The organism is Rhizobium leguminosarum, from assembly GCF_019798305.1.
GTDB classification, from domain to species: domain Bacteria; phylum Pseudomonadota; class Alphaproteobacteria; order Rhizobiales; family Rhizobiaceae; genus Rhizobium; species Rhizobium leguminosarum_U.
On the sequence record NZ_JAAXDD010000016.1, the window covers coordinates 112465 to 169301 of the forward strand.

Here is a 56837-nt window from a genome sequence, read left to right on the forward strand (position 1 = left end):
TCGATTCAGGCTATATTCGCCAGGTGGCCGGCCCCGAGGATCGGCGGCAGCGCAAGCTTTATCCGACGAAATCGGGACGAGAGCTGGCGCTTGCCCTTGCTGAGCCGCAATCGCGCCGCATTGAGCGGGCATTCGAAGGGGCTTCTGCGGAGGTGCGGGAGGGCGTAAAAGCTTTCCTCAGCGGAATGCGGGACAGACAGAGGGCGGATTGAATGGCGGTCAAGACAGGTATTTCCGACGATGCGGCGCACTTGCTGGTGGTCGATGACGACTCCCGCATCCGCGCGCTGCTCAATCGTTATCTCGCTGAGAACGGCTTCCGCGTTACCGTCGCCGCCGACGGCGCCGAGGCGCAGCGCAAGCTCACCGGTCTGGATTTCGACCTCATCATCATGGACGTGATGATGCCCGGCGAATCCGGCATCGACGTCACCCGTGGACTTCGCGCCATCAAGAACGTCCCGATCATCATGCTGACGGCGCTGGCAGAATCGGGCAATCGCATCGAAGGCCTCGAGGCCGGCGCTGACGATTATCTCTCCAAGCCCTTCGACCCGCGCGAGCTGGTGCTGCGCATCAACAACATCCTGCGTCGCAATGCGGGCGGCGAGGGACCGAAGATCGAACAAGTGATGTTCGGCCCCTACACCTTCTCGCTGACCCGCAAGGAGCTGAAGAAAGCCAGCGAGGTCATCCGGCTCACCGACCGCGAGCAGGAGATCATGCTGCTCTTTGCGCGGCGCGCCGGCGACACGATCCCCCGCCATGAACTGATCGGCAACGACACCGAAGTCGGCGAGCGGACGATCGACGTGCAGATCAACCGGCTGCGGCGTAAGATCGAGGATGATCCCGCCAATCCGGTCTGGCTGCAGACCGTGCGCGGCATCGGATACAGGCTGAGCATCGACTAACTCAAGGTTCGGGACCGGCGCTGATGGTGACGATCGACAGCTTGCGGCGGGAAGACCGCACTTCTGCGCCGGGCTGGCGCTGGGTCGTCCGCTGGCTGCGCCGCCGGCTGCCGACCGGACTTTACGCGCGCTCGCTGCTGATCATCATCATTCCGATGGTGCTCTTGCAATCCGTCGTCGCCGCCGTCTTCATGGAGCGCCATTGGCAAATGGTGACGGAGCGGCTGTCGCTTGCCGTCACCCGTGACATCGCCGCAATCATCGAGATCATCGAGACCTATCCGCAAAATTCGGATTATAGCGAGATCATCCGTATCGCCCGCGACCAGCTCAGCCTGCAGATCTCGATCGAGCCGGACGGCGACCTACCGCCCCCGCGCGTCAAGCCGTTCTTCTCGATACTCGACGGCATCCTCAGCGACGAGATCACCGACGAGATTCACCGGCCCTTCTGGATCGACACGGTCGGCAACTCGAACCTCGTCGAGATCCGCATCAAACTCGACAACAAGATCCTGCGGGTGCTGACCAAGCGCAGCCAGACCTATGCGTCGAACACCCATATCTTCATCGTCTGGATGGTCGGCACCTCACTGGTGCTGATTGGCATCTCGATCCTCTTCCTGCGCGGGCAGATCCGGCCGATCCTGACCTTGGCGCGAGCGGCTGAAAGTTTCGGCAAGGGGCAGAAGCCTGATAATTTCTATCCGCGCGGTGCCGACGAGGTCAGGCGTGCCGGTCTTGCCTTCATCCTGATGCGCGAGCGAATCGAACGGCAGATCGAGCAGCGCACCGCGATGCTCTCCGGTGTCAGCCATGATCTGCGCACCATCCTCACCCGCTTCAAGCTGCAACTGGCGCTCGCTGGCGACAATCCCGACCTGCATGGCCTCAACGATGACGTCAACGACATGCAGACCATGCTGGAAGCCTATATGGCCTTTGCTCGCGGCGAGGTCGAAGAGGATGTCGGCGAACTCAAACTCAGCGAGATCTTTGCGAAGCTGGAATCCGATTTCGCCCTGCACGGTAAAAAATTCAGCTATTCCATCGAAGGCGATGACGACATATCCGTCCGGCCGAACGCCTTCATGCGTCTCGTCACCAACCTTGCCTCGAACGCGCGTCGTTACGCGGATAGGCTCGACATCGAGGCCAAGCACAATGCCAAATGGCTGACCGTCATCTTCGACGATGACGGGCCCGGCATTCCGGAAAAGAATCGCGAGGACGTGTTCAAGCCATTCTTCCGGCTGGATACGGCGCGCAATCTCGATGCGTCGGGCACCGGCCTCGGCCTTGCGATTGCCCGCGACATCGCCCGCAGCCATGGCGGCAACGTCACGCTCGGCGACAGCCCGCTCGGTGGACTGAGGGCAACGATCCGCATTCCGGCCTAAAGCATGTCGCGCAAAAGTGTGCAGCGGTTTTGCGCTAGCGACGTGCGTAAAAACAAAGACCTAAAGTGCGAGGAGCGAATTTGAAAGATCGCGACGCGCTTTAGGCACGGGCCGCCGTCAGCTTCACGGCTTTGCGTGCATCGAAATCGTCCAGGTGTTCGACGATCCAGCGCCAGAGCGCGGCGACTTGCATGAGAAGGTCGCGTCCGAGCGGCGTCAACTCGTATTCGACGCGCGGCGGCACTTCGGGATAGAGTGTGCGGATGATGAGGCCATCTCTTTCGAGGGTGCGCAGCGTCTGTGTCAGCACTTTCTGGCTGATGCCCTCGACCCTCTCCATAAGGCGCGAGAAGCGCAGGGGTGCGCCGGCAGCGGAGAGCACATGCAGGATGCGCAGCGGCCATTTCGCCGCCGCCCGCTCGATCAGTTCGCGGGCCCGCGCATCCTGTTCGTCCGTCATGCTGCTGCAAAAATCGAACATGTCGCTGCTCACGTCAGTTACCTCAAGGTGTGTATAGATCGTCTGGGTACCTTCTTTCGATCGCATACGGTAGACCATACATGAGCCGGGAACCAAAGAAGGAGGGTTTCCGATGTCCAGGGTCTGGTTGATAACAGGGAGTTCGCGCGGTCTCGGCCGGGCGCTGGCGGAGGCGGTTCTGGCCTCCGGCGACAATCTGGTGGCGACGGCGCGCGATCCCGGCCAGCTTGCCGATCTTTACGAGCAGTATGGCGATCAGGTGCTGACGCTGGCGCTTGACGTGACCGACGAGGCGGCGGCAGCGGCGGGTGTCGAGGCGGGTATGAAGCGGTTCGGGCGCATCGACATGCTTGTCAACAATGCCGGCTACGGCAATGTGGGCTCGATCGAGGATACCAGCCTTGCCGATTTTCGCGCCCAGATCGAGACCAACCTGTTCGGCACGATCATCATGACCAAGGCAGTCATCGCCCTGATGCGCCGGCAGGGAGCGGGGCACATCATCCAGTTCTCATCCGTCGGCGGCCGGATCGGACCTGCCGGGCGCGGCGCCTATTCGGCGGCGAAATTCGGTGTTGAGGGCTTTTCCGAGGTGCTGGCGAAGGAGGTCGCACCATTCGGGATCAAGGTGACGGTGATCGAGCCCGGCGGCTTCAGGACCGATTTCGCCGGCTCCTCGACGGTGCTTGCCGAAGGGCGGCAGGACTATGCGGAGACGGTCGGTGCTACGGCGCGCTTCCAGCGTGCGTACAACGGCCGCCAACCCGGCGATCCCGCCAAAGCGGCTGCGGTCGTCATCCACATTGCCGGTCTCGACGAGCCGCCGTTCCGGCTGCTGCTCGGCAGCGATGCCGTGCGCAATGTCGAGAAAGCGGATGCGGCGCGTCTCGAGGCCGATCGTGAATGGCGCGCCGTCAGCGTCTCGACCGATTTTGATCAGGATGCCGAGGCAGGACCGATGCCTTGGGAAAAGAAGGCCGGTTGACGAGGCAAAAAACAAAAGCGCCGCTGAGAAGCGGCGCTTTGTAGCAGGGATTGTTGTGCAATCAGCCGGCGGTGCAGAAGTGGCTGCGGCCGTCATTGCCGATATAGGTGCCACTGCGCGGATCAAAGGAGCGGTAGCGGTAAGAGCAGTAGCGCTCCCATTGCGGCGACCAGGGTTCTACCACCGTGCGAACCGGCGCATAGTATCGCGGCTGCTCGACATATTGCGGCTGCTCGACATAGACACGACGCGGGGCGCGATAGACCGGAGCGGGCTCGTAGTAATCAGGCTCATAGGCCGGATCGATGTAGCGGCGCTCTTCGTAAGCCGGACCGTTATTGGCATTGGCAATGGCAGAGCCGACGATCAGACCGGTGGCCAGCCCAACGGCGCCGCCGACCCACGCATCGTTGTTGCCGTGATGATTGTCGTGGCGCCAGTGGCGGTCGCGGGCCGACGCTTCGCCGATGGCGGAAAGCGTGAGTGCGGCAGCGGTTGCCGTCAGCAGAAGGGTCTTGGCGAGCCTGTTCATAAGCAAAAATCCTAATCCCGGGAACCGAACGCCGGTCCCTTTCTCGATGGTCACAGTCGTACAGATTTGTAGCTGAACGAAGGCTGAACGACAAAACCCGGCATTGCTGCCGGGCTTCAACTCGAACTCGCCAGCCTTGTTAAGGGTTCAGCCCGCAATCTGCAGATTGACGGCCTTCGGGCCCTTGCCGCGGCGATCCGGCTCCGTGTCGAAGCTTACCTTCTGGTTTTCCGTCAGACCGGCCAGGCCCGAGGCCTGAACGGCAGAAATGTGAACGAAGATATCGGCGCCGCCCCGGTCCGGCTTGATGAAGCCGAAGCCTTTGTCGGTATTGAAGAATTTTACAGTGCCAGTCTCTGCCATGCGTCAGGTCCTTTTCTCTCTGCCCGCCATCCACACGGGCAGCATCATAGCATTGCCCCCCTTGCGGGAGGTGTTGGCAGGCAATTCTTGAAATTTGAGAAAAAGGTCCCCTCTACCTCGGCCTGTTCCAAGCAGGACTTTCGCCCGCCATTTTCGGAACCGGCTGACCGGAATATTAGCGTTCCCGGCGCGCAAATACTTAAGGACTTCCCATGCTCGCAAAATGCCCGAACGCGCTGAGAGTGCTGCGTTTAAAGGATTTTGGCAAGCAAAAGTTTTTTAACGTATCGTTCCGGGCACACCCCTGTCGATCGCCAATTTGCGCAAAAACGCAAAATTTCCTTCGCTGATGGGGAATGATTAACGTTTTGTATCGTCTGCAATATAAGTTCCGGGCAGATTTTCCCAAAAATGCAACGTGAACGCGTCTCCCGCACCGGATAAATTTTTTTCCCGATGCGTGACTCGCCCCTATTTGGACGCGTGTTCACGCGGCTGGCAGGCGCCGCCGGCTGAACCCGGGCACGAGCTCGACTACAAGCATAGCGATAAACATTAGCGCGCAACCTGCATAACCTGTCGCCGGCATCGTTTCGCCGAGCAGCAGGGCTGCAAGTGAGGCACCGAAGAGTGCTTCGGAAGAAAGAAAGATCGCTGCCTGCGAGGGCGTCGTGTAGCGCTGGCCGATCACCTGCAGCACGAAAGCCACGCCGGAGGAGAAGATACCGACATAAAGGATCTCCGGCGCCGCGGCCTGTATCGCCGAAAGGCTGACCGGTTCGACGGCTGCGGCAACGGCCAGCGCACAGGCCGCGGTGACAGCGAATTGCACTGCGGAGAGCGCCAGCGGCCTTCCGGCCTCCGAAACGGTCGTGCCGGCAAGGGTGATCTGGATCGCCCAGAAGACGGCGCAGACGACAGTCAGCAGATCGCCAGGCGCCATCTCCGAGAGATGGCCGCCGGACAGGAGGTAGATGCCGGTGATCGCCATCAGCGCGCCCGGCCAGATGATCCAATGCGGAGCACGGCGCAAGAAGAACACGGCGATCAGCGGCACGAAAACGACGTAGAGGCCGGTGATGAAGCTGGAATTCGTCACCGTCGTCGTCTGCAGTCCGACCTGCTGCGTGGCTGCACCGCCGAAAAGGGCAAGGCCGATCAGGATGTAGAGCTTGGCATGGCGCGCGCTTGTCTTCTCCGTTGCCTTGCGCGCTTCAAAAAGGACAAAAGGCAGCACGGCCAGGGTGGCGACGGCAAAGCGCAGGCCGATGAACCAGAAGGGGCCGATCGCCTTCATCGCCGTCGACTGCGCGACGAAGCCGCCGCCCCAGATGGCGGCTGCAAGCAATAGGAGGAGGTTCGCCTGAACGCGCGTCATGTCGTCCTCAATGGGGAAGGGAGATGTGACCAAGCGGTTAGCAGTTGCGTTTCCTTTCGGCAAGGGTGAAGACTTCGTGTCGGTTGACGGAGATGAATGCATGCGACACCAGGAACAGAAGCAGGTCGGCGGTGCGGCGGCGCCTGGGACGGCAGGCTATTCCGGCACGCCGCTTGTCAGGAAACTCGGCCTTGCACACGGGCAGACCGCCGCTCTTCTCGGCATTCCGGAAACGATCCGTGACATCAATGGCTTCGACGGTTTTGCTTCGGTCGTCCGCGTGCTTCCCGAGACGCCTCAGCGTGCGTTTGACTATGTGCATCTGTTTACGACCGAACGGGCGACGCTGGAGCCTGTTGCGCCTGCGCTTTTCCGTGTCCTGAGGCCGGACGGCATGGTCTGGATATCCTGGCCGAAGAAGAGTTCACGGGTTTCGACTGACATCACGGAGGACGTACTGCGGGAGGTTCTGCTCCCAACCGGTCTGGTCGACGTCAAGGTCTGCGCTGTCGACGAGATCTGGTCCGGGCTGAAGTTCGTCATCCGCAAGGAGCTGCGCGGCGCGTTGTGATCCTCAGCCGTTACGGGCTTGCGCTCTTGAGACCCTGAGCAGCGCGCCGTTATCCTCGTCCGTCACCATCAGCAGCGCACCGTCGGGTGCGACGACGACGTCGCGGATGCGGCCGTATTCGCCCTCGAACAGGCGCTCTTCGGCGACAAAGGCGCCGGTTTCGTCGCGCTGCATGCGCGAGAGCAGTTGGAACTTCAGAGCTGCGACGATGAAATTGCCGTCCCATTCGGGAAACATGGCGCCGCGATAGACGGCGAGCGCGCCGGGTGCGATCGAAGGATCCCAATAATGCAGCGGCTGTTCCAGCCCTTCCTTGGCCGTGCCTTCGCCGATCTCGGCGCCCGAATAATCGCGGCCATAGGTGATGATCGGCCAGCCGTAATTCTTGCCGGCCTCGGGCTGGTTGATCTCGTCGCCGCCGCGCGCGCCGTGCTCGACGGTATAGAGCTTGCCATCCTCGGCGTCGAAGGTGATGCCCTGCGGGTTGCGGTGGCCTTTCGACCAGATTTCCGGCAGCGCCTTGCCGCCGTCTTTGAACGGATTGTCGGCAGGGATGCTACCGTCGGCATTGATGTGGATGATCGAGCCGGCATCGTCCTGCCAGTCTTGCGAGCGGTCGCGGTCGCCACGGTCGCCGACGCTGATGAACAGCGAACCGTCACCTGATATCGCGATGCGCGAGCCGTACTGGATATTGCCTGACGTGAAGCGCCGCATGCTGAAGATAGGCGTCACGGCGTCGAGTGTCTTCTCGTCAGTGGAAAGCGTGGCGCTGAAGGCTTCGGTGCCGGAGCCCTGGCTGTTGGCGATGGCGGCGGTGAAATAGAGTTTGCGAGATGTCGCAAAGTCCGGCGCGAGCGCCACGTCCATCAGGCCACCCTGGCCACGGGCGCTGACCTTGGGCACGCCGCCGATCGGGCCTGAAACCTTGCCGTCGCGGACGATGCGCATGCGGCCAGGCCGCTCGGTGACGAGATAGGCCCCGTCGGGCAAGACCTCGACTGCCCAGGGATGTTCGAGGTCGTCGGCGAGCTTGTTGACCCGCACCGCGAGATCCTGCGTTTTGATGGTGTCGGCTGCATCTGCCGATACGGTGCCGAACAAGACCAGCGCTGTGGTGAAATGGAAGGCGGATATTCTCTTCATCGTGCTTCCCTGTGGCCTCTCCAGGCTGAACGTGGAGCAAGCAGGGGAGGGCTTCAACCCTCATTCGACCTGCAATAACGGCTTTGTGTTTACCGGTTGAACCGATTCCGTCGCCCACGATATTCAGAAGAAGCAGAGCGTCCTTTGTGTGTCCAACAGGACGCACGGCGCTCTACCCGTCGACCAATTCTGCCTCAAGGATGTAGCGCAACGGCCCGCGTTCGGTGGCATTGAAGGGCCAACAGGTGGTCAGCACCAGGTGGCGGCCATCGGAGGAGGGATCGATGCCGTTGGCATCCCACGGGGCGATGCGGCCCTCGCCGGCCTTGAAGGTCAATAGTTTGCCGTCGCGGCGAGTGACCTCGATTGTATCGCCGGGCCTTAGATATTGTAGCCAGCGGAAGTGCGTGTCGCGATGGGCGGCGATGACGGAGGTGCCTTCCTCGCCCGGTTGCGGCGTGTTGGCGAGCCAGGCCGGACCGAAGGCGAGAGCCTCGCCGGAGGCGCCGGAGAGCACGATCGCCTCCTTGCCGAGGCGCGGGGCGCGCACCTTGGCCTCGATGGTAAAATCCGCCCAGGGCCAGGGTTTTGTTTCTTCGCCCCGCAACTCGGCAGCGAAGGCGCGTTTTAGCAGAACCTGGGAAAGCTCTGCCTTCGCCTTCAGCAGGAAGCCGTCGCCGATCAGCGCCAGGCCATAGAGGGCAAGGCCGGCGATGGCAAAGGCAATTGCTTTTTCGATCGAGGAGAGGCGACAGAGGAAGAAGCCCTTCTTCTGGCGCATCTTCGGCCGATCATAGGCCGTGGCGGCGGCCATGGCGAGTTCCAGATAGGTCGGAAGCGGCTCGAAATCGGCCGCTTCCTCGTTCTGGCTTGCGGAGAGCCTAGAGACCATTTCGCTTGACCCCGACCGCAATAATGCCCTTGAGGCGTCGCCGCCACACGGCAAGCCCGCTTGCCGCCGTCAGCGCCACGAGCAGCAGGGTCAGCCCGCGGATGATCTGCTCGTCGGCGCGCGTCGCCGTCTGCGGCAGGTTCACGGTCGTGCTTTTTTGCGCGATCATGGTGGCCGCCTTGGCGGTCGGGGCTGCGACCATCATGTTTGCGATCTCAGGCGACGCGGCGAGCTCCTGTGTTTCGGCCGCAGCCTGCTCCGGTCCGGCGCTTTCCGTCGGCGCAGCCGAGCCATGGCGCTCCGTGCCGCCAAGAGGAGCAGGGTTTTCGCCGAGGACCTTATCAAAGTCCCAACCTTCCGGCAGGTTGAGCGGCAACTTGGTCGAGCCGAGCGGCTGGTCGACCGGACGAGACGGAGTGACGTCGACGGCGACCAGGCTGGTGACGCGGGATACGAGATGGTGGGCGAGCGCCACGGTCTCGATATCCTTGTCGAGCGCGGCCGGATCCTGACGTTCATAGGCGCGCGCCTCGAAATCGTCGATCTTGCGCCGCGCCCAGAGCTTGGAGATGCCGTTGCCGTTGGCGGCGTTGGCGATATCCATCTCGACGCGCCAGGGCTGGTCGCCTGTCTTGCCGATGATCTGCAGCTTGCCGGCGGGCTTATTGTCAGGCAGCTGCGCGGTCAGCACGACGGGCTCGCCGCTGTAGAGGTCCGGCATCGGGTTCGGCGTGATATTCTCGGCTGCGATGCCTTCGAAGGTGGCAGTGATATCGGTCATGGCTGGGTTCTGCAGCTTGGCGAAAAGCTCGCCCATGCGGCTCGCCACCTGATCGGTCGAGCCGATCGCCGTAAAGGTGCCGCGGCCGACTTCGGCGGCCTTGGTCATGAAATAGGTGTTCGGTGCCGAGCCGATGCCGACGGTGAAGACGCGGGCATCGGCTCGGTTCGCGGTGATTTCCTCAAAAAGCTGCTGTTCGTTGCCGATCGCACCATCCGTCAGGAATACGACCTGGCGCAGCGCTCCGCTTGCGACCGGTCCCTGGTTACGCAGCGCAGCCTGCAAGGCAGGCAGCATTTCCGTGCCGCCGTCAGCGGTCAGGCCTCTGACATAGGCGATCGCCTTTTCGCGATTGTCAGGGGTGGCTGCGACGAGACCCTTGAAATAATCGGTCATCGTATCGTCGAAACGGATGACGTTGAAGCGGTCTGCGGGGCTCAGCTTGGAGATGGCAAGCGCCAGGCTCTGCCTTGCCTGCTCGATCGACGGGCCGGACATGGAGCCGGAATTGTCGATGACGAAGACCACCTCGCGTTTTGCCGGCGGCGCTGCCGTATCTGGGGCCGTGGGCGGGGTGACGAAGGCGAGCAGATAGGTCTTACCATCAATCACTTCGCGGAAGAGGCCGGCACTCGGCATCTTGCCGGGAGCGGCCTTCCAGGTGAGCTCGAAATCCATGTCGGCGGGAACGGTGTCCGCCTTCAGGCTGATCGTCCTCGCCTGGTCGCCGTCCTGCCTGATATCGACCGCGTGGAAGGAAGATTTGACGTCGCCGAGCGGGAAACCGGCCTTGAGGTCTACGGTCAGCGAAACCGGATTGATCCTTGCGTTCTCACGCGGATCAAGCGCGGGGGCTTCGATCTTGTCCCGGTTTTCCACCGGGTCGCGCGGCGTGGCAAAACCGGCGCCGTTGTTGAACTCGACAGTCTGGACAATCGGCGCCGGATTGTAGCGCGGGGCGACGACCATCGGGAAGCGCAGGGAGAACTCGCCGCCCGACTGGTGGATCGTCTGCTGGTATTGGATCTGGACGACGATGGTTTCGCCGGGACCGATATTGGCGACCTGGTTGGTGAAGATGTTCGGCCGCTGCTGTTCGAGCAACGCCGTCTTCTTGCCCTGGGCCTTGGCCTGCTCGTAGATCTCACGGGCTTCCTGGCGAGGCTTGATCTGGCCTTCGATGAAACGTTCGCCGATCTGCATTTTCAGCGCGTCGACGGCGGAATTATCCGGCAACGGGAAAACGTAGGTGCCCTCGACCCAGCCCTGGCTCGGGTTCTCAAAGCGCTGCGTCACCTTCACCCTGGCGATCGGGCCGGAGACATCGATGGCGACATCGGTCTTCAGCCGCGGCGCTTCGACATAGAAGCCCGGCTCCTTCGACGGAAAGAGCAGCGAGCCGCTGTTGACGTCGTTCGGCCGAACAAGCGCTGCGAGCCGGGCGGATGCCTGCGGCGTCTCGGCAGCGCGGGCGATCGAGGCAAGTCCCAGCATCGCGGCGGTGCAGGCGGCAAAGGCGGTGACGGCAATAAGGACTGAAGCGGAAAGTCGGCGCGCACGAATGCGCCTGATGGCAAACTCATCTTCCAGAAACATTGGCATACCCTCAATAACCAATTTCGGATGTCGGATGATGCGGCTTCGATCTCGGCGCGCTCACGACCGAATTGCGGCGTGGCGCGGCATTTGTTGCGGCTTATTCGTGGCGATGGCCGAATTCGACGATGCCACTGATTTCAGGGGATAAATTCGGATGACTTTAGAGATTGATTCAAGATCTCCGCATGGTGTTTCAACCACGTGACATAGGCCTCTCCGAAGGGGGCGGCGTGCTGGATGGGCGGTGTGGCGAACCGATCAATAAGAATCATGCCACCATGACGCCTTTCCGCTTGAAATGCCGTCATACATTGGACATAGAGCTAACCGCAGAACTCCGGTCCCGGCTTTCTGCCCGTTTCAACCATTAGGACCGTTATCATGGCTTTCCTTGCCGATGCTCTTTCCCGTGTGAAGCCTTCAGCCACCATCGCCGTCTCCCAGAAAGCGCGCGAGCTGAAAGCAAAAGGACGTGACGTCATTGGTCTCGGCGCAGGTGAGCCGGATTTCGATACGCCCGATAATATCAAGACGGCCGCCATCGACGCCATCAACCGCGGCGAAACGAAGTACACCCCGGTTTCCGGCATTCCCGAGCTGCGCAAGGCGATCGCCGCCAAGTTCAAGCGCGAGAACGGCCTCGACTATTCCTGGGAGCAGACGATCGTCGGCACCGGCGGCAAGCAGATCCTTTTCAACGCCTTCATGGCTACGCTGAACCCGGGCGACGAAGTCGTCATCCCGGCGCCTTACTGGGTTTCCTATCCTGAGATGGTGGCGCTGTGCGGCGGCACGCCGGTTTTCGTTTCGGCCACCCAGGAGCATAACTTCAAGCTCCAGGCGGCCGATCTCGAAAAGGCGATCACGCCGAAGACCAAGTGGTTCATCTTCAACTCGCCGTCCAACCCGACGGGGGCGGCCTATACAGAGGACGAGCTGAAGGCGCTGACGGATGTGCTGATGAAGCATCCGCAGGTCTGGGTGCTGACCGACGACATGTACGAGCACTTGACCTATGGCGACTTCAAGTTCGTCACGCCCGTGGAAGTCGAGCCGAAGCTTTACGACCGCACGCTGACGATGAACGGCGTCTCCAAAGCCTATGCGATGACCGGCTGGCGCATCGGCTATGCGGCGGGCCCGATCCAGCTCATCAAGGCCATGGACATGATCCAGGGGCAGCAGACCTCGGGTGCGACGTCGATCGCCCAGTGGGCGGCTGTCGAAGCGCTGAACGGCACGCAGGACTTCATCCCTGAAAACAAGAAGATCTTCGAAGGCCGTCGCGATCTCGTCGTTTCGATGCTGAACCAGGCCAAGGGTATTGTCTGCCCGGTGCCGGAAGGCGCCTTCTATGTCTATCCGTCCTGCGCCGGCCTGATCGGCAAGACGGCGCCGTCGGGCAAGGTCATCGAGACGGACGAGGATTTCGTTTCCGAGCTTCTGGAAACGGAAGGTGTTGCCGTCGTTCACGGTTCGGCCTTCGGTCTGGGCCCGAACTTCCGCATCTCCTACGCGACTTCGGAAGAGCTGCTCGAGGAAGCCTGCCGCCGCATCCAGCGCTTCTGCGGCGCTTGCAAGTAAGCGGTTCTCAAAAACACCAATCGAAGGCCTGCTGGCGACGGCGGGCCTTTTTCTTTGGTGCGACATTGACGATGTAGCTGCATGTAGCTACATTCGCCTTCATGAAGACCGTTTCGATCCGTGATGCGAAGAACCGCCTGACCGAACTCGCCCGTGAGGTCGAGGAAGGTGAAACCATTGTCGTGACACGCAACGGCCGGCCGGTGTTCGATCTCGTGCCGCATCAAAAACGCGGCGGTTTGAACCTGGAAGCTGGCGAAGCCTATCTTCGTTCCAAGGGTATCACGCGCACGGAGATGTATATCGCCGACGACTTCGACGATCCTTTGCCGGAAGACTTTCTTCTCAAGCCGCTGCCGTGATCATGCGTTTGCTGCTTGACACGCACATGGTGATTGCAATTGCCCAGAAGAAACTGGCGGAGCGTTTTCCGCGTGTCGAGCAGGTGCTTTCGGACGGTGCCGCCATCGGTTTCGTCAGCGTCGCCAGCCTCTGGGAAATTGCCATCAAGACAAGGCTTGGAAAATTGCAGCCCGGATTGCCCCTCGAGACCATTCCCGTTTATCTCGGGGAGACCGGGCTGACGATCCTGCCCATCGATATCGCGCACGTCATCACCGCCGCCGACCCCGAGCCGGAGACGCGCGATCCCTTCGATCGCTTGCTGCTTGCGCAATGCAAGGTCGGGGGGCTGCAGCTTGCGACAGTCGACCGGCTGCTCGTCGATCATCCATTGGCGCTGCGGCACTAAGTTCACGTTCCGATTCAATATGCTCCTCATCTGAATCCGCTTTGCCTCGCAAGTCGTTGAAATCCGATTCAAAACGTGACGCAGAGCGACGGTCCGGCGGGTGATCTGCGGTTGCGGGTTGGCATCAAACCAAATAGATATCCGGCATCAAGTTTAAGTTGCCGCTTCGGGAGGCCGGGATTTTGCAGCAGAGTGCCGTGATCGTCTGTTCGGATGTCAACATGCTGCCGGCCGCCTGCTGCACCCTGCTTTCCGTCAAGCGCAATCTCTCAGGTTCCACTGTTGAGTTCCTGCTTCTCGGCATCGACCTCAAGCCGAACGAAATCGCCGAGGTCGGAAATTTCGCGCGACTGCACGGCATGGCGATCAGGGTGCTGCCCTACAATACGCCGGATACGGCGCTGCAGGCGCGGGGTCGCTGGTCGGGGGCGACGCTGGCGCGGCTCTACATGGATCTGCACATTCCCGATCATGTCGAGCGGCTGCTCTATCTCGATGCCGATGTGCTTGCGGTTGCGTCGGTCGACGAACTCTTCGCCATTGATCTGCAGGGCAAAGCGCTTGCCGCGGTCGACGACTATGTCATGGCCTTTCCCGAGAAGGCCGGGGCGCGGCAGCGCAAGATCGGCATGGGCCAGGGCGGCCGCTACTTCAATGCCGGCGTACTGCTATTCGACTGGTCCGTCTGCCGGGAGAGGGAGCTTTTTGCCAGGACACGGGAGATCTTCGAGGAGCGGTCGCATCTTTTCGAGAATAACGACCAGGATGCGCTGAATGTCACCTTCGACGGCGACTGGCTGGTGCTCGATCCGCGCTGGAACACGCAGACAGGTCTATTGCCCTTCGTCGGCCGGCCAGCGATCCTTCATTTCACCGGCCGGAAAAAGCCGTGGCAGGCCACCGTGCCCTGGGTGCACCGGGGGATGGCCAAACAATATATCGAGGATCTCGCCAACACGCCCTGGGTGTCTTTCTGCAGGCAACCGTCGATGACGGACCGAGTGGCGGGCTTCCTCTCGCATGTGGGGAAGCGCATCGGCGGGCTGACGCGGCTTGCCCGGATGCGCGCCTATTTCAGCAACAGCTAGTCGGGCGGACCGCGTCGTCCTTGGAAAGTGCATGTGAGGCGATATGGAAGCAATCCCCAGCAATAACAAGGCTACGACAGCTCCGGATGGCGGCTTCAATTTCTTGACGCCGGAAGCGTGGAAGGCGCTGTTGTCGGGCTACTCCCATGTCGTGCTGGTAGCAAACAGCGAGGCGGTCGATCTCGAACGGCTGCGGAGCGAATTGCCGGAGACGGCGCTCTACGTCTTCTTCAACAAGGTCTATAAGGTGCTCGACGAACCCTTCGTCGGCCATTCCATGCTGGTTGCCCGCAGCGACGTGATGGGCGCCCATATCGTCCATCGGCGCGAAGCGGCGGATGTCTTGCGCTTCTTTGGCGGCGACGATTTCCTCGGCGTCGTCAACATCCGGGTCTCCGCCGAGGAAAATCTTAGCGAAAAGAGCTGCTTCGAAGGCGCTAAGGCCCGTCACCTTGATCTGACACAAATGCTCGTCGATCTCTATCCGATCGGCAAGATCGCGACGAGCGGCTTTGCGGTAGCGCTGTGGCTCGGCGATCTGCAGCTGCCGGGCAAGATCCTGCTTGCCGGCTTTTCGGCGAAGCGGAGCGAGAAGTGGAAGGTGTTCGACGTGCACGATTGGACGTTCGAGCAGATCTTCCTGCGTCTCTTTGCGCGCATGGGGTCGATTTCGATGGTGGGCGGCGTCAATGCCAGCCCCTATTCGGCGCTCGCCAAACGGTTTCCTGAGGTGCCGCCGATCGAGATCGCGATGACTGCGGCTGAGGTCTTGTCGGAGCGGCTCGACAATACGAACAGCCAGATCGACAGGCTGATGTCAGTCACTAAATTCATCCGCGTCGTCGACAATTTCTTTCGGCGGTTCAAACCGAAAACCCGCAAGCAGCGTTTTCTCGAAAAGTCGAAGGGATGACTGTCGCAGGCCTTTGCTAACAGGCGTGGGTGGCCAAAAACGCTGTTTCCGATACCAATCAATTCATCTGTCTATACTGGCGATCGAGGTGGACAATGGAACAACAGAACGTCCGAATTTTCGTGGGATTCGATCCCAAGGAAGTGGTTGCCTACCACGTTCTCGTGCAGAGCATCATCGAGAAGTCGTCGATCCCGGTCGAGTTCTCGCCCGTTGCGCTTTCCAATCTTGGCGGGATTTTCACCCGCCAGCGCAACGCGCTGCAATCCACGGAGTTCTCCTTCTCGCGTTTCCTGACGCCCTATCTGAGCGGTTACGAGGGCTGGAGCATCTTCATGGATTGCGACATGCTGATGCGTGCCGATATCGCCGAGCTTTGGGCATTGCGCGACGAGCGTTACGCCGTCATGTGCGTCAAACACGATTACCAGCCGAAGATCGACACCAAGTTCCTCGGCCAAGCGCAGACCAAGTACGAAAAGAAGAATTGGTCGAGCTTCATCCTCTTCAACAATGACGAATGCCGCGCACTGACGCCCAACTACGTCAATACCGCGACCGGGCTGCAACTGCATCAGTTCAAATGGCTGGAGAATGAAGACCTCATCGGCGAATTGCCGGTGACGTGGAATTACCTCGTCAATGAATACGACTACCGCGAAGACGCCAAGAACGTCCATTTCACCGATGGCGGGCCGTATTTCGAGGAATACAAGAACGACGATTACGCCGAGGAATGGTTCGCAGCCCGCGAACGCCTGCTCTTCGCCCAATAGCCCGCCTAAACAGCCTGTTCTTTTCCTTCCTCCGCGGGGACGGGAGCCTTCAAAGCCCCAGCGCGGTCAGCATGACGAAGGTGGCGAAGAGGATGAAATGCGTCATGCCCTCGATAGCGTTGGTCTCGCCGTCGTTGAGGTTGATCGCGGCGGCGATCAGCGTGACCGCCACCATCACCGTCTGCACCGGGGTCATCGCCATGATGAAGGGCTGGCCGGTATAGAGCGCGATCGCTTCCATGACGGGCACGGTCAGGATGACCGTCGACAGCGAGGCGCCCATGGCGATGTTGACCGTCGCCTGCATGCGGTTCCTGAGTGCCGCCCTTAATGCGGTCAGGATCTCGGGTGCGGCCGAAATCGCTGCGACGACCACGGCGGTCACGGCGATCGGCGCGCCGCTGTCGCGCAGGCCTTCGGTCATGAAGGCCGCCATGAACTCCGCCAGCAGGCCGATAATGACGACCCCGACGAGAATGGTGGCAATCGAGATCGCGGCCGACTCGTCGGGGCCGTGCTCGTCCGGGCTTTCTTTCTTCCGTTCAGAGCGTGGGTAGCTGTAGCTGAAGAAATAGCTGTGCTGGCCAACTTGCATGCGCAGGAAGAGGCCGTAAAGCGCGATCATCGCGACGATGGTGAAGGCGGAATAATAGTGCCATTTGTCGCTGGGGACGAATTCCGGCACGATCATCGAGATGCCCATGGCGGTGAGGATCATCACACCGTAGGTCTTGCCAGAATTGTCGTTATAGGGCTGTTCGCCGTGCTTGAGGCCGCCGAGCAGGGCGGCCAGGCCGAGAATGCCGTTGATATCGAGCATTAGGGCCGAATAGATCGTGTCGCGTACCAGCGTCGGCGAGCTCTCGCCGCTCATCATAATGGCGAGGATGATGACTTCGATGGCAACCGCCGAGAGCGTCAGGATCATCGTGCCGTAGGGATCGCCGACCTTGACGGCGAGCAGCTCGGCATGATGGGCAACACGGATCGAGGCGAGCACGATGGTGCCGACCAGGGCCGCGGCGGCAATCAGCGCGACGCCGCGCCCCATCTCGATCACTGCGTGTTCCAAGAGATAGGCGATCGCTGCAACGACAAGTGCGGCGACCAGAAACTTTTCCTCTTTAAGGCGTGACGCGATCCCCAAGCCTCTGCTCCTGTTCAGATTCATACATTTTATCTAAGTCACTGATTTCGCCTATCAAGAAAGCCGCGGTCGAGTGCCATTTGCAGTCTTCGGCGTTTAATGGAATACTGAACGTCATCGGGGCCGGAAAGCAGATCGCGGCGTCCTCGAATTCTCGTCAAGCGGCCGCGATGATCCGGATCCTGTCCGGAAGCGTGCGGATGCGCAACAAGAAGATGAGGAGACGGATGCATGATCAAGGTGGTCTATGAAGTCGTGCCGCATGACGGCGGCTGGGCCTACAGGCTGGGAGGTGTCTATTCCGAGGCATTCCCGACCCATGCCGAGGCGCTCGAAGCTGCACGCATCGTCGCGGCCGAACAGCAGGTCGGCGGCGATTCCGCCGAGATCAGTTGGCAGGACGAGAACGGCAAATGGCATGAGGAATATGCCGAGGGCGGCGATCGGCCGGAAACCGAGGTGGTGGACGGCTTGTGGAAGGACCGTACAGCCGAAGCCTCGCAAGGCATCTGAAGCTAACCATCGCCCGTCAATGCCCGCGCGACGATCGCATCGACGAATTCGCGCTTGTGCGCAGTATAGCGGTCGCCGTCCATCCGGAATTCGGCTGCCAGCCTGCTTTTGAGCGCGGCATAATCGGCCGCCGCTTGCGGATGCGCGATGAGACAATCCCGGAAAGCCAGCCTGTTTCGATGCGTGCCGTTGCCGGAAGGGCAAAGGTAGACCCGTTCCGCCGGCACCGAACCTCTCGACAAAAACGCCCAGACCTCGTCGTCATAGCGGTTTCCGCGCGGCTCGTAGGCTTCTGCCAGGAGCACGCGTGTGGCGCCCTCGATATGTCCGAGGCCGGGAAGAACGATATCGATATCGATAAGCGGCTTGGCTGTCATGCCTGGTATGGATGTGCTGCCGATGTGATCGATGGAGAGCGCTTGCGGCAGCAAGGCCAGAAGCCTGTCGCGGATGCGCTGGAAGGCTTGCGGCCATTGCGGATCGCAGGCCACGAGTTCAACCGCATGGTGCTTTGTCATTTGCATCCCGCTGGGGTGTACGTCCGATAAGACGCGTTAAGGAGGCTCTATCGCTTCGAAATTTGCGCATGATTCTTTGCAAAAATCGATTCTGATTTTGCGATTATGCGCCGGTCGAATATCGGAGATAGTCCTGAAGCCCCTTGACCAATACTTCAAAGGTAGCGCGGCAGCGCGGCGAAGACTTCAGGCTCTCATGCATCGCCACCCACGTGCCGAGCGGTAGGCTGAAGGTATCAGGCAGGATGTGAACAAGGTCGGGATTTTCACGCGCGAGTCCTGTCTGGCAGATGCCGATGCCAACGCCGGCACGGATCGCCGAAAGCTGGGCGAGGTTGTTGTCGGAGCGGAAGGAGAATTCGATGCCAGGCACCGCATAGCGCTTCATCACCATACGGACATAGGCCGTCTGCCGGTCGAAGCCGATGAGCCGGTGGTTTGCGAGGTCAGCCAGGGTTTGCGGAATGCCGTATCGTTCGAGATAGCGGCGATGGGCATGAAAGCCGAGCGGGATATCGCCGATGCGACGCACGACGAGTGCAGCTTGCTGCGGCTCGGCCATGCGCACGGCGATATCGGCCTCGCGGTTCACCAGGTCCTCGATCGTATCGGATGCCGAGAGCTCGATCTGCAGTTCGGGATAGGTCTCCTGCAGCGGTCCGAGAATCCCGGGGAGCACTTCGACGGCGATGACCTCGCTGGCGCTGATCCTGACCGTTCCAGCCACGCGCTCGCGCTGCCCGGATGCGGTGCGTAAAAGGGCGGCCGTGGTTGCCGCCAGCGTCTCGGCGTAAGGCTTCAGCGCTAGTGCGGCGTCCGTTGGAAGCAGCCCATTCGGTGAGCGTGTGAAGAGCTCGGCGCCGATCGCCAGTTCCAGCGCGTCGACATGGCGGCCTATGGTCGGTTGGGTCAGCCCCAGTTCGCGGGCGGCGGCCGACAGCGACCCCTGTTGGAGCACGGTCAGGAAACTGCGGTAGAAATCCCAGCTCGGTTCAGAGTTCATATATTTTCGTATAGCAGATGCATTTCTTTCGTCAATTTCGTTTATATCCATCTGATGGCATGATCCTCTCCATTCCATCGAAGGAGATGATTGTCATGAACAGCGAAATGAAGACGACGGCCCTCGTTCTCGGCGCCACCGGCGGTATCGGCGGCGCGGTGGCCCGCAAGCTGCTTGCGCGCGGCTGGCGCATCCGGGCGCTCAATCGTGATGCCGCCAAGGTGTCGAGGAACGAGCCAGCCTTCGACTGGGTTCAGGGCGATGCGATGAATGCCGGCGACGTCCTGAAGGCGGCTGAAGGCGTCGGCCTCATCGTCCATGCCGTCAACCCACCCGGCTACCGCGACTGGGAAACGCTGGTGCTGCCGATGCTCGACAATACCATCGCCGCTGCTCGCGCCGTCGGCGCGCGAATCGTGCTGCCGGGCAATGTTTATAATTTTGGTCCCGATGCCCTGCCGACGCCGACGGAAGAAAGCCCGCAGCATCCGACGACGAAGAAAGGGGCGATCCGCGTCAAAATGGAGGAGCGGCTGAAGGCGGCCTCGCAGTCCGGTGCCGGCGCCATCATCGTCAGGGCAGGGGATTTCTTCGGTCCAGGCACCACGGCCAACAGCTGGTTTTCGTCCGGTCTCGTGACTCCAGGCAAGCCCGTCGGCACGATCAGGAACCCGGGTCGGCGCGGCATCGGTCATCAATGGGCCTACCTGCCAGACATGGCGGAAACCATCGCCCAGCTCATCGAGCGGGGCGACCGGCTGCCGCCTTTCTCCGTCTATCACATGGAGGGCTTCTGGGATGCGGACGGCATGCAGATGGCCGAAGCAATCAAGCGCGTCGCCGGCGGCAAAGCAAAGATCGGCGGCTTTCCCTGGTGGATCGTGCCGCTGGCGGTGCCCTTCGTTCCGGTGATGCGGGAGATCAAGGAGATGCGCTATCTCTGGAAGCTGCCGGTGCGGATGCGGAACACCAGGCTTGTGGCCGAACTCGGCAGCGAACCGCAGACGCCGATCGACGAAGCGGTCAGGACTTCGCTCGTGGCACTTGGCTGCCTGCCCGAATCGCACCGTCAAGCCGCGGCAGACCTTATCGGGCACTCGTCGCAGAACGCGGGTTAGCTCTCGAGTTCGGCCAGCGCGATCCGGGCGACCGTCAGGGCCGTTTCTGCCTGCTGAACATTCGGGTCACCGAGGAACCAGGCGGCGGAAAGGCCGGAATAGGCGGCGATCCATTGCAGCAGCCGCTTTGGCTCCAGCTTCGCCTCCGCTGAGACGATGGCGAGCTGGCGGCGGAAACGGGCAGGATCGGTGATGACAGGCAGTTCTTCGTTGGCGAAGATATTGGCGAAATCGAAGCCGCGCTCGCCATGGAGCCGCTTTGGGTCGATCGCCAGCCAGCCGCGCGCCTCGAAATCGAGAATGTTGCCGTGATGGATGTCGCCGTGGAGGATGGTGACATCACGCTGATCGGCAAGGAGGACGTTGGCGATCGCCGAGCAATCGGCAAGCGTGCCGCCATGCTTGCCTGCTGCCGGTTCCAGATCGCGAAACCAGCGGGTGAGGGGCACTGGATCGGGAAGCGGTTTTTCGCGCGGCGCATGCAGCCGTGCCGCTGTCCCGCAGAGGATGCGGCTTGCCTCATCATCCTCGCCGTTCATCGCCATGGCAAGCAGCGAGCGTTTTCCCGTCGCCCTCTCCAGCAGCACGGCGTCGCCCTCATGGGCGTAGACATAGGCTGCGCCGTCACCGTCCCACCACTGCATCAGAAGCGCGCCGTATCGTTCGTCGATATCGGCCGCGACTTTCAGCATGGCGGGCCTGTCCTGCCAGAGGACCGGCAGCAGGCGGCTTGAATGGGTGATGATGGGATCGCCGTCTGATATTAGCGACCAGCGATCAAGATAGGGAGCAAACATGGCGGCACCCTACAAAAACCCGTCGAAAATGGAAATCCCGCCTTTCGGCGGGACTCGCGTTCGCGTGTGAAAGGTCAGGCGACCTTTTCGAGGATGGGATAGTCAATATAGCCCTTGCCGGTGCCGCCGTAGAAGGTCGACTGGTCGGGCGCGTTGAGCGGCAGGTTGTGTTCCATGCGCTCGACCAGATCGGGATTGGCGATGAAAGGCTTGCCGAAGGCGACGAGATCGGCGCGGCCGCTTTCGACGGCGTCGATCGCCAGATCGCGATCGTAGCCGTTGTTGACCATCCAGTCGGCCTTGCCGCCGGCTTTTTCATAAGTCTGGCGCAGCGCTTTGTAATCGAAGGAGGGATTGTCGCCCTGCTTGTAGTCGCGGTCGCCGCCGGTCTGGCCTTCGATGACGTGGATATAGGCGAGGTCGTATTTGGCCAGTCCTTCGACGACATGGGTGAAGGTCGCCTGCGGATCGGAATCGTAGCTTTCGCCGGATGGCGTCACCGGCGAGATCCGGATCGCAGTGCGGCCGGCGCCGATTTCCTTGACCACGGCATCGACGACCTCGAAGGTCAGGCGGGTGCGGTTTTCGATCGAGCCGCCATATTGGTCGGTGCGGTCGTTGATACCGTCGCGGATGAACTGGTCGAGCAGGTAACCGTTGGCGCCGTGGATCTCGACACCGTCGAAGTCGGCGTCGATCGCCGCCCGGGCAGCCTTGCGGTAATCCTCGATGATGCCAAGGATTTCCGCGGTATCGAGCGCGCGCGGCTCGGATGTGTCGGCAAAGCTGCCGGTGCCGTCGGCATTGACCAGATAGGTCTTGGCCTTGGCGATGCGATTGGTCGAGGAAACCGGCTTGCCGTCGTTCGGCTGCAGCGTCGTATGCGAGATGCGGCCGACATGCCACATCTGGACGACGATCTTGCCGCCGGCGGCATGAACCGCCTCTGTTACGCGCTTCCAGCCGTCGAGAGCCTCTTTGCTGTAGAGACCCGGCACGTTGGCATAACCCTGGCCCTGATGGGTGATCGCGGTTGCTTCGGTGATGATCAGGCCTGCTGTGGCGCGCTGGCGGTAATATTCGACGTTGAGGTCGTTGGGGATCGCGCCCGGCGAACGGTTGCGGGTGAGCGGCGCCATGACGATGCGGTTCTTGACTGATATGTCGCCGAATTTCGTGGGTTCGAAAAGCTTGGCCATGATGGTCCTTTCTTTTGCGGGAGGATCACTCGGCAGGGGCGAGGGCGGAACGGCCCCTGGCGGAGAGATAGGTGAGCGCCGTCGCGCCGAGGCCGACCAGGGCCATCAAGGCTGCGGCGAGCGGAACGCGGGTGAGATCGAAGCCGGCGTCGATGACCAGTCCGCCCACCCAAGCGCCGAGTGCATTGCCGGTGTTGAAGGCGCCGATGTTGATCGTCGAGACCAGGTTCGGGGCGTTCTTGCCGAAGCCGACGACGCCGACCTGAAGCGCCGGCACGGCGGCAAAGCTTGCCATTGCCCAAAGGAAGAGGGTGATTTCAGCCGGGATGAAGAAGCGGCTCGTATAGCTGAAGGCAATGGACGTGATGGCGATCGCGGCGAAAACACCGGCAAGCGTTGCGGCGAGCCGCCAATCGGCAAGCTTTCCGCCGACGAGGTTGCCGATAGTCAGTCCGAGGCCGATCAGGAACAGCGTCCAGGTGACGCCTTCTGGCGACACGCCGGTGACGTCGCGCAGCAGCGGCGCAATATAGGTGAAGAGAGCGAACATCGAGGCGGCGAAGAAGACGGTGGTGGAGAGTGCCAGCCACAGGCCGCCATTCCTGAGGGCTGCGATCTCACGCAGGATGCTGCCGTTTTCTTGCTGCTTGTCCCTGGGCAGGATGGCAATCAGGCCTGATATGGTGACGATACCGATGACGGTGACCACGCCGAAGGTGGCGCGCCAGCCATAGGCCTGGCCGATAGCGGTGCCAAGCGGCACGCCGAGAACATTGGCGAGCGTCAGGCCGGTGAACATCAGCGCGACGGCGCGGGCCCTGCGGTCTTCGGCACCGAGGCCGGCGGCAACCACCGAGCCGATGCCGAAGAAGGCGCCGTGGCAGAGTGCTGTCACGACACGGGCGATCATCAGCACCCAGTAGTCGCTCGCCAGAGCGCAAAGCAAATTGCCGGCGATGAAGAAGGCCATCAGCGCAAGCAGGGCGGTGCGACGCTTCAGCTTCGCAGTTGAAACCGCCATCACGGGCGCGCCGATCGCGACCGCCAGGGCATAACCGGTCACCAGCCATCCGGCCTGCGGGATACTGACCGAAAGATCGGCGGCGACCTCCGGCAACAGACCCATGATAACGAATTCGGTGGTGCCTATCGCAAACGAGCTCGAGGCAAGAACGAGGAGAGCGAGGGGCATTCTAAAGGTCCTGCGTCAGTTGCTTGAGGAAGGCAGCAATGGTTTCTTCGTTGCGCTTGTAAAAGATCCACTGACCGACGCGTTTGGTGCTGACGAGGCCGGCACGATGCAGCGTGCCGAGGTGGGCCGAGACCGTCGACTGCGAGAGGCCGCAGCGCTCGAACTGGCTGGCGCAGACGCCCATTTCGAAAGGATGCTCCTGGGAAGGGAAATGCTCCTCGGGATTTTTCAGCCAGTTCAGAATGTCCATCCGGGTGGGATGGGCGAGCGCCTTGATAATTTCGTCTTTGTCCATCGTCTTTCGCCGAACTGTAAATCGTGTCTTGGCGATATATCGATCGTCAGACTTCGATATGCAAATCACGGAGGCGTGAGACGTTGGTTTTATTGAATGAGCAAATTTTGGGCAAAAAAAGAGGGCCACCGGAAAACCAGGGCCCTTATAATTGTGAAGGTCAAAAAACCTCCAGAGGGGAACAGCTAATGCGGTGGTACTGGGAGAGAAACCACAAGATGCATCAGCTGAATTGGATATGGTGCTTCCTTGAGCAGGTTTCAATGCTTTTTTGTGCATGTCTGCTATGCGCCGCACAATTTTTTTGCGATGCGGCATTTCGTTGAGGAGGAAAGGCAAAAAAAGAGGGCCACTGGAAAACCAGGGCCCTTATAAGTGTGAAGGTCAAAAACCTCCAGAGGGGAACAGCTAATGCGGTGGAACTGGGAGGAAAAGCCACCATGTGCATCAGCTATGAGCGATATGGTGGTTTATTGGGCAAACGGCAACCCTCATTTGTGCATGCCAGTTATGCACGTTCTGCATAGTCGGCAATTTACCAATAAAACCAGGCTTAAAAGTTCCAGTTTCTGGCCTTGCTGACGATAAAATCGCGGAAGGCCTTCAGCTTGGCGGCGTTCTTGATCTCGTCGGGATAGCAGAAATAGGTGTCGAAGGAGGGGACGTCGGCATTGATCGCCAGCTGAATCAGGCCGGGGTCGCGGCCGACGATGTAATCCGGCAGGCAGGCGACGCCGATGCCGAGCAGGGCGGCGCGCTTGATCGAGGTCTGGCTGTTGATCTGCAGATGCGGAATACGCTTGTTGTCGGAGGAGCGGCCGGCGACCTCAAGCCAGTTGACATCGAGCAGGTAACTCGGCGCCGGCTCGCCGAAGGTGATGATGCGGTGATTGTCGAGATCCTCGACCTTTTGCGGCTCGCCATGGCGATTGATGTAGGACGGGGCGGCATAGACGTGCATGTGCACGGTGAAGAGTTTGCGCTGGATGAGGTCGGATTGCTGCGGTTGGCGCAGGCGGATCGCGCAGTCGGCATGACGCATGTTCACATCCACTTCCTCGTTGTCGAGGATCAGTTGGATCTGCACATCGGGATAAAGCTGCAGGAATTCCTGGATCTTGTCGGTCAGCCAGCCCTGGCCGAGGCCGACCGTCGTCGTGACGCGCAGCTTGCCGGATGGAGTCTCGGTCGTCTCGGTGAGCTGCATCTTCACGGTTTCGAGCTTCAGCAGCACGTCATGGGCGGTGCGGTAAAGCAGCTCGCCCTGTTCCGTCAGAATCAGGCCACGCGCATGGCGGTGAAACAGCTTGGTGCCGACATCCTGCTCCAGCGCGCTGACCTGGCGGCTGATGGCGGATTGGGACAGATGCAGTTTATCCGCCGCATGCGTGAACGAACCCGCCTCGGCAGCTGCGTGAAAAATACGCAGCTTGTCCCAATCCAATGGCATTCCCCCACCCCTCATGCCGATCTTACTCCGCGGCCACGGCGACGGGCATGTGGCCCGTCAGATATCGCTCGGCTTCAAGTGCAGCCATGCACCCCAGGCCGGCGGCAGTGATCGCCTGGCGGAACGTATCATCCGTCACGTCGCCCGCGGCATAGACGCCGTCCAGGCTGGTCGCAGTCGAATCCGGCGCGGTCCAGAGATACCCATTGTCCTTCAGCTTCAATTTGTCCTTGAAGAGCTCGGTTGCCGGCGCATGGCCGATGGCGACGAAGACGCCATCGATCACCATCTCCGTGATCGTGCCGGTTCTGACGTCGCGCAGGCGCGCTCCGGATACGGATTGCGGCATCGGCGGCTTGGCCGGTGTGCCGGTAATCTCAGCCACTTCGGTATTCCACAGAACTTTGATATTGTCCTTGGAGAACAGGCGTTCCTGCAGGATTTTCTCGGCGCGGAAGAAGTCGCGGCGATGCACGACCGTGACCGACTTGGCGATGTTGGAGAGATAGAGCGCCTCCTCGACGGCGCTGTTGCCGCCGCCAACCACGATCACATCTTTGTTGCGATAGAAGAAACCGTCGCAAGTGGCGCATGCCGAAACGCCGAAGCCCTGGAAATGCTGCTCGCTCTCGATGCCGAGCCACTTGGCCTTGGCGCCGGTGGCAATGATCAGCGTATCGGCGGTCCAGACCTGGCCGCTGTCGGTGCGGGCGACGAAGGGGCGCTGGTTCATGTCGACTTCGGTGACGAGATCGTTGACGACCTCGGCGCCGACATGTTTTGCCTGCTGCAGCATTTGTTCCATCAACCAGGGACCCTGGATCGGATCGGCAAAGCCCGGATAGTTCTCGACATCGGTGGTGATCATCAACTGGCCGCCCTGTTCGAGACCGGCGATCAAAACCGGTTTCAGCATGGCGCGCGCGGCATAGACCGCGGCGGTATAGCCTGCGGGTCCGGAACCGATGATGAGCACCTTGGTATGGCGGGCGGGCATGTCATTTCCTTTCGACTGGCAGGAGGGCGGCGGCTAGATAGCGATTGCGGCCGTTTCGCGTCCCTGCGCCATTTATGAACGTCCAATGCTTTTATTCAAGGGCAGCCTTGCGTTACCAACAAGGCAAATCGCCCGGATGTGCAAGAATCCGTCATCGCCGTGAAACTTTCTTGCGTATTCCGCGGCTTTATATAGAAGCTCCCCGCGGAGAATTAAAGAAAGGCAATGATGTGGGTCGTGCGGAACTCGACGTCATCGATATAAAGATACTCCGGGAGCTGCAGGCCGACGGCCGCATGACCAATGTGGAGCTCGCCGATCGCGTCGGCATCTCGGCGCCGCCTTGCCTGCGCCGGGTGCGCAAGCTCGAGGAAGCCGGCATCATCGAGGGCTATCACGCGATGCTGAACAGCCCGAAGCTCGGATTTGACCTCGTTGCTTTCTGCATGGTCGGCCTCAAGCATCAGTCGGAAAGCAATCTCAAGGCCTTCGCCGCGGCCACCGCCGAATGGCCGCTGGTGCGCCAGGCCTGGATGGTCTCCGGCGACAGCGATTTCCTGCTGCATTGCGTGGCGGAGAATCTCACCCGCTTTCAGGATTTCGTCATCGAGGTGCTGACGGCGAACGAACATGTCGATACCGTGCGCACCATGCTGACGATCCGGCAGGTGAAGAAGCTGGGACTGGTGGAAGTCTAAAGCCACTCGGCAGATCAAACATCATCGACAACTACTTGCGCGAGATATAGCCGCCCCGGTTGATGCCGTGGCGCTGGAGTTTGTCGTAAAACGTCTTTCTCGGAATGCCGAGCGCCTCGATGGTGCGGCGGACGTCGCCGTCATTGGCCGACAGCGCGTCGCGAATGATCTCCGCCTCGTAGCGCTCCAGCCGTTCGGGAAGCGTCGCATCCGTCGGCTGCGGAGGGACCGCTGCCGTTCCCCCGCCTTCCACGCCAAGCACCACGCGTTCGGCATAATGTGAGAGTTCGCGGACATTGCCCGGCCATGTGTGCGAGGCGAGATACCGCCGCACATCCGGTGAAAGCGGCGGGACATCGCGACGGAAGCGCTCCCCGGCGCGAGCGGCGAAGTGGGAAAACAGCAGCGGAATATCGTCGCGGCGTTCTCTCAGCGGCGGAATGGAGATCGTCACCACATTCAGCCTGTAATAGAGATCCTCGCGAAAATCCCCGCGCACCGAGGGATCTCCGAGGTCGATCTTGGCCGCGGCGACGACGCGAAGATCGACCGGACGCACCTCGTTGGTGCCGAGCGGCGTGATCTCGCGCATCTCCAGCACTCTCAGCATCTTGACCTGCGTGGCGGCCGGCATGCTTTCGATCTCGTCGAGGAAAAGCGTGCCGCCGCTTGCATGTTCGATGCGGCCCGTGCGGCGTTTCTGGGCGCCGGTAAAGGCGCCGGCTTCGTGGCCGAACAGCTCGCTTTCGATGACGGTTTCGGGCAGGGCGCCACAGTTCAGCGCCACGAAATTGCCCTTCCGGCGGTGGCTCCACTGATGCAGGATCTGGGCAACCACTTCCTTGCCGCTGCCCGTTTCGCCGGCGACGAGCACGTCCACATCGGTATCGGCGATGTGGCGAAGAATGTTTCTGAGGTTTTCCATGACAGGCGTCTGGCCGATCAGCGGCAAATTCTCCTGCGCATCTTCGGCTGCCTTCCGCAGCATGCGGTTCTCCAGAACAAGCCGCCGCTTCTCGCTAGCGCGACGCACGCTCTGGACGAGCCGATCGGCTGCGAAGGGCTTGGCGATGAAATCATAGGCGCCATCCTGGATCGCCTGAACGGCCATGGGAATATCGCCGTGGCCGGTCATCAATATCACCGGCAGGTCGACGTCCATGCCCTGCAGCGTGGCGAAGAGCTGTAGTCCGTCGATCTCCGGCATGCGGATATCGGTGACGATGGGGCCGGCAAAGTCCGCCGGCAGTTCCGCCAGCGCGGCTTTCGCGCCGTCATAGGCGGAAACGCAAAATCCTGCGAGTTCGAGCGTCTGGGCGGTGGCGCGGCGCAGGTCCTTGTCGTCGTCGATCAGCGCAACAGGGGTCGGCGTTTCCATGATCTCAAGCCTTCCTAAGCTGAACGACGAACCGGGTTCCGCTGTTGTCGCTTAAAACCTCCATCCGGCCGCCATAGTCGCCGACGATATCCTTGGAGATCACCAGGCCGAGGCCGAGACCGCTTTCCTTCGAGGTATTGAACGGCGTGAACAAGCCCTTGCGAATGTCCGGCGGGATGCCGGGACCGTTGTCGACGACCGTCACCGTTACCATCCCTGCATCGGTGGATGTTCTGACCTCGACGCGACCCTCTCCGGCCTTCGGCGCCACCGCCTCCAGGGCATTTTGAAGCAGATTGATCAGCACCTGCTCGAGACGGATCCGGTTTCCCATCACCTGCAGTTCGGCGGGCGGCAGGTCGATGTCGAGCGTATCCATGCGGCCGGCAAACCGGCTACGCAACAGCATCACCGCGCCCTCAATGACGTCCTTCAATCCGGTCGGTTCGGCGCTGCCGCGGCCCTTGCGGGCAAAGGTCTTCAGTTCGTCGGTGATCGAACCTATGCGTTCCGTCAGCGCCGCGATGCTTTCGAGATTTTCGCCGGCAGGCGCCGTCTGGCCGCGATCGAGGAAGGTGCGGGCGTTATCGGCATAGGCACGAATGGTCGCGACCGGCTGGTTGATTTCATGGGCGACGCCGGCGGCCACCTGACCCAGAATGGCCAGCCGGTTGGCCTGCACCAGATCCTGTTGCACCGCCTGCAGCTTCTGCTCCGTGCTCTTGTGGCCGATGATTTCAGCCTGCAGCCGGTCCCGCGCCTGGCTGAGATCCAGCGTCCGCTCGACCACCCGCCGTTCCAGTTCCTCCCGCGCCTGTTGTTCGGTGGAGATTCGCAGGGCGATCGTATGGCGACGGCGCAACAGGAAGGCTGCTCCGGCCAGCAGCGGCAGGAGTATCAGCAATGCCAGCATGCGGGCTTCGCGAATCCCCGCATCGACAGACGGTCCGAGTGCTACCAGATGCTGCAAATGCCATCCGGATGCCGGCACCGACGTTGCGACATCGAGAAACCTGGTTTTCCCGGCATCGCCCGGCATGACGATCTCGACGACGTCGAGCCCGTCGCCGAGATTTCGGACCATGTCGAGCGGCAGGGGTTGAAGCGGCGCATCGCCGAATTGAAGGCTTTCGCGGATCGCCGTCAGCCGGACTTCGGCGATCCGGCCGATCGTCATGAACCGCCATGACGGGATGCTGGTGATGAGGACAATGCCGCGCTCATCAACGACGTAGGACGGGGTGCCCGAGGCGTTCCAATCCGCCTCGACGTCGTCGAATTCGACCTTGACCACGACGACGCCTAGCACGCCATTGCTGCCCGAAATCCGCTGGGAGATATAGAGACCCGGTTTCTTGCTGACCGTGCCGAGCGCGAAGTGCTCGGCCTGTCCTCGTTCGGCCGCCCCCTGAAAATACTCGCGGAAACGATAGTCATTGCCGACGAAGCTCGTCGGTTCGCGCCAGTTGCTGGCCGAAACCGCCATGCCGTTCTTGTCGATGACATAGATGACGGCAGCCTTCGTGCCCGCCGTCAGCATTTCCAGCTTCTGACTGAGCCGCTCGAATGTGCCGGCATCGTTTCCTGCCAGCGCCGCGGCGAGTGCCGCGTCCTGCGACAGCACGAAGGGAAGCGCCCGGTATTTTTCGAGAACTGTGCGCAGCAAAGCCGCATTCAGCCTCGCATCCATGCGGGCCTGTTCCTCGAGGGCAGCCTCCGCCCGATGCCGGCCGATCTCGCCACTTACCCACAGGCTTGCGACGACAGCGACGAGGGCGAGCACGGCATAGGCCCGCCACATCCGGCGGATGCGGTGCTGCAAGGGTAGGGAAGGCCACAATTTCTGCGACACGGACATGGCGGATTTGTGCATTTTTCTGCACGAAACGCAAATGGATTTGTGCGGATTTCCGCATTGCTTAATTAGCCATCAGCAGTCCAATAAATTTTTCATTAATAACTTCAATATGTTGTCTGATGGCGTAAAACTGGCACGCCGATTGCGAAGGAGGTGGCAACAACGGCTGAGCTGTTGGACTTGAAGCGAACGGCTCGGGAGGCCGGAGTTCGTTCCGGACGAGCCATTAGGAGGATATCATGATCGCAGCACCACTCGATGCAATTGCAGGCAGCAAGGGCAAAAAGCCCTTTTATACCCATCTTTACGTCCAGGTTCTCGCGGCTATCGCTGCGGGTATCCTGCTCGGCCATTTCTATCCCGAATTCGGCACCCAGTTGAAGCCGCTGGGCGATGCCTTCATCAAGCTTGTCAAAATGATCATCGCCCCGGTCATCTTCCTGACGGTCGCGACCGGCATTGCCGGCATGAGCGACCTGCAGAAGGTCGGCCGCGTCGCCGGCAAGGCGATGCTCTACTTCCTGACCTTCTCGACGGCGGCACTTATCATCGGCATGATCGTCGCCAATGTCGTCCAGCCCGGCGCCGGCATGAACATCGATCCGGCCTCGCTGGACCCGGCCGCGGTCGCCAGCTACGCCGCAAAGGCGCATGAGCAGAGCATCGTCGGTTTCCTTACCAACATCATCCCGACGACGATCGTTGGTGCCTTTGCCGAAGGCGACATTCTGCAGGTGCTGTTCTTCTCGGTGCTCTTCGGCATCGCACTCGCCATGGTCGGCGAAAAGAGCGAACCGGTCGTCAATTTCCTCAATGCCCTGACGGCGCCCGTGTTCAAGCTCGTCGCCATCCTGATGAAGGCTGCCCCGATCGGTGCGTTCGGCGCCATGGCATTCACCATCGGCAAGTACGGCGTCGGGTCGATCGCCAACCTCGCGATGCTGATCGGGACTTTCTACGCCACATCTCTGCTCTTCGTCCTCGTCGTTCTCGGCGCTGTTGCCCGCTACAACGGCTTCTCGATCGTGGCGCTGCTGCGCTACATCAAGGAAGAACTGCTGCTGGTCCTCGGCACTTCGTCTTCAGAGGCCGCACTTCCGGGACTGATGAACAAGATGGAAAAGGCCGGCTGCAAGCGCTCGGTCGTCGGTCTCGTCATCCCCACAGGCTATTCCTTCAATCTCGACGGCACCAACATCTACATGACGCTGGCGGCCCTGTTCATTGCCCAGGCAACCGGCATTCAGCTATCCTGGGGTGACCAGATCCTGCTGCTCTTGGTGGCGATGCTGAGCTCCAAGGGTGCCGCTGGTATCACCGGCGCCGGCTTCATCACGCTTGCCGCGACGCTCTCCGTCGTTCCCTCGGTGCCGGTCGCCGGCATGGCGCTCATCCTCGGCATCGACCGCTTCATGTCGGAATGCCGGGCGCTGACCAACCTCGTCGGCAATGCGGTTGCGACGATCGTTGTCGCACGTTGGGAAAACGAGCTGGATACGGCGCAGCTTGCCGCGGCACTGGGCGGCCAGACCGGAGAGGATAGTTCGGCTGCGGAGCTGCAGCCGGCTGAATAGCTAACCGGACTGTTCGCAGTCCTAAAATTCTTGCAACGGCCCGTCATCCAACGGGCCGTTCCTCTTTTCTGCCTCAGCTGCGATTGTCGCCGAGAAGGCTGTTGTAAACGGCGCCGATCGCGCCCGCTTCCTTCTCCAGAGCGAAATTCGCCCTGACATGCCGCAGCGCATTCTCGCCATGCGCGATCGCCAGAGCGGGATCTGCGATATAGGGCGCGATTGCCCGCGTCAGCGCTTCGCCATCGCCGGCGGCGACCACTGAGCCTGTCTCGCCCGTGACGATGAGTTCGGCATAGGCGCCGGCGTCCGATGCCACCACCGCAGTGCGCGAAGCCATGGCTTCGAGCGGCGTCAGGCCGAAACCTTCGTTGCGGGAAGGGGCGACGTAAAGCGTCAGGCGGCGATACCAGACCTTGATGTCAGGCACTTCGCCGAGGAAGAGGATACGGTCGCTGAGCCCGGCGGCCGCGACATCCGCCTTGAGTTCGTCGCCAAATGCCGTGTGCTCGGCCGTCACCCGGCCGGAGACGACCGCCGTCCACTCGGGGTGCTGCGGCAGCAGTTCGATCATCGCCTGGATGAAAAGATCAGTGCCCTTCTGATGGCGCACGCGGCCGAAGCAGCCGATGAGATGGCGGCCCGGCAGGCCGGTGGCGGCGATGCCGTCCTCCGCAGTTTCCGGCGGATGGAACAAGGCAAGATCGACGCCGTGCTGGATCACCGTGTGCGGCACGTCGAGGAACGAGCCGGATCGATCGCTGGTCGCGATGACGGCGTCCATGCGGCGGATCAGCCATTTCGTATAGGCGGTGTGGCGGCGTTGCGCGGCCGAGGTGAAGAGAAGCTTCAGCGGCATGCGCATGAGATGGCGCAGCAGGATGCCGACGGCCATCTCGTTGTTGCGGCGAGCGTGCCAGACACGCTGGCGCCGGCGCGCCGGCGGGCGCCAGAGGCCGAGGAGCTGCCGTCCCTTAAGTTTCGGCAGGTCCTCCGGCAGGCCGGGGCCGAGTGTCGCGATCTTGATGCCGAGCCGGATCTGGCACGGGATGAGCTGGACGATGGTCGACGTGACGCCGGAGAGCCGGCGCTTGAAATTGGGCGCGATAATCTCGACGTCACGAATATCCGGCAAGGGAGGGGTCTCGCGGCTGGCGGGCGATCAGCCCCAGGAAACCTGAAGGATTTCGTAGGCCTTGGAGCCGCCTGGCGCGTTCACTTCGATGGAATCGCCGACTTCCTTGCCGATCAGCGCGCGGGCGATCGGCGAAGAGATGGAGATGCGGCCGGCCTTGACGTCGGCTTCCTGGTCGCCGACGATCTGGTAGGTCTTTTCTTCCTCGGTGTCCTCGTCGACGAGCTTCACCTTGGCGCCGAACTTGATCTTGTCGCCCGACATCTTGGTGAGGTCGATGACCTCGGCGCGCGCCGTCAGATCTTCCAGCTCGCTGATGCGGCCTTCATTATGGCTCTGGGCTTCCTTGGCGGCGTGGTATTCGGCGTTTTCGGAAAGGTCGCCATGGGCACGGGCTTCGGCGATCGCCTCGATGATTCGGGGGCGCTCCTCCTGCTGGCGCCAGCGCAGCTCTTCCTGCAGCTTGACGAAACCGCCCGGTGTCATCGGTACCTTTTCAACCATTTTTCTGTCCTTCAATCCTCGTATCCGCACAATCAGCGGCGGACACAAAAGAAAACAGGTCCCGAAGGGGAGCTTCGGAACCGTGCCACAATCTTAGTCGGACGCTTATAGCAGATCGCCAAGGCCGATTTCCAGAAAATTCGCATAAAAGAAACGCGGCTCGCCGCGATATCAGGTGATGCGACTTGAAAATGGGCAGAAATCGCATCGTCCTGATTGACTCTCTGTATGGGAACATATAGTGAACATACTAATGAAGAAGTCGCTTACAGAACGCTTGGCTATCCTTTCCGATGCTGCGAAATATGACGCTTCCTGCGCTTCCAGCGGCACGGTGAAACGTGATTCCCGGGCAAGTGGCGGGCTCGGTTCGACCGAGGGATCCGGCATCTGTCATGCCTATGCCCCGGATGGGCGGTGCATTTCGCTTTTGAAAATACTGCTGACCAATTTCTGCATCTACGACTGCGCCTACTGCGTCAATCGCTCGTCGAGCAATGTCGAACGGGCGCGCTTTACGCCCGAGGAGGTCATCTGGCTGACGCTGGAATTTTACCGCCGCAACTATATCGAAGGGCTGTTCCTTTCCTCCGGCATCATTCGTTCGTCCGATTACACGATGGAAGAGATGGTCCGCATCGTCCGCGAACTGCGTGTGACCCATAATTTCCGCGGCTATATACACCTGAAGTCGATCCCTGAGGCGTCGCCGCGTCTGATCGAGGAGGCGGGGCTTCATGCCGACAGGCTGTCGCTGAATATCGAATTGCCGACGGATAACGGCATCACCCGCTTTGCGCCGGAAAAGAAGCCTGCCAATATTCGGCGATCGATGGGGGATTTGAGGCTGAAGATTGAGGCCGCCGGTGAACCGACGCTCAGGACAAAGAAGCGTCAGCGTTTCGTGCCGGCCGGCCAGAGCACGCAGATGATCGTCGGCGCCGACGGCGCGAACGATGCGACGATCCTTGCGACCAGCAGCCGGCTTTACAGCAGCTATGGGCTGAGGCGCGTCTATTATTCCGCCTTCAGCCCGATCCCGGACTCGTCGAAAAACCTGCCGCTGATCAAGCCGCCATTGATGCGCGAGCATCGGCTCTATCAGGCCGACTGGCTCTATCGATTCTACGGTTTCGGCATCGACGAGATCACCGCGAACCAGGCGGGCGGCATGCTCGATCTCACCCTCGACCCCAAGCTTGCCTGGGCGCTCGCCAACCGGGCCGAATTTCCCGTCGATATCAACAGGGCCGAGCGCGAGCGGTTGCTGCGTGTGCCCGGTCTCGGCACCAAGACAGTCAAAGCGATCGTTTCGGCCCGCCGTTTTCGCCGGTTGCGGCTCGATGATCTCCAGCGGCTCGGCATTTCGATCAAGAAGGTCCAGTCCTTCATCTCGGCGGAAGGCTGGTCGCCGCGCCGATTGATCGAGCGCCCCGACCTTCGCGCCATGTTCGAACCGCAATCCGAACAATTGTCGTTGCTGTGATGCGTCGGGTTGTGCTTTCAGGACGCGGGGAGCTTGCCGAATGGCGTGACGCCGCGCGCGCTTTCGCGGCTGCCGGCATCCTGCCGGAAGAGATCGAGTGGCGCGAAAAACGCGCTGAGCCGGGTTTTGCGTTTCAACACGACGCCATGCCGCCTCCGTCTGCCGCAGCACGCAAGCCGATGACGGTGCCGCCCGCCTTCATCGAGCTGGCGGAGACAGTTCTCTGCCATTCCGACCCGGCGCGCTTTACCCTGCTTTACCGGCTGCTCTGGCGGCTGCAGCTGGACCGGCAACTGCTTGAAGTGGCCTCCGACGAGGATGTCGCCCGTGCCAGGCTGATGGCGAAAAACGTTCGGCGCGACGCGCACAAGATGACGGCCTTCGTCCGCTTCAAGGAGGTTGGTGCGGTGTCGGCGGACCGTCGAAAATTCCTCGCCTGGTTCGAGCCGGATCACCATATCGTCAGGCGCACAGCGCCTTTCTTCCAACGGCGCTTCACCGACATGGACTGGCTGATCGCCACACCCAAGGGATCGGCCGCCTGGGACGGAGAGCGGCTGACGATGAGCGACGAACCGTGCGAAAAACCCAATCTCACCGATGCTACCGATGACCTTTGGCGCACCTACTACGCCAGCATTTTCAATCCTGCGCGGTTGAAGCTGAAGGCGATGCAGGCGGAGATGCCGAAAAAATACTGGAAGAACCTACCGGAAGCCGATCTCATCCCTGGGCTGATCGCATCGGCGGAGAGCAAGGTGCGGGCCATGGCCGCACGGGAGGCGACCCAGTCGTTGCCCTTTCACGATCGCCTGCAGGAAGCCGCGCGCAGCATTCCTGCTGAACCCGAAGCGCCGGCGGGCACGCTGGAAGCACTGCGCGCGGAAGCTGCCGCCTGCACCCGCTGTCCGCTTCATGCGAAGGCGACGCAAACCGTATTCGGGGAGGGACCGCGCGATGCCGAGGTGATGTTCGTCGGCGAGCAGCCGGGCGACCAGGAGGATATATCAGGACGCCCATTCGTCGGTCCCACCGGCAGGCTCCTCGACCAGGTGATCACTGAAGCGGGCATCGACCGCTCAACGCTTTACGTCACCAATGCCGTCAAGCATTTCAAATATGAGCCGCGCGGCAAGCGTCGCATCCATCAGAAGCCCAATATGGGGGAGGTGAAGCATTGCCGCTGGTGGCTCAATCTGGAGATGGCGCTGATCAAGCCGAAGCTGGTCGTTGCCATGGGGGCGACAGCACTTGCGGCGCTGACCGATGCAAAACAGCGGCTTCAGGATGTCAGGGGGAAAGCGATCGCGATCGACGAGAGGCGAACTCTTTTCGTGACGGTGCATCCGTCCTATCTGCTGCGTATTCCAGACGAGCGGCTGAAGGCGGAAGAACTGGCGCGATTTCGCGAAGATATTCTGAATATCCAGCGGCTTATGACGGCGACTAGATAAATTGATTCCGAGCTTCCAAGCAGGCGATGATTGAACGGCGGGCAGCGTTACCGCTCATCGAGCGGTAACGCTGCATTATTTCAGGCGAAGTAGCTCTGTAGCGGGCGCACTTCCAGATTACCGGCCTTTAGCGCCTTGATTGCCTGGGCGGCGGCCTCGGCGCCTGCCATCGTCGTGTAGTAGGGCACCTTCTGCATCAGCGTCGCACGGCGTAGCGACTTGGAGTCCGAGATCGCCTTGTTGCCATCGGTTGTGTTGATGACGAGCTGGACCTGGCGATTGCGGATCGCGTCCTCGATGTGCGGACGGCCTTCCAGCACCTTGTTGATCTTGGTGGCGGTGATGCCGTTTTCGGCGAGGAAGCGGGCGGTACCGCCGGTCGCCAGCACTTTGAAGCCCTGTTCGACGAGGATGCGGATCGCCGGCAGCACGCGCGGCTTATCCGCGTCGCGGACGGAGACGAAGACCGTCCCATCCCGCGGCAGCTCGACGCCGGCGCCGAGCTGCGACTTGGCGAAGGCCAGTGCAAAATCGGTGTCGAGGCCGATGACCTCACCGGTCGACCGCATTTCCGGGCCGAGCAGCGTGTCGACGCCGGGGAAACGGGCGAAGGGGAAGACGGCTTCCTTGACGGCGATGTGCTTCAGCTTGCGCGGATCGGGCTTTTGCCCATAGGCGGCGAAGGTCGCGTCGAGCTTCTCGCCGGCCATGACGCGGGCGGCGATCTTGGCGATCGGCGCGCCGATGGTCTTGGCGACGAAGGGCACGGTGCGCGAGGCGCGCGGATTGACTTCGAGAACGTAGACGGTGCCGTCCTTGATGGCGAACTGGACGTTCATTAGGCCGCCGACATTGAGTGCCTTGGCCATGGCTTTCGCCTGGCGTTCCAGCTCGTCGAGCATCTCGTTGGAGAGCGTGCGCGGCGGCAGCGAGCAGGCGCTATCGCCGGAATGGATGCCGGCTTCCTCGATATGCTCCATGATGCCGGCGACATAGACGTCGGTGCCGTCTGAGAGGCAGTCGACGTCGACTTCGATGGCGTGGCTGAGATAGCTGTCGAAGAGCAGCGGGTTCTTGCCGAGCAGGGTGTTGATCTGGCCGGTCTTGTCGTTGGGATAGCGCTGCTTGATATCCTCGGGCACAAGTTCCGGCACGGTATCGAGCAGGTAGCTCTGCAATTGTCCTTCCGAATGCAGGATCTGCATAGCGCGGCCGCCGAGCACATAGGAGGGGCGCACGACCAGCGGGAAGCCGATTTCGGTGGCGACCATGCGGGCCTGCTCGACCGAATAGGCAATGCCGTTATTCGGCTGGTTGAGGTCGAGCTTCATCAGCAGCTTCTGGAAGCGGTCGCGGTCTTCGGCAAGGTCGATCATATCAGGCGCGGTGCCGAGGATCGGGATACCGTTCTTTTCCAGCGCCTCGGCAAGCTTCAGCGGCGTCTGGCCGCCGAACTGGACGATGACGCCGACGACTTCGCCTTTTTCCTGCTCGGCGCGCAGGATCTCGATCACGTCCTCGGCCGTCAGCGGCTCGAAATAGAGGCGGTCCGACGTATCGTAGTCGGTCGAGACGGTTTCCGGGTTGCAGTTGATCATAATCGCCTCATAACCCGCATCCTTCAGCGCGAAGGCGGCGTGGCAGCAGCAATAGTCGAACTCGATGCCCTGGCCGATGCGGTTCGGGCCGCCGCCGAGGATGACGACTTTCTTGCGGTCGGAAACCTCGGCTTCCGAGCGGGCGGCGCCGACGAAGGGCGTCTCATAGGTCGAATACATATAGGCGGTCGGCGAAGCGAATTCGGCGGCGCAGGTGTCGATGCGCTTGAAGACGGGACGGACGTTCAGGCTGTTGCGGAATTCGGCGACTTCCTTCGGGCGCTTGCCGGTCAGCGTCGCCAGACGCGCGTCGGAAAAGCCCATGGCCTTCAGCATTCGCAGGTTGGCGGCATCTTGCGGCAGGCCCTGCTCGCGGATACGGGCCTCCATCTCGACGATCGCTTTCAGCTCGGCGATGAACCAGGGGTCGATCTTGCAGCCTTCGTGGACTTCGGCTTCGCTCATGCCCTGGCGCAGCGCCTGGGCGACCATGCGCAGGCGATCGGGCGTCGGTGTGCCAATCGCGGCGCGGATGGCGTTCTGGCTGGATTCGCCCTCTTCAAAGCCGGGGATCTCGATTTCGTCGAGGCCGGTCAGGCCGGTTTCCAGTCCACGCAGCGCCTTCTGCAGCGATTCGGCAAAGGTGCGGCCGATCGCCATGACTTCACCGACCGACTTCATCGCGGTCGTCAGCACCGGCGAGGCGCCGGGGAATTTCTCGAAGGCGAAACGCGGGATCTTGGTGACGACGTAATCGATCGACGGTTCGAAGGAGGCAGGCGTTGCGCCGCCGGTGATGTCGTTATCCAGTTCGTCGAGCGTATATCCGATCGCGAGCTTGGCGGCGATCTTGGCGATCGGGAAACCGGTGGCCTTGGAGGCGAGCGCCGACGAGCGCGAGACGCGCGGGTTCATTTCGATGACGACGAGACGGCCGTCTTTCGGATTGACGGCGAACTGGACGTTCGAGCCGCCGGTCTCGACCCCGATCTCGCGCAGCACCGCGATCGAGGCGTTGCGCATGATCTGGTATTCCTTGTCGGTCAGCGTCAGCGCCGGGGCGACGGTGATCGAATCGCCGGTGTGGACGCCCATCGGGTCGATGTTTTCGATCGAGCAGATGATGATGCAGTTGTCCGCCTTGTCGCGGACGACCTCCATCTCATATTCCTTCCAGCCGAGCACCGATTCTTCGACCAGTACTTCGGTGGTCGGCGAGGCATCGAGGCCGCCGCCGACGATCTCAAAAAATTCCGAGCGATTGTAGGCGATGCCGCCGCCAGTGCCGCCGAGCGTGAAGGAAGGACGGATGATGGCGGGCAGGCCGACATGATCGATCGCCTGGGCGGCAATTGCCATGGCGTGGCTCATGTAACGCTGCTTGCGGTCGCTCTCGCCGAGGTTCCACTGGTTTTCCAGCTCGTCCAGCGCCTTGTCGAGGTCGGATCCCGAGAGGCTTTCACGCAGCTTGACGCGCTCGGCCTCGTGCGTCTTGCGGTCGAGGTCCTTGATATCGGTGGCGTTCGCCAGCATCGAACGCGGAGTTTCCAGCCCGATACGGGCCATTGCTTCGCGGAACAGCGCGCGGTCCTCGGCCATGTCGATGGCGGCGGGCTTGGCGCCGATCATCTCGACATTGTAGCGGTCGAGCACGCCCATGCGCTTCAGCGAAAGCGCGGTGTTCAGCGCCGTCTGACCACCCATGGTCGGCAGCAGCGCATCCGGACGCTCCTTGGCGATGATCTTGGCAACGACTTCGGGGGTAATCGGCTCGACATAGGTGGCGTCGGCAAGGCCGGGATCGGTCATGATCGTCGCCGGGTTGGAGTTGACGAGGATGACGCGATAGCCTTCCTCCTTCAGCGCCTTGCAGGCCTGGGTGCCGGAATAATCGAACTCGCAAGCCTGGCCGATGACGATCGGTCCCGCGCCGATGATGAGGATCGATTTGATGTCTTGGCGCTTCGGCATGAGTGCTTCCGTTTTCTGGCTGCGCAGAAAGCCGGCCAGGGTGGGAGATCACCGGGTCGGGTCGCGCATGCTGGGTCTTTTCAGGCTAGAAGCGGCTTATAGGCAAATGTATTTGCAAACGGAACCCCATAAATCGCGGAATCGACAGGAATCCAACACGGCACGACAGACTATTTCCCGTCAGGCACGACCATCAGCCGGATTTCGCCGCCGCCCTGCTTCCGGAAGTGCGAAAGCGGGAGTCCCATCAAGCGTTTGGCGCGACTTTTTTACGTGAAGCGGCGGCGCACATCCTCGGCATAGCTGCGGCTGACCGGGATTTCCGTGCCGTCGCGGGTGAGGATCAGCAGCCTGCCATTGTCGCGTTTCAGGCTTTCGACATGGGCATCGGCCACCCAGTGCGAGCGATGGACGCGAAGGCCCGGCGTTGCGGCGGTTTCCCTCAGCGCATCGGCGAAACGCAAGAGCACCAGTTCGCGCCCGCGGCTGGTCACCACCTCGGTATAGTGGTCCTGGACGGAAAGGCGCAGCAGCGAGCCGCGATTCTCAGGCTTCAGCCGGTCGAGGATCGAGGCTGCGGAGCCGGTTTCCGGAGGTGCTGCGGCTTCGGCGATTTTCTGGCTCATCGCCATGTAGGCCAAAAGGCAGAAGAGGGCGCAGAGCGGCACCGCAAAAAGCGCGCGCTGCAGGCCGCTCTCCAGCGTGGTCGCTTCGCCGGTGAAGATATAGTCGACGAGGCCTATGGCAAAACCGATCGGCAGGGCGGCTATGAGCGAGCCCGCCATCATGCGGGCGAACATGGAAACGATCACCCCCTGCAGCAATCGTTCGGCCGTGACTGCGCAGAGAATGGCGATCGACCAGGCAAGGGCATGCAGGGTCAGCCAGTAGGCGAGGCGTTCGCCGAAGGCCATGCTCTCCATCGTGCCGTAGGGGCCGGTGACGGCAAAGAGCAGGACGATCGCGGCAAAGGTTCCCCAGAAGCGCCGGGAGTGGAGAAAGACCTGCAATTCGCGAAGCGTGGATTGCAAGAAGAGGTGAATCACGAAGTTTTCCTGCCGTTCGCGCGGTTCGGATTGAGGCAGATGAAGTCTTGGCGGAAAGAAGGATCGAATTCAACCGGATGTCGCTGATGACCCTCGAACCGCTCCTCGGCGCCCCGCTCGCCGTTCAGATCCATGTCACTGCTGTTACGCCGGCGGCACTTCTCGGTGCCTATATCCTGCTGCGCCCCAAGGGCACGCCGCTGCACCGGCTGCTCGGCAGGATCTGGATGGCGCTGATGGTTGTCACCGCGGTATCGAGCTTCTTCATTCATGAACTCGATCTCTTCTACGGGTTCAGCCCGATCCATCTTCTGTCGATTGCAACGTTGTTCGGCAGCTGGAATGCGATCGCGGCGGCTCGTCGCGGCGATATCCGCCTGCACAAGCGCATCGTCGCCGGCCTTTATTTCGGCGGTATCGTCCTTGCCGGCCTGTTCACTTTCCTGCCTGGCCGGATCATGCATGCTGTCGTCTTCACCGGTGCGGAATGGCCGGCTGCCCTTGCCGCGGCGGTGATCGGCTCGATCCTGATCGCAATCGTGCTGCGTCGCCGACGCGGGCGCCTGATTGCCCGATGAAGTCGCTGGAATTCCGATCGCCGACGGATATATAACTCGTTGAGTGCAAGCACGGGCCTTGCCGGGGAGAGCGAAAATGGAATGGAGAGGCCGACGTCAGTCAGACAATGTCGAGGATCGCCGCGGCGGTCCCTCCGGTGGCGGTTTCGGCCGCGGCGGCGGCTTCAATTTTCCCTCCGGGGGCGGCGTTCGCCGCGCCGGCGGCGGCCTCAGCATCGGCACGATCATTTTCCTTGTCGTTATCTATTTCATCTTCAAGATGATGGGCATCGATCTGCTGCAAGTGCTCGACAGCGGCGGCACGACGAGTGGTCCCGGCTACGAGCAGAGCCAGTCCGGCGGAACACGCACGCCCGCCAACGACGAGATGACTGCATTCATGCGCACCGTTCTTGCCGAGACCGAGGATACCTGGCAGGGCATCTTCCAGGCGCAGGGCCAAAATTACGAGGAGCCACGCCTCGTGCTGTTCTCGGGCTCGACGGCATCGGCCTGCGGCTCCGCATCATCTGCAACAGGTCCGTTCTACTGCCCGAGCGAACACAAGGTCTATCTCGATACGGAATTCTTCCAGCAGCTTTCCGACCGGTTTGGTGCGTCGGGCGATTTCGCCGAGGCCTATGTCGTTGCCCATGAGGTCGGTCATCACGTGCAGAACCTGCTCGGCATCCTGCCGAAGTTCAACCAGGCCCGCCAGCGCATGAGCGAGGCCGACGCCAACAAGATGTCGGTGCGCGTCGAGCTGCAGGCCGATTGCTTTGCGGGCATCTGGGGCAAATATACCCAGCAGAAGGGCCTGCTCGAGTCAGGCGATCTGGAGGAAGCGCTGAACGCAGCCCAGCAGATCGGCGACGATTCGCTGCAGAAGCGGTCGCAGGGTTACGTCGTTCCGGAAAGCTTCAACCACGGTACCTCGGAGCAGCGGGCCAGATGGTTCAAGCGCGGCTTCGACAGCGGCCAACTGTCGGCCTGTGATACGTTCTCGGGACCGATTTGAGGAGGGATGAAGGGCGCATGGCACAAAGCACATCGCCCTTCTGTCCCTTGCTTACTTCTCGCTGTCCATGTGCTGCAGCATATGCTCGGGATAACGCCCACCCGCGGCGGCGTCTTTCGGCACGGCGCGTTCGATGACGGCGAAATCTTGTGGTGAAAGATCGACTGCGCGTGAGCCGAGCGCCTCCGTCAATCGATCGCGGCGGCGAGCGCCGATGATCGGGACGATATCCTTGCCCTTGGCGGCAACCCAGGCGATGGCGATCTGTGCGACAGAGACGCTCTTTGCCTCAGCAATCTCACGCAGCTTCTCCACCAGAGCGAGGTTCTGCTCGATATTGCCTTCCTGGAAGCGCGGGCTGTAGGCGCGGAAATCGCCCGCCGTCCCACCCTGGCCCTTTTGCCAGTGGCCGCTGATCAGGCCGCGCGAGAGCACGCCGTAAGCGGTGATCGAGATGCCAAGTTCGCGTGCCGTCGGCAGGATCTTCTCCTCGATGCCGCGCGAGATCAGCGAATATTCGATCTGCAGGTCGACGATCGGGGCCACAGTGGCGGCGCGGCAGAGCGTGTCGGCGCCGACTTCCGACAAGCCGATATGCCTGACATAACCTGCCTTGACCATGTCGGCGATGGCGCCGACCGTGTCCTCGATCGGCACGTTTGGATCGAGGCGTGCGGGACGATAGATGTCGATATAGTCGACGCCGAGGCGCTGCAGCGTATAGCTGAGGAAGTTCTTCACCGCGACCGGGCGGCCGTCGAAGCCGTTCCAGCCGCCGAGGGGATCGCGCAGGCCACCGAACTTGACGCTGACGATTGCGTCCTCGCGCCTGCGGCCCTTCAATGCCTCGCCGATCAGCATTTCGTTATGGCCCATGCCATAGAAATCGCCAGTGTCGAGCAGGTTGATGCCGGCATCAAGCGCGGCATGGATCGTCGCGATGCTTTCTGCGCGATCGGAGGGGCCGTACATGCCTGACATGCCCATGCAGCCGAGGCCGATGGCCGAGACATCGGGTCCGGTCTTACCCAAACGATAGGTCTGCATTGTCTTCTCCTTCTTCTGCGCCGCGGCGCGATCGCATATCCGCCCCGGGCGTGGTCATCGATGCTGCCGTTCTACCGCTTTCGCATTCGGGCGATAATCGGAGAGTATCAAACAGGCTGTGCGGGGGAATGCACAATGACCGGTCTCTCTTGTGATCTGGATGGCGTCGCGGCGATTGCAAGAGAGCGCATTGCCGACGATCCGCGGGGCGGCTCTCGATTTTCTGAAGCTGGAACGGCAGCGCGCGCCCTCCGGTTGAGATCTCTCATAAATTCCCGTACAGCATTATCAAAAGCTTTGAAATGTTCACGGATTGTTTCGGGTTCTTTTCTGAGCTATGTCACTTTCTTGGCGACGAGATCGTCTTTTCAGGACCAACCGCTGCAGAGATGCCTCATGCTTGACCCGAAATTTGTTCGCCGCGGCCTTTTCCTGGTCTTCATCATCCTTTTCCTCGACATTATCGGCATCGCCATCATCATGCCGGTGCTGCCCGCCTATCTGGAGCAACTGACCGGCGGCAGCGTGAGCGATGCGGCGATCGACGGCGGCTGGCTGATGCTCGTCTATGCCGGCATGCAATTCCTGTTCGCGCCGCTGCTCGGAAACTTGTCCGACCGTTTCGGCCGCCGGCCGATCCTTCTTCTATCGGTGCTGACCTTCGCGATCGATAATTTCATCTGCGGCATCGCAACCAGCTTCTGGATGCTGTTCGTCGGCCGCGTGCTTGCCGGCGTCAGCGGCGGCAGTTTTGCGACCTGCTCGGCCTATATCGCCGATATCAGCACGGAGGAGAACCGGGCGAAGAATTTCGGGCTGATCGGCATCGCCTTCGGTGTCGGCTTCACTATCGGCCCCGTCGTCGGCGGTGTCCTCGGTGAATTCGGCCCGCGTGTGCCGTTCCTCGGCGCGGCCGCGCTGTCGCTTGTCAATTTCATCGCCGCCTGCTTCCTGCTGCCCGAGACGCTGGAGGCGAAGAACCGCCGCCGGTTCGAGTGGAAAAGGGCCAATCCGCTCGGCGCGTTGCGCCAGATGCGCCACTACCCCGGCATCGGCTGGGTCAGCCTCGTCATGTTCCTGTTCTTCCTGGCACATGCCGTCTATCCCTCGGTCTGGTCTTTCGTCTCGACCTATCGCTACGGCTGGAGCGAAGGTCAGATCGGCCTGTCTCTCGGCATCTACGGGATTGGTGCTGCGCTCGTCATGGGGCTGGTCCTGCCGCGGATTGTGCCGGTGCTCGGCGAGTGGAAGACGGCGCTTCTCGGCCTCTGCTTTTCAGCTGCAGGATTGACCGGCTATGCCTTCGCCTGGGAGGGCTGGGTGGTTTACGTCGTCATCGTCGCGACCGTCATCGAAAACGTCGCCGACCCGCCGCTGCGCAGCATCGCCGCCGGCATGGTGCCGCCGTCGGCGCAGGGCGAGCTGCAGGGCGCGCTGACGAGCCTCAGCAGCATCACCACCATTGTCGGGCCACTGATCTTCACGCAGATGTTTTCCTATTTCACGCGGCCCGATGCGCCTGTCACTTTTGCCGGCGCGCCGTATCTCACGGCCGCCGTGCTCATCCTTCTGGCCGCCGGGGTATTCCTCACAAGGGTTCGGGTGAGGGAGCCGGCCGAGGCGCTGGAAGCCACGGGCTGACCGATCAGAAATGGTGATGCGATGATGAATTTTTCATCATCTGCCTCATTTGGGGTAGTCCTTTGCAGGGCTTTGATCTAAGCCCGGGTGGTATTTCGCCGCAAGCTGCGGCGACGCATATTTCAATCACAGGACTGGTGTCATGGACACGCCGATCGACGCGCGCAGGCTTGCGCCGACAACCGATAATCGTTGGGGCGCACATTTCCGTGCCACGCTGGCGCTCGGCATTCCGCTGATCGGCGCCCAGCTCGCTCAGCTCGGCATCCACACCACCGATGTGATGATCGTCGGACGTCTCGGCGCCGAGCAGCTGGCGGCGATGGTGCTGTCGGCCCAGTTCCTCTTCACGATCCTCATCTTCGGTTCGGGCTTTGCCATCGCCGTCATTCCGCTGGTAGCGCAGGCCTATGGCCGCGGCGACCTCGTCTCGGTGCGCCGGTCGCTGCGCATGGGTCTGTGGGTGGTGATCGCATACTGGGTCATCATGCAGCCGGCCTTCTTCAATGCGGAACAGATCCTGCTTTTTGCGCAGCAGAAGCCCGAGGTGGCCAAGCTCGCCCACGGCTATATCATGATCGGTCAGTTCGGCGTACTGCCGGCGCTGCTCTTCAACGTCATGCGCTCGCTTGTCAGTGCCATCGGCAAGGCAGGCGTCATCCTCAACGTCACCATCGTCACGCTGGTGATGAATGCGATCTTCGCCTATGCCCTGGTGCTAGGTCATTTCGGCTTTCCGGCAATGGGGCTCGAAGGGGCGGCGATCGTTTCGGTCGTCGTGCAGACAGCCGGCTTCCTCTTCATTCTGGCTTTCGTGCAGCGGCGGGAAGAGACGCGGCGCTACGAGATCTTCGTGCGATTCTGGAAACCCGACTGGCACGCGCTGCTGGAGGTCATCCGGCTCGGTTTCCCGATCAGCGTTACCATCCTCGCCGAGGTCAGTCTGTTCACGGTGGCCTCGCTGCTGATGGGCTATATCGGCACCATCGAGCTCGCCGCCCACGGCATAGCCCTGCAATGGGCCTCGATCGCCTTCATGATCCCACTCGGCCTCAGCCAGGCGGCAACGGTGCGCGTCGGCGTCGCGCATGGGCAGGGCGATTATCAAGGGCTGGTGCGCGGTTCGATCACCGTGCTCGTTCTCGCCTGCGCCATTTCGGCGGTGGGCTCGGTGCTCTTTGCCACCATGCCGCAATTCCTCGGTAGCTGGTTCCTCGACGTCAACTCGCCCGAGGCGCCCGAGGTGCTTGCCTATGCCGGACCGCTGATCGTCGTTGCCGGGCTTTTCCAGCTGGTCGATGGGCTGCAGGTGATTGCCAATGGATTGCTGCGCGGCCTCAAGGACGCACGCGTGCCGATGATCATGGCGTTGATCGCCTACTGGCCGATCGGCTTCTTCCTCGCCTGGGCCTTTGCCTTCCCGCTGGGTTTCGGCGGCATCGGCATCTGGTTCGGCTTCCTCGTCGGGCTGGCGGCGGCCGCCGTCATGCTCTGCGCGCGCTTCTATCTTCTCCTTCGCCGCGAAGAAGTGACGGCCGGCGCCTAGAACGGGATGATTTTAGGCCGAGTCGCTTAAAATCATCCCGTTCTAAACCAAATAGTTAGAGCATGATGTCGTCCGAAAACCGCTGACACTTTTCGGCATCATGCTCTAGCCGGCCGTCTTTATCCTCAAGCCGCGACAGGTTTGTAGCTGGCAATATCGGCACGAATGCCGAGACGCGAAAACATTTCCTGTGGATCGAAATTGGCGGCCTTATGAGCGGCCGCCACGGCTGCCCGCGCGCGCTCGACGACTTCGGTATTTTCCCATTCGGCAATCGTGACGAAATTGAATTCGCCCGGACCGGCGACCTGCTCCAGCACCCTGTGATCGATGAAACCGTCCTGCGCTTCCAACACTTTGTGGGTCATCATCACTTTGACGAGAAATTCCTCGCGTGCCGCCGCCGGCACGATGAACTTGTCTACTCGAAAGAAAGCTCCGCTCATCCAGTTTTCTCCTGCATCAGATGTCTGCAGGCAGATCTGTAATTCCTCAAGTTAAGCTGAGGTCAATAGGCGGATAAAGAAAAAGGCCCGGCCGCTGCATAATTCCTCAAATCGGAATCGATTTAAGGAATTATGCAGCAATCCAAAGTGTTACAGCGTCCTTAGCGCGTATGAAAAGACGCGCGGCGCTGCAAGCGGGCCTTCATCGGAAATCGGTGTTGCCTGAAATCAGCGTTCGGCGAGCGCCGGTTCGCCCTTCTTCTCGCGCACCATGTTGATGAAGCGGCGGAAGAGATAGTGGCTGTCCTGCGGGCCGGGAGAGGCTTCCGGGTGATGCTGAACCGAGAAGACCTGCTTGCCGAGGACGCGCAGGCCGCAATTGGTGCCGTCGAAAAGCGAAATATGAGTCTCTTCAACGCCATCCGGCAGCGACTTCGAGTCGACTGCGAAGCCGTGGTTCATCGAGACGATCTCGACCTTGCCTGTGGTATGGTCCTTGACGGGGTGGTTGGCACCATGATGGCCCTGATGCATTTTCTCGGTCTTCGCGCCGAGTGCGAGGCCCAGCATCTGGTGGCCGAGGCAGATGCCGAAGACCGGGATGTCGGTCTTAACAAGCGTCTTGATCACAGGCACGGCATATTCGCCGGTTGCCGCCGGATCGCCCGGGCCGTTCGACAGGAAGATGCCGTCTGGCTGCATGGCAAGCACGTCTTCGGCGCTCGTTGCGGCCGGCACGACCGTCACCTTGCAGCCGAGGCCGGCAAACAGGCGCAGGATGTTGCGCTTGACGCCGTAATCCAGGCAGACGACGTGGTATTTCGCGTCTGTCGCCTTGAGTTCTCCGAAACCTTCATTCCATACCCAGGGCGTTTCGGTCCATTGCGAGGACTGACCGGACGAGGCGATCTTGGCAAGGTCGAGACCTTCAAGGCCGCTCCAGGCTTTGGCTTCGGCCTTCAGCGTCTCGATGTCGAAGACGCCGTTCAGGTCGTGGGCGATCACCGCGTTCGGAGCGCCGTTCTCACGGATCCAGGCAGTCAGCGCGCGCGTGTCGATGCCGCAGAGACCGATGACGCCGCGGGCCTTCAGCCATTGGTCGAGGTGCTTGGCGGCGCGGTAGTTCGAGGGGTCGGTGATGTCGGCCTTGAAGATGACGCCGACGGCGCCGTGGCGGGCGGCAGGCGTCAGATCCTCGATGTCTTCCTCATTGGTACCGATATTGCCGATATGCGGGAAGGTGAAGGTGACGATCTGGCCGAGATAGGAGGGGTCCGTCAGGATCTCCTCATAGCCGGTCAGCGCGGTGTTGAAGACCACTTCGGCCGGCACCTTGCCGGTGGCGCCGATGCCCTTGCCTTCGATGACCGTGCCGTCGGCAAGGACGAGCAGGGCGGTCGGCTTTTCGATTGTCCAGGGTGCTGTCGCGGTCATCTTCATCCCGTTTCCGGCAGGCGGGCGCGTTGCCGCGGCTCGCCGCCTTTTGATCTCGCAGGCGTGTGGACGCGGCAATGCCGCGCGCTCCAGGCCTGATCACGAATTTTGGTGCAGGTGGCGGTAAATAGCCACGCAAACGCTTAGCGTCAATCTTTGTAGCCGAGATTGCCGCCGTTTTCCTGCGCTTTATCGCGCCGACCGCGCAATTTATTTGATCCCCCGCATCAGCGTGGTTTATGAAGCGGCATCAAAACAGGAGTGAAGACCATGCTGCGCGATCAACTCGCCACCCAGCTGAAAGAGGCGATGAAGGCCAAGAATGCGGAGCGGCTTTCCACCGTCCGGTTGATTCAGGCCGCGGTGAAGGACCGCGATATCGCCAATCGCGGCATCGGCAAGGAGCAGGCGAGCGACGACGAGATCCTGCAGATTCTCGCCAAGATGGTGAAGCAGCGCGACGAATCGGCCAAGATCTACGAGGAGAACTCCCGGCCGGAGCTTGCCGCCAAGGAGCGCGCCGAAATCATCGTCATCCAGGATTTCATGCCGAAGCAGCTTTCGGACAGCGAAGTGCGCGCCAAAGTCTCGGCGATCATCGCCGAGACTGGTGCCGCAGGCGCCAAGGACATGGGCAAGGTGATGGCGGCGCTCAAGGAGCGTTATGCCGGCCAGATGGATTTCGCCAAGGCGTCGGCCACCGTCAAGGAACTATTGAACGGATAAGCCTCAGATGGCGCGTCTTGCCTGTGGTTCGTCACGGACCGCAGGCCCGAGCACCACTTCGGCGGCGGCATCGATGATAGCGAATTTCGCCGCCTGATAATTCCAATATTCGCGGATGAAGTGGCCCGACAGCCAGAAGTCGCCCTTGCGGGAGGGTTCGGTCCAGCCAATGCTCTCCATGGTCGCTGCCTGCATCAGAAGGCGCTTCAGGTGGGTGTTGGAGATCATGAACTGTTCGCGGATTTCCCGGAGCGACAGAGGGCCGAGCACGACGCGATCGGCCGTCCTTGGAAATTCGGGAAGGCGCGAGATCAGGTAGTCCATCACCAGCCCGCCGGAATTCGCCCAGTTGAAGAGGTTGAAAGTGACCCCCGGATTGCGGACCGCTTCACTTCCGATGATCGCCCTTGCGATCAGCGGCTGGATCGCTGCCATCATCGCAGAGGGGTCGCTGGTGATCTTACTGGCGCGCTCACCGCCGTCGAGACTGTCGAGGATCATCATATGGGTGACGAGCCATCGGGTGAAATGCTGCTCGGCGATTTCGGTAGGCTCCAGGTAACGTGTGCGCTTATCGGGGCCGGGAACCGGTCGCAGGAAGCGATAGGCCAGCATTTCCTGCATGAAAGCAGCGGCCGTGTTGCGGCTGGCGATGTTGTTCCTGATCGCAAAATCGATGAATCGGCCGGAATAGAGGCTGCCGCTCCTCCCATCGTCTGAATAGCCGTAGTGAAGCGCGAAGCCGGCATGAGCCATCAGCCAGCGCTGTTGCGCGGCGAAGATCGAGGCGATGCGCGGGCTCTCGCGATAGATGGCGAGCATCTGATCGGCGCAATGCAGAATGGCCGCGAGAAAGCGGTCGTCTGCTGCAAGATTTTCCGCGGTAAAGGCCATTTGGAGAGGTCCAGGGAGTTCGGCGCATCCATCGTTCATGCGAGCGCCGCCTGTCAACGGTTTTGTCAATAAGCGGTTAATTTCAAAAGGAGAGTCGTCGCAAGAGAGCACAAAATTTAAGAAGGCAGGAGCTGGGGGCGCTCCTGCCTTCTTGCTCTTTGCGTCCGCCGGCACGCAGGGCAGAAGCCCAAGCCGGAGGGTATTTGCAAAGGCACCCTTGCGAAGCGGCGCCGGGGGTAGGGATGGTGCTTCGCTCGGGGATCGCTTTGTTGAGATCGAACCTATTGCGCTGCGGCGGCTTATTCAAATTACAAAAAAATAATAATTGCCGGAATCGGCGGTTTGGGAGGCGCCAAAGTGGACTTTCTGTAGGTGGCGCAGAGGATGATGAGGCGCAATCACCTGAGGAATAATCCATTGTTTCCAAAATATTTTTTCTCATCTCTGTTGGATGCCGCCGCCCTTGCTGCGGCTTTTCTGATGGCGGGATTCCGGCTCTGAAGGACAATAATGTCGCACCCTGTCGCAGGGGGGCGATAACGCATTGTTGATTGGATAACCGGAGCCGCCGATGACCGCCACATAGCCTGTGAATAGCGGGTTTTCATGACAAGTTTCGTGGCATGGAGCTGCAAAGCAGCTTATATGGAGGCTGGCCAAGAGGTATCGATGCGCTTTTCCAACACCTTTCTCGATGATATTCGCGACCGCGTTCCGATTTCGAACGTGATTGCGCGCCGCGTGAGCTGGGACAAGCGCAAAACCAATGTGTCGCGCGGCGATTACTGGGCCTGCTGCCCGTTCCACGGCGAGAAATCGCCGAGCTTCCACTGCGAGGACCGAAAGGGCCGTTATCACTGCTTCGGCTGCGGCGTCACCGGTGACCATTTCCGCTTTCTCACCGAGCTGGAGGGCCTGAGTTTTCCCGAGGCGGTGCAGCAGATCGCCGATATGGCCGGCGTGCCGATGCCGCTTGCCGACCCTGTGATGGAGAAGCGCGAGAAGGAGCGCGGCTCGCTGATCGACGTCATGGAAATGGCGACACAATTTTTCCAGGATCAGCTGCAGACGGCGAATGGGGCAAGGGCGCGCGCCTATCTGCGCGACCGCGGATTGACGGGGCGCACCATCGAGACCTTCCGTCTCGGCTTTGCGCCCGACAGCCGCAATGCGCTCAAGGAATTCCTCGCCAGCAATGGTGTCTCCAAGGAGCAGATCGAGGCCTGCGGTCTGGTCGTCCATGAAAACGTGCCGGTTTCCTACGATCGTTTTCGCGACCGCATCATGTTCCCGATCCTTTCGTCGCGGGAAAAGGTGATCGCCTTCGGCGGCCGTGCCATGGCTGCCGATGCGCCGGCGAAATATCTGAACTCCAACGAGACGGAGCTCTTCCATAAGGGCAATGTCCTTTACAATTTCGCCCGTGCGCGGCGCGCGATCCAGGGGCCGGGCCGCGGCGATCCTCAGGACGACAATGCGACCGGCACCATCATCGCCGTCGAAGGCTATATGGACGTGATCGCGCTCCATCAGGCGGGCATCGAGAATGCCGTTGCGCCGCTCGGCACGGCGCTCACCGAAAACCAGCTCGAGCTGCTCTGGAAGATGGTGCCGCAGCCGGTGCTGTGCTTCGACGGCGATGGTGCCGGCATCCGCGCCGCCAATCGCGCCGCCGAACTGGCGCTGCCGCATCTGAAGCCCGGCCGTTCCGTTCGCTTCGCGCTTCTGCCCGGCGGCAAGGATCCCGACGATCTGGTGCGCGATGATGGGCGCGCGCCTTTCGACAAGGTGATGAGCCAGGCAAAGCCGCTCTCCGAGATGCTTTGGAGCCGGGAGATCAATACCGGCAAGTTCGACACGCCCGAGGCGCGCGCCGAGCTCGAGGCGCGGCTGAAGCAGCTGGTCGCGGTCATCGCCGACGAGAACGTGCGCCGTCACTACCAGCAGGATATTCGCGACCGGCTGAACGCCTTCTTCCAGCCGCAGTTCCAGAACCGCAGCAATGGCGATCGCCGCGGCGGCTTCCACGGCAATGGCAATTACCGGCCGGGCCGCGACAATGCCGGCAAGGCAGGGCCGAAAAGCCCCAGCGTCATTTCCGAAAGGCTCGCCCGTTCAGGCCCGGTGCGTGGCCACCAGAACAATACGGCACTGCGGGAAAGCGTGCTGGCGCTGACCGTCGTCAATCACCCCTCGCTGATGATCGACGATTATGACGAGATCGCCGCGATCGAATATGACAGCCGTGAGCTGCAGCGGCTCTGGTCGGCGATGCTGGGGGCGGCCGCGGCTGTCGCCGGCCCGCATCTGACACGCGAATATCTGACCGAAAGACTGGAATTCGAAGGCTTCGGCCCGCTCATCAAGAGCCTCGACCAGCAGGTGCGCAATGCCCGGCTGTGGATCGCGACCGAGGAGGCGGCGATGGAGGATGCGCGTGAGGGATACCGCCAGGCGCTTGCTTCCCACAAGCGGGCGAAGGCGCTGCGCCGGCAGAAGATCGAGCTCGAGCGCGAGATCGCGCTGGCGACCGAAGCCGGCGACGGCGAAGCGATCGTTCAGCTGATGCGAGCCCAGCAGGAAGTGCATTTCGAAGGAGTGCGCCTTGAGAACCAGGAGGCTATCATCGATGGCTTCGGCGTGCTTTCCGGCCGCGTCAAAGGGGCGGCGAACCACTGATGTCGCTGACCGAACGAAACGAACCGGGCTTTTTCGCTTCCGGCGCGCTGTTTTCTTCCGGCCGCTCGCCGCTCGATATCCTCACGCAGGTCTACGGCTATTCCTCCTTCCGCGGCAAGCAGCAGCAGGTGGTCGAGCATGTGGTTTCCGGCGGTGACGCGGTCGTGCTCTTTCCCACAGGCGCCGGCAAGTCGCTGTGCTTCCAGATCCCGGCGCTCTGCCGCGACGGCGTCGGCATCGTCGTTTCGCCGCTGATCGCGTTGATGCGCGATCAGGTGGAGGCGATGAAGCAGCTTGGCATCCGAGCCGCAGCACTCAACTCGTCGCTCTCGCGCGAGGAATTCGTCGAGGTTCGCCGCGCGCTTTCGGCAGGCCAGCTCGATCTTCTCTACGTGACGCCCGAGCGCATTCTGACCGATGGTTTCCGCGAGCTGATCGCCAATGAGAAGATCGCGCTGTTTGCCATCGACGAGGCCCATTGCGTTTCGCAATGGGGCCATGATTTCCGGCCGGAATATCGCGAACTCGGCCGGCTCGGCGAGCAATATCCCGGTGTGCCCAGGGTGGCGCTGACGGCGACGGCCGATCCGCATACGCGCGACGACATGATCGAGCGGCTGGGATTGGATACAGCCCGGATCTTCACCACCAGCTTCGACCGACCGAACATCGCCTACGAGATCGTCGAGCGCGACCAGCCGCGCCAGCAGCTGCTGCGGTTCCTGTCCGGCCACAAGGGCGACAGCGGCATCGTCTATTGCCTGTCGCGCGCCAAGGTCGAGGATACGGCCGAATGGCTGAACGGGCAGGGCATTCGCGCGCGTGCCTATCATGCCGGCATGGACAGGGCGGTTCGTGACGCCAACCAGGATGCATTCCTGAAAGAAGAGAACCTTTGCCTGGTCGCCACCGTCGCCTTCGGCATGGGCATCGACAAACCGAACGTGCGTTATGTCGCCCATCTCGATCTGCCGGGTTCGGTGGAAGCCTATTATCAGGAGACTGGGCGCGCCGGCCGCGACGGCCTGCCGTCCGACGTCTGGATGGCCTATGGCATGGCCGACGTCATTCAGCGCGGCCGGATGATCGACGAGGGCAGTGCTGCCGCCGAGATCAAGCGGGTCGAACGCGCCAAGCTCAACGCTTTGCTGGCGATCTGCGAGACCGCCTCCTGCCGCCGCCAGGCAATCCTTGCCCATTTCGGCGAAGCACATGCCGGACAATGCGGCAATTGCGACACCTGCCTGAAGCCGGTCGAGACTTGGGAGGGCACGGAGGCTGCGATCAAGGCGCTTGCCGCCGTCTATCGCACCGGCGAGCGTTTCGGCGCTGGCCATGTCGTCGACGTGCTGCTCGGCAATGTTAACGAAAAGACCGAACGTTTCGGCCATGCCGAAATGCCGGTCTTCGGCGCCGGCAAGGATATTCCGGCGCGCGTCTGGCAGTCGGTCTTCCGCCAGCTACTCGCCATGGGGCTGATCCGCGTCGACCACGAGGCCTTCGGGGCGCTGAAGCTGGAGCCGGAGGCGCGCGCCGTTTTCAAGCACGAGCGGCAGGTGTTCTTCCGCAAGGACCGGCCGGCCTCGGAGCGGCGCACGAAGAAGGCGGAGCGCAGCGAGCGCAAATCGGGACTATCGGGCGCCGACGGCGGTCTTTTCGAGGCGCTCAGGGCCGAGCGCATGGCGATCGCCAAATCGCTCGGCGTGCCTCCCTATGTCGTCTTTCCCGATACGACGCTGATCGCCTTCGCCACGGAGCGGCCTCGCAGCCGCAAGGAATTGCTCGCCATATCAGGCGTCGGGCAGGCGAAGCTCGAGCGTTACGGCGATGCCTTCCTGGCGATCATCCTGGCGCAGGACAACGGCTGAGCGGACCCGGCTGATCCTTGTGATCGGACGAGGGGGCATGGTAGTGCTGCCTCTACAGCGCCGCGCGTCTTTTTCAGAGGCGCAAAGGACGCTGTAGCACTTTGAATTGCTGCATCATTTTCTCCTGAAATCGATTCCGATTTAAGGAATTATGCAGTAGGGAGGAGCGCCGATGGCCCAGAATATCTACGACCGCCCGGAATTCTTCGCCGGATATAGCGGCATGAGACGATCCTTGCACGGGCTCGACGGAGCATCGGAGTGGCCGGCGGTGCGCGCGCTGCTGCCTGATCTTGCCGGCAAGCGTGTTGTCGATCTCGGCTGCGGCTTCGGCTGGTTTTCGCGTTTTGCCGTGAGCCAAGATGCTTCAAGCGTGCTTGCGCTCGACATCTCGGAAAAGATGATCGCCAGAGCGAGGGCCGATACCGCGGATGCCGCGATCACCTACGAGATCACCGATCTCGAGCATCTCACGCTTGCTCAAGCTTCTTTCGATTTTGCCTATAGCTCGCTGGCGCTGCATTATATCGAGGATTTCGCCGGTCTCGCCGCGACCGTCTATCGCGCGCTTTTGCCGGGATCGCAATTCGTCTTCACCATCGAGCATCCGATCTTCATGGCGCCGACCAATCCCGCCTGGGCAACCGATGCCGAGGGGCGGCGCATCTGGCCGCTCGACCGCTATTCCGTCGAAGGTCCGCGCACCACCGACTGGCTCGCCAAGGGTGTGGTCAAGCAGCACCGCAAGCTCGGCACGACGCTGAACACCTTGATCGCGGCCGGTTTTGCCATTCGCCATGTCGAGGAGTGGAGCCCGAACGAAGATGAGCTCCACGACAATCCGGATTGGGCGGAGGAGCTGGATCGGCCGATGTTCCTGCTGATTGCGGTTCAGCGCTGAGAAGACAAGCCGGCGGCAATATGCTAACCCGGCGGTAGCGCATCGGCCCGAAAATCGGAATCGATTTTTGGAAAGCACGATGCGCAGATTAAAAGTGTAACAGCGTCCTTTGCGCGTCTGATAAGACGCGCGGCGCTGTAGGGAAATCTCTGGGAAAGGCCGTCCATGACCTCGCAATTTCTCTCCCATCTCAGCAACGAGATCTCAGCGCTGAAGGATGCCGGCCTCTACAAATCCGAGCGCGTCATCAGCTCCAAGCAGGCGGGCGAGATCGCGATTTCCACCGGCGAGCGGGTGTTGAATTTCTGCGCCAACAACTATCTCGGCCTTGCCGACAACGAGGAGCTGGCCGAGGCCGGCAAGCAGGCGCTCGACCGATACGGCTACGGCATGGCCTCGGTGCGCTTCATCTGCGGCACGCAGGAAGAGCATAAGCAGCTCGAGGCGCGCATCTCCTCCTTTCTCGGCATGGAAGACACGATCCTCTATTCCTCCTGTTTCGACGCCAATGGCGGCCTGTTCGAAACGCTGCTATCGGAAGAGGACGCGATCATCTCCGACACGCTGAACCACGCCTCGATCATCGACGGCGTCAGGCTTTCGAAGGCCAAGCGCTTCCGCTACGCCAACAACGATATGGCGGCGTTGGAAGAGGAACTGAAAAAGGCCGAAGGCAGCCGCTTCAAGCTGGTCGCCACCGACGGTGTCTTCTCGATGGATGGGATCATCGCCAATTTGGGCGGCGTCTGTGATCTCGCCGAGAAATATGGTGCGATGGTCATGGTCGATGACAGCCATGCCGTCGGCTTCGTCGGCAAAAACGGCCGCGGCTCCGCCGAACATTGCGGCGTCGAAGGCCGGATCGACATCATCACCGGCACGCTCGGCAAGGCGCTCGGCGGCGCCTCGGGCGGCTATACCTCCGCCAAGGCCGAGGTCGTCGAATGGCTGCGGCAGCGCTCGCGGCCCTATCTGTTCTCGAACACGCTGGCGCCCGT

52 protein-coding genes (2 of these 52 only partly in view) are annotated in these 56837 nt (G+C 61.4%); 26 read left to right on the forward strand and 26 right to left on the reverse strand.

Annotated elements, in window-relative coordinates; all coding sequences use genetic code 11:
- The 3 genes in view from HFO99_RS26535 to HFO99_RS26545 are tightly spaced (at most 23 nt apart) and all read left to right on the forward strand, a layout consistent with a single transcriptional unit that may run on beyond the window.
- Positions 1-212, forward strand: partial view of a MarR family winged helix-turn-helix transcriptional regulator gene (locus tag HFO99_RS26535; protein WP_064247790.1) — the 3' end only. Its footprint begins 280 nt before the window's first position; 212 of the gene's 492 nt are visible here — the last part of the coding sequence; the start codon falls outside the window, past its left edge; its stop codon occupies positions 210-212.
- Entirely contained in the window at positions 213-914 is a 702-nt protein-coding gene (locus HFO99_RS26540) for a response regulator (protein WP_018073989.1), read from the forward strand.
- Positions 915-937: 23 nt separating this feature from the next.
- Positions 938-2314 carry an ATP-binding protein gene (locus HFO99_RS26545; RefSeq protein WP_222246855.1) on the forward strand — a complete coding sequence of 459 codons (1377 nt, stop codon included), beginning with the start codon at positions 938-940 and terminating at the stop codon, positions 2312-2314.
- 100 nt (positions 2315-2414) lie between these two features.
- Here the strand turns inward: HFO99_RS26545 and HFO99_RS26550 are convergent, their stop codons facing one another.
- Complete coding sequence (locus HFO99_RS26550; RefSeq protein ID WP_222331415.1) at positions 2415-2873, reverse strand: winged helix-turn-helix transcriptional regulator; 459 nt, start codon at positions 2871-2873, stop codon at positions 2415-2417.
- Positions 2874-2907: 34 nt separating this feature from the next.
- Between HFO99_RS26550 and HFO99_RS26555 the strand changes: the two genes are divergently transcribed.
- Complete coding sequence (locus HFO99_RS26555) at positions 2908-3780, forward strand: oxidoreductase (protein WP_222364607.1); 873 nt, start codon at positions 2908-2910, stop codon at positions 3778-3780.
- Positions 3781-3841: 61 nt separating this feature from the next.
- On the opposite strand, the gene HFO99_RS26560 is transcribed toward HFO99_RS26555, so the two are convergent.
- From HFO99_RS26560 to HFO99_RS26570, 3 genes are all read right to left on the reverse strand, one after another.
- Positions 3842-4312, reverse strand: a complete 471-nt coding sequence (locus tag HFO99_RS26560; RefSeq protein ID WP_064247787.1) for a BA14K family protein — start codon at positions 4310-4312, stop codon at positions 3842-3844.
- Positions 4313-4459: 147 nt separating this feature from the next.
- Entirely contained in the window at positions 4460-4675 is a 216-nt protein-coding gene (locus HFO99_RS26565) for a cold-shock protein (RefSeq protein WP_003561293.1), read from the reverse strand.
- Between the two features lie 487 nt (positions 4676-5162).
- Positions 5163-6053, reverse strand: a complete 891-nt coding sequence (locus HFO99_RS26570; protein WP_222364609.1) for a DMT family transporter — start codon at positions 6051-6053, stop codon at positions 5163-5165.
- Positions 6054-6153: 100 nt separating this feature from the next.
- Here HFO99_RS26570 and HFO99_RS26575 point away from each other — a divergent pair, with 100 nt between their 5' ends.
- Positions 6154-6624: a DUF3052 domain-containing protein gene (locus tag HFO99_RS26575; RefSeq protein ID WP_222364611.1), complete on the forward strand. Its 471-nt coding sequence runs from the start codon at positions 6154-6156 to the stop codon at positions 6622-6624.
- A gap of 3 nt (positions 6625-6627) precedes the next feature.
- Here the strand turns inward: HFO99_RS26575 and HFO99_RS26580 are convergent, their stop codons facing one another.
- From HFO99_RS26580 to HFO99_RS26590, 3 genes are all read right to left on the reverse strand, one after another.
- Positions 6628-7770 (reverse strand): PQQ-dependent sugar dehydrogenase, encoded by a 1143-nt coding sequence (locus HFO99_RS26580; protein WP_222364612.1) that lies wholly within the window; start codon positions 7768-7770, stop codon positions 6628-6630.
- A 172-nt stretch (positions 7771-7942) separates the two neighbouring features.
- Positions 7943-8662, reverse strand: coding sequence for a class GN sortase (locus HFO99_RS26585; protein WP_222364613.1), 720 nt, complete (start codon positions 8660-8662; stop codon positions 7943-7945).
- Positions 8652-11039, reverse strand: a complete 2388-nt coding sequence (locus HFO99_RS26590) for a marine proteobacterial sortase target protein (RefSeq protein WP_222364614.1) — start codon at positions 11037-11039, stop codon at positions 8652-8654. Before HFO99_RS26590 ends, HFO99_RS26585 begins: the two co-directional genes overlap by 11 nt.
- Positions 11040-11423: 384 nt before the next feature.
- Between HFO99_RS26590 and HFO99_RS26595 the strand changes: the two genes are divergently transcribed.
- From HFO99_RS26595 to HFO99_RS26620, 6 genes are all read left to right on the forward strand, one after another.
- Positions 11424-12626 (forward strand): pyridoxal phosphate-dependent aminotransferase, encoded by a 1203-nt coding sequence (locus HFO99_RS26595; protein ID WP_222331423.1) that lies wholly within the window; start codon positions 11424-11426, stop codon positions 12624-12626.
- A 101-nt stretch (positions 12627-12727) separates the two neighbouring features.
- Positions 12728-12988, forward strand: a complete 261-nt coding sequence (locus tag HFO99_RS26600) for a type II toxin-antitoxin system Phd/YefM family antitoxin (protein ID WP_011652922.1) — start codon at positions 12728-12730, stop codon at positions 12986-12988.
- 2 nt (positions 12989-12990) lie between these two features.
- Complete coding sequence (locus HFO99_RS26605; RefSeq protein WP_222364615.1) at positions 12991-13377, forward strand: type II toxin-antitoxin system VapC family toxin; 387 nt, start codon at positions 12991-12993, stop codon at positions 13375-13377.
- A gap of 182 nt (positions 13378-13559) precedes the next feature.
- On the forward strand, positions 13560-14465 hold the full coding sequence (locus tag HFO99_RS26610; RefSeq protein WP_222364616.1) for a glycosyltransferase family 8 protein: 906 nt from the start codon (positions 13560-13562) through the stop codon (positions 14463-14465).
- Between the two features lie 43 nt (positions 14466-14508).
- Positions 14509-15378, forward strand: a complete 870-nt coding sequence (locus tag HFO99_RS26615) for a 3-deoxy-manno-octulosonate cytidylyltransferase (RefSeq protein WP_222364617.1) — start codon at positions 14509-14511, stop codon at positions 15376-15378.
- A gap of 95 nt (positions 15379-15473) precedes the next feature.
- Positions 15474-16154 (forward strand): glycosyltransferase, encoded by a 681-nt coding sequence (locus tag HFO99_RS26620; protein WP_222364618.1) that lies wholly within the window; start codon positions 15474-15476, stop codon positions 16152-16154.
- A 49-nt stretch (positions 16155-16203) separates the two neighbouring features.
- Here HFO99_RS26620 and HFO99_RS26625 read toward each other — a convergent pair whose 3' ends face one another.
- On the reverse strand, positions 16204-17301 hold the full coding sequence (locus tag HFO99_RS26625) for a calcium:proton antiporter (protein ID WP_222331427.1): 1098 nt from the start codon (positions 17299-17301) through the stop codon (positions 16204-16206).
- A gap of 231 nt (positions 17302-17532) precedes the next feature.
- Between HFO99_RS26625 and HFO99_RS26630 the strand changes: the two genes are divergently transcribed.
- A complete protein-coding gene (locus tag HFO99_RS26630) occupies positions 17533-17814 on the forward strand; it encodes a DUF2188 domain-containing protein (RefSeq protein ID WP_017965291.1) in 282 nt (93 codons plus the stop codon).
- A gap of 2 nt (positions 17815-17816) precedes the next feature.
- Here HFO99_RS26630 and HFO99_RS26635 read toward each other — a convergent pair whose 3' ends face one another.
- A complete protein-coding gene (locus HFO99_RS26635) occupies positions 17817-18332 on the reverse strand; it encodes a GrpB family protein (protein ID WP_222364620.1) in 516 nt (171 codons plus the stop codon).
- Between the two features lie 103 nt (positions 18333-18435).
- Positions 18436-19335 (reverse strand): LysR family transcriptional regulator, encoded by a 900-nt coding sequence (locus HFO99_RS26640; RefSeq protein WP_222331429.1) that lies wholly within the window; start codon positions 19333-19335, stop codon positions 18436-18438.
- 95 nt (positions 19336-19430) lie between these two features.
- Here HFO99_RS26640 and HFO99_RS26645 point away from each other — a divergent pair, with 95 nt between their 5' ends.
- On the forward strand, positions 19431-20453 hold the full coding sequence (locus tag HFO99_RS26645; RefSeq protein WP_222364621.1) for an NAD(P)H-binding protein: 1023 nt from the start codon (positions 19431-19433) through the stop codon (positions 20451-20453).
- Here the strand turns inward: HFO99_RS26645 and HFO99_RS26650 are convergent.
- The 6 genes from HFO99_RS26650 to trxB form a co-directional block, all read right to left on the reverse strand.
- On the reverse strand, positions 20450-21250 hold the full coding sequence (locus tag HFO99_RS26650; protein WP_222364623.1) for an aminoglycoside phosphotransferase family protein: 801 nt from the start codon (positions 21248-21250) through the stop codon (positions 20450-20452). The genes HFO99_RS26645 and HFO99_RS26650 overlap by 4 nt on opposite strands.
- Before the next feature lie 74 nt (positions 21251-21324).
- Positions 21325-22449, reverse strand: coding sequence for an alkene reductase (locus HFO99_RS26655; protein WP_222364625.1), 1125 nt, complete (start codon positions 22447-22449; stop codon positions 21325-21327).
- 25 nt (positions 22450-22474) lie between these two features.
- Complete coding sequence (locus tag HFO99_RS26660; RefSeq protein WP_222364628.1) at positions 22475-23641, reverse strand: MFS transporter; 1167 nt, start codon at positions 23639-23641, stop codon at positions 22475-22477.
- A gap of 1 nt (position 23642) precedes the next feature.
- Positions 23643-23936 carry an ArsR/SmtB family transcription factor gene (locus HFO99_RS26665; RefSeq protein ID WP_222364630.1) on the reverse strand — a complete coding sequence of 98 codons (294 nt, stop codon included), beginning with the start codon at positions 23934-23936 and terminating at the stop codon, positions 23643-23645.
- Between the two features lie 553 nt (positions 23937-24489).
- Positions 24490-25386, reverse strand: coding sequence for a LysR family transcriptional regulator VtlR (locus tag HFO99_RS26670; RefSeq protein ID WP_018446649.1), 897 nt, complete (start codon positions 25384-25386; stop codon positions 24490-24492).
- A gap of 22 nt (positions 25387-25408) precedes the next feature.
- On the reverse strand, positions 25409-26383 hold the full coding sequence (gene trxB / locus HFO99_RS26675) for a thioredoxin-disulfide reductase (protein ID WP_222364632.1): 975 nt from the start codon (positions 26381-26383) through the stop codon (positions 25409-25411).
- 230 nt (positions 26384-26613) lie between these two features.
- On the opposite strand from trxB, the gene HFO99_RS26680 reads away from it, so the two are divergent.
- Positions 26614-27081 (forward strand): Lrp/AsnC family transcriptional regulator, encoded by a 468-nt coding sequence (locus HFO99_RS26680; RefSeq protein WP_222364634.1) that lies wholly within the window; start codon positions 26614-26616, stop codon positions 27079-27081.
- Between the two features lie 31 nt (positions 27082-27112).
- Here HFO99_RS26680 and HFO99_RS26685 read toward each other — a convergent pair whose 3' ends face one another.
- Both HFO99_RS26685 and HFO99_RS26690 read right to left on the reverse strand, forming a co-directional pair.
- The gene (locus HFO99_RS26685) at positions 27113-28459 is read right to left on the reverse strand and encodes a sigma-54-dependent transcriptional regulator (RefSeq protein ID WP_222364636.1); all 1347 of its coding nucleotides are present in this window, start codon (positions 28457-28459) and stop codon (positions 27113-27115) included.
- Positions 28460-28463: 4 nt separating this feature from the next.
- Positions 28464-30332 (reverse strand): ATP-binding protein, encoded by a 1869-nt coding sequence (locus HFO99_RS26690; protein ID WP_222364639.1) that lies wholly within the window; start codon positions 30330-30332, stop codon positions 28464-28466.
- A gap of 224 nt (positions 30333-30556) precedes the next feature.
- On the opposite strand from HFO99_RS26690, the gene HFO99_RS26695 reads away from it, so the two are divergent.
- Positions 30557-31891 (forward strand): dicarboxylate/amino acid:cation symporter, encoded by a 1335-nt coding sequence (locus tag HFO99_RS26695; protein ID WP_222364641.1) that lies wholly within the window; start codon positions 30557-30559, stop codon positions 31889-31891.
- Between the two features lie 73 nt (positions 31892-31964).
- Here HFO99_RS26695 and HFO99_RS26700 read toward each other — a convergent pair whose 3' ends face one another.
- Complete coding sequence (locus tag HFO99_RS26700) at positions 31965-33023, reverse strand: glycosyltransferase family 4 protein (RefSeq protein WP_222364643.1); 1059 nt, start codon at positions 33021-33023, stop codon at positions 31965-31967.
- A gap of 27 nt (positions 33024-33050) precedes the next feature.
- Complete coding sequence (greA, locus tag HFO99_RS26705; RefSeq protein ID WP_003565408.1) at positions 33051-33527, reverse strand: transcription elongation factor GreA; 477 nt, start codon at positions 33525-33527, stop codon at positions 33051-33053.
- A 253-nt stretch (positions 33528-33780) separates the two neighbouring features.
- Between greA and HFO99_RS26710 the strand changes: the two genes are divergently transcribed.
- The gene (locus HFO99_RS26710; protein WP_222364668.1) at positions 33781-35013 is read left to right on the forward strand and encodes a putative DNA modification/repair radical SAM protein; all 1233 of its coding nucleotides are present in this window, start codon (positions 33781-33783) and stop codon (positions 35011-35013) included.
- Positions 35013-36467 (forward strand): UdgX family uracil-DNA binding protein, encoded by a 1455-nt coding sequence (locus tag HFO99_RS26715; RefSeq protein ID WP_222364645.1) that lies wholly within the window; start codon positions 35013-35015, stop codon positions 36465-36467. Before HFO99_RS26710 ends, HFO99_RS26715 begins: the two co-directional genes overlap by 1 nt.
- Positions 36468-36547: 80 nt before the next feature.
- On the opposite strand, the gene carB is transcribed toward HFO99_RS26715, so the two are convergent.
- Entirely contained in the window at positions 36548-40036 is a 3489-nt protein-coding gene (gene carB, locus HFO99_RS26720; protein WP_222364649.1) for a carbamoyl-phosphate synthase large subunit, read from the reverse strand.
- A 269-nt stretch (positions 40037-40305) separates the two neighbouring features.
- Positions 40306-41082 (reverse strand): LytTR family DNA-binding domain-containing protein, encoded by a 777-nt coding sequence (locus HFO99_RS26725; RefSeq protein WP_222364650.1) that lies wholly within the window; start codon positions 41080-41082, stop codon positions 40306-40308.
- A gap of 47 nt (positions 41083-41129) precedes the next feature.
- Between HFO99_RS26725 and HFO99_RS26730 the strand changes: the two genes are divergently transcribed.
- Together HFO99_RS26730 and HFO99_RS26735 are read left to right on the forward strand one after the other, a co-directional pair.
- Complete coding sequence (locus tag HFO99_RS26730) at positions 41130-41660, forward strand: DUF2306 domain-containing protein (protein WP_222338619.1); 531 nt, start codon at positions 41130-41132, stop codon at positions 41658-41660.
- 76 nt (positions 41661-41736) lie between these two features.
- Positions 41737-42657 carry a neutral zinc metallopeptidase gene (locus HFO99_RS26735; RefSeq protein ID WP_222364651.1) on the forward strand — a complete coding sequence of 307 codons (921 nt, stop codon included), beginning with the start codon at positions 41737-41739 and terminating at the stop codon, positions 42655-42657.
- Between the two features lie 51 nt (positions 42658-42708).
- On the opposite strand, the gene HFO99_RS26740 is transcribed toward HFO99_RS26735, so the two are convergent.
- A complete protein-coding gene (locus tag HFO99_RS26740; RefSeq protein ID WP_222364653.1) occupies positions 42709-43704 on the reverse strand; it encodes an aldo/keto reductase in 996 nt (331 codons plus the stop codon).
- Between the two features lie 396 nt (positions 43705-44100).
- Between HFO99_RS26740 and HFO99_RS26745 the strand changes: the two genes are divergently transcribed.
- Together HFO99_RS26745 and HFO99_RS26750 are read left to right on the forward strand one after the other, a co-directional pair.
- Positions 44101-45345, forward strand: coding sequence for a TCR/Tet family MFS transporter (locus HFO99_RS26745; RefSeq protein WP_222364654.1), 1245 nt, complete (start codon positions 44101-44103; stop codon positions 45343-45345).
- 142 nt (positions 45346-45487) lie between these two features.
- A complete protein-coding gene (locus tag HFO99_RS26750; protein WP_222364655.1) occupies positions 45488-46891 on the forward strand; it encodes an MATE family efflux transporter in 1404 nt (467 codons plus the stop codon).
- Between the two features lie 125 nt (positions 46892-47016).
- On the opposite strand, the gene HFO99_RS26755 is transcribed toward HFO99_RS26750, so the two are convergent.
- Together HFO99_RS26755 and carA are read right to left on the reverse strand one after the other, a co-directional pair.
- On the reverse strand, positions 47017-47337 hold the full coding sequence (locus tag HFO99_RS26755; RefSeq protein ID WP_065280776.1) for an antibiotic biosynthesis monooxygenase family protein: 321 nt from the start codon (positions 47335-47337) through the stop codon (positions 47017-47019).
- Between the two features lie 228 nt (positions 47338-47565).
- On the reverse strand, positions 47566-48771 hold the full coding sequence (carA, locus tag HFO99_RS26760; protein WP_222364670.1) for a glutamine-hydrolyzing carbamoyl-phosphate synthase small subunit: 1206 nt from the start codon (positions 48769-48771) through the stop codon (positions 47566-47568).
- A gap of 270 nt (positions 48772-49041) precedes the next feature.
- Here carA and HFO99_RS26765 point away from each other — a divergent pair, with 270 nt between their 5' ends.
- Positions 49042-49497 (forward strand): GatB/YqeY domain-containing protein, encoded by a 456-nt coding sequence (locus HFO99_RS26765; protein WP_222364656.1) that lies wholly within the window; start codon positions 49042-49044, stop codon positions 49495-49497.
- 3 nt (positions 49498-49500) lie between these two features.
- Here the strand turns inward: HFO99_RS26765 and HFO99_RS26770 are convergent, their stop codons facing one another.
- A complete protein-coding gene (locus tag HFO99_RS26770; RefSeq protein WP_222364657.1) occupies positions 49501-50391 on the reverse strand; it encodes a hypothetical protein in 891 nt (296 codons plus the stop codon).
- 669 nt (positions 50392-51060) lie between these two features.
- Here HFO99_RS26770 and dnaG point away from each other — a divergent pair.
- The 4 genes from dnaG to HFO99_RS26790 all read left to right on the forward strand — a co-directional run.
- Positions 51061-53070, forward strand: a complete 2010-nt coding sequence (gene dnaG, locus HFO99_RS26775) for a DNA primase (protein WP_222364658.1) — start codon at positions 51061-51063, stop codon at positions 53068-53070.
- Complete coding sequence (gene recQ, locus HFO99_RS26780) at positions 53070-54938, forward strand: DNA helicase RecQ (protein ID WP_222364659.1); 1869 nt, start codon at positions 53070-53072, stop codon at positions 54936-54938. The genes dnaG and recQ overlap by 1 nt, the downstream gene beginning before the upstream one ends.
- A gap of 172 nt (positions 54939-55110) precedes the next feature.
- On the forward strand, positions 55111-55839 hold the full coding sequence (locus tag HFO99_RS26785) for a class I SAM-dependent methyltransferase (protein ID WP_222364660.1): 729 nt from the start codon (positions 55111-55113) through the stop codon (positions 55837-55839).
- 165 nt (positions 55840-56004) lie between these two features.
- On the forward strand, positions 56005-56837 hold the 5' portion of the coding sequence (locus HFO99_RS26790) for a glycine C-acetyltransferase (protein WP_222364661.1). Its footprint extends 355 nt past the window's final position; only the first 833 of its 1188 coding nucleotides appear in the window; it begins with the start codon at positions 56005-56007; its stop codon lies off the right edge, out of view.

What these genes read in the sequence shown, in the direction of transcription:
- HFO99_RS26585 (WP_222364613.1), bottom strand. Translation starts at nt 8,662, where the DNA reads ATGGTCTCTAGGCTCTCCGCAAGCCAGAACGAGGAAGCGGCCGATTTC.
- HFO99_RS26770 (WP_222364657.1), bottom strand. Translation starts at nt 50,391, where the DNA reads ATGGCCTTTACCGCGGAAAATCTTGCAGCAGACGACCGCTTTCTCGCG.
- HFO99_RS26785 (WP_222364660.1), top strand. Translation starts at nt 55,111, where the DNA reads ATGGCCCAGAATATCTACGACCGCCCGGAATTCTTCGCCGGATATAGC.
- HFO99_RS26670 (WP_018446649.1), bottom strand. Translation starts at nt 25,386, where the DNA reads ATGCCATTGGATTGGGACAAGCTGCGTATTTTTCACGCAGCTGCCGAG.
- HFO99_RS26745 (WP_222364654.1), top strand. Translation starts at nt 44,101, where the DNA reads ATGCTTGACCCGAAATTTGTTCGCCGCGGCCTTTTCCTGGTCTTCATC.
- HFO99_RS26685 (WP_222364636.1), bottom strand. Translation starts at nt 28,459, where the DNA reads ATGGAAACGCCGACCCCTGTTGCGCTGATCGACGACGACAAGGACCTG.
- HFO99_RS26565 (WP_003561293.1), bottom strand. Translation starts at nt 4,675, where the DNA reads ATGGCAGAGACTGGCACTGTAAAATTCTTCAATACCGACAAAGGCTTC.
- HFO99_RS26715 (WP_222364645.1), top strand. Translation starts at nt 35,013, where the DNA reads ATGCGTCGGGTTGTGCTTTCAGGACGCGGGGAGCTTGCCGAATGGCGT.
- HFO99_RS26590 (WP_222364614.1), bottom strand. Translation starts at nt 11,039, where the DNA reads ATGTTTCTGGAAGATGAGTTTGCCATCAGGCGCATTCGTGCGCGCCGA.
- HFO99_RS26635 (WP_222364620.1), bottom strand. Translation starts at nt 18,332, where the DNA reads ATGACAAAGCACCATGCGGTTGAACTCGTGGCCTGCGATCCGCAATGG.
- HFO99_RS26630 (WP_017965291.1), top strand. Translation starts at nt 17,533, where the DNA reads ATGATCAAGGTGGTCTATGAAGTCGTGCCGCATGACGGCGGCTGGGCC.
- HFO99_RS26545 (WP_222246855.1), top strand. Translation starts at nt 938, where the DNA reads ATGGTGACGATCGACAGCTTGCGGCGGGAAGACCGCACTTCTGCGCCG.
- carA (WP_222364670.1), bottom strand. Translation starts at nt 48,771, where the DNA reads ATGACCGCGACAGCACCCTGGACAATCGAAAAGCCGACCGCCCTGCTC.
- HFO99_RS26600 (WP_011652922.1), top strand. Translation starts at nt 12,728, where the DNA reads ATGAAGACCGTTTCGATCCGTGATGCGAAGAACCGCCTGACCGAACTC.
- HFO99_RS26660 (WP_222364628.1), bottom strand. Translation starts at nt 23,641, where the DNA reads ATGCCCCTCGCTCTCCTCGTTCTTGCCTCGAGCTCGTTTGCGATAGGC.
- HFO99_RS26650 (WP_222364623.1), bottom strand. Translation starts at nt 21,250, where the DNA reads ATGTTTGCTCCCTATCTTGATCGCTGGTCGCTAATATCAGACGGCGAT.
- HFO99_RS26655 (WP_222364625.1), bottom strand. Translation starts at nt 22,449, where the DNA reads ATGGCCAAGCTTTTCGAACCCACGAAATTCGGCGACATATCAGTCAAG.
- HFO99_RS26690 (WP_222364639.1), bottom strand. Translation starts at nt 30,332, where the DNA reads ATGCACAAATCCGCCATGTCCGTGTCGCAGAAATTGTGGCCTTCCCTA.
- HFO99_RS26595 (WP_222331423.1), top strand. Translation starts at nt 11,424, where the DNA reads ATGGCTTTCCTTGCCGATGCTCTTTCCCGTGTGAAGCCTTCAGCCACC.
- HFO99_RS26615 (WP_222364617.1), top strand. Translation starts at nt 14,509, where the DNA reads ATGGAAGCAATCCCCAGCAATAACAAGGCTACGACAGCTCCGGATGGC.
- HFO99_RS26560 (WP_064247787.1), bottom strand. Translation starts at nt 4,312, where the DNA reads ATGAACAGGCTCGCCAAGACCCTTCTGCTGACGGCAACCGCTGCCGCA.
- HFO99_RS26665 (WP_222364630.1), bottom strand. Translation starts at nt 23,936, where the DNA reads ATGGACAAAGACGAAATTATCAAGGCGCTCGCCCATCCCACCCGGATG.
- HFO99_RS26695 (WP_222364641.1), top strand. Translation starts at nt 30,557, where the DNA reads ATGATCGCAGCACCACTCGATGCAATTGCAGGCAGCAAGGGCAAAAAG.
- greA (WP_003565408.1), bottom strand. Translation starts at nt 33,527, where the DNA reads ATGGTTGAAAAGGTACCGATGACACCGGGCGGTTTCGTCAAGCTGCAG.
- HFO99_RS26550 (WP_222331415.1), bottom strand. Translation starts at nt 2,873, where the DNA reads ATGGTCTACCGTATGCGATCGAAAGAAGGTACCCAGACGATCTATACA.
- HFO99_RS26750 (WP_222364655.1), top strand. Translation starts at nt 45,488, where the DNA reads ATGGACACGCCGATCGACGCGCGCAGGCTTGCGCCGACAACCGATAAT.
- trxB (WP_222364632.1), bottom strand. Translation starts at nt 26,383, where the DNA reads ATGCCCGCCCGCCATACCAAGGTGCTCATCATCGGTTCCGGACCCGCA.
- recQ (WP_222364659.1), top strand. Translation starts at nt 53,070, where the DNA reads ATGTCGCTGACCGAACGAAACGAACCGGGCTTTTTCGCTTCCGGCGCG.
- HFO99_RS26620 (WP_222364618.1), top strand. Translation starts at nt 15,474, where the DNA reads ATGGAACAACAGAACGTCCGAATTTTCGTGGGATTCGATCCCAAGGAA.
- HFO99_RS26575 (WP_222364611.1), top strand. Translation starts at nt 6,154, where the DNA reads ATGCGACACCAGGAACAGAAGCAGGTCGGCGGTGCGGCGGCGCCTGGG.
- carB (WP_222364649.1), bottom strand. Translation starts at nt 40,036, where the DNA reads ATGCCGAAGCGCCAAGACATCAAATCGATCCTCATCATCGGCGCGGGA.
- HFO99_RS26645 (WP_222364621.1), top strand. Translation starts at nt 19,431, where the DNA reads ATGAACAGCGAAATGAAGACGACGGCCCTCGTTCTCGGCGCCACCGGC.
- HFO99_RS26765 (WP_222364656.1), top strand. Translation starts at nt 49,042, where the DNA reads ATGCTGCGCGATCAACTCGCCACCCAGCTGAAAGAGGCGATGAAGGCC.
- HFO99_RS26740 (WP_222364653.1), bottom strand. Translation starts at nt 43,704, where the DNA reads ATGCAGACCTATCGTTTGGGTAAGACCGGACCCGATGTCTCGGCCATC.
- HFO99_RS26570 (WP_222364609.1), bottom strand. Translation starts at nt 6,053, where the DNA reads ATGACGCGCGTTCAGGCGAACCTCCTCCTATTGCTTGCAGCCGCCATC.
- HFO99_RS26640 (WP_222331429.1), bottom strand. Translation starts at nt 19,335, where the DNA reads ATGAACTCTGAACCGAGCTGGGATTTCTACCGCAGTTTCCTGACCGTG.
- HFO99_RS26580 (WP_222364612.1), bottom strand. Translation starts at nt 7,770, where the DNA reads ATGAAGAGAATATCCGCCTTCCATTTCACCACAGCGCTGGTCTTGTTC.
- HFO99_RS26605 (WP_222364615.1), top strand. Translation starts at nt 12,991, where the DNA reads ATGCGTTTGCTGCTTGACACGCACATGGTGATTGCAATTGCCCAGAAG.
- dnaG (WP_222364658.1), top strand. Translation starts at nt 51,061, where the DNA reads ATGCGCTTTTCCAACACCTTTCTCGATGATATTCGCGACCGCGTTCCG.
- HFO99_RS26710 (WP_222364668.1), top strand. Translation starts at nt 33,781, where the DNA reads ATGAAGAAGTCGCTTACAGAACGCTTGGCTATCCTTTCCGATGCTGCG.
- HFO99_RS26735 (WP_222364651.1), top strand. Translation starts at nt 41,737, where the DNA reads ATGGAATGGAGAGGCCGACGTCAGTCAGACAATGTCGAGGATCGCCGC.
- HFO99_RS26755 (WP_065280776.1), bottom strand. Translation starts at nt 47,337, where the DNA reads ATGAGCGGAGCTTTCTTTCGAGTAGACAAGTTCATCGTGCCGGCGGCG.
- HFO99_RS26555 (WP_222364607.1), top strand. Translation starts at nt 2,908, where the DNA reads ATGTCCAGGGTCTGGTTGATAACAGGGAGTTCGCGCGGTCTCGGCCGG.
- HFO99_RS26540 (WP_018073989.1), top strand. Translation starts at nt 213, where the DNA reads ATGGCGGTCAAGACAGGTATTTCCGACGATGCGGCGCACTTGCTGGTG.